This is a genomic window from Saccharothrix sp. NRRL B-16314 (assembly GCF_000716595.1).
In the GTDB taxonomy this organism is placed as follows: Bacteria; Actinomycetota; Actinomycetes; order Mycobacteriales; family Pseudonocardiaceae; genus Actinosynnema.
Window position 1 is genome coordinate 169464 of the sequence record NZ_JNXC01000004.1, and the last position, 57671, is coordinate 227134.

At 71.4% G+C, this 57671-nt stretch carries 48 protein-coding genes (2 of these 48 cut by a window edge); 17 read left to right on the top strand and 31 right to left on the bottom strand.

The genetic code is table 11. The annotated features are described in order from the left end of the window. Both OQ02_RS10645 and OQ02_RS10650 read right to left on the bottom strand, forming a co-directional pair. Nucleotides 1-1948: the 5' portion of a glycosyltransferase gene (locus OQ02_RS10645; protein ID WP_033438165.1), read on the bottom strand. It extends 128 nt beyond the left edge of the window; 1948 of the gene's 2076 nt are visible here — the first part of the coding sequence; its start codon is at nt 1946-1948; its stop codon lies beyond the left edge, outside the window. Between the two features lie 2 nt (nt 1949-1950). After that, nucleotides 1951-2736: a WecB/TagA/CpsF family glycosyltransferase gene (locus OQ02_RS10650; protein ID WP_033438166.1), complete on the bottom strand. Its 786-nt coding sequence runs from the start codon at nt 2734-2736 to the stop codon at nt 1951-1953. Between the two features lie 86 nt (nt 2737-2822). Between OQ02_RS10650 and OQ02_RS10655 the strand changes: the two genes are divergently transcribed. After that, on the top strand, nt 2823-4031 hold the full coding sequence (locus OQ02_RS10655; RefSeq protein WP_033438167.1) for an MFS transporter: 1209 nt from the start codon (nt 2823-2825) through the stop codon (nt 4029-4031). A gap of 28 nt (nt 4032-4059) precedes the next feature. Here the strand turns inward: OQ02_RS10655 and OQ02_RS10660 are convergent, their stop codons facing one another. From OQ02_RS10660 to OQ02_RS10670, 3 genes are all read right to left on the bottom strand, one after another. After that, on the bottom strand, nt 4060-5376 hold the full coding sequence (locus OQ02_RS10660; RefSeq protein ID WP_033438168.1) for a cytochrome D1 domain-containing protein: 1317 nt from the start codon (nt 5374-5376) through the stop codon (nt 4060-4062). Between the two features lie 67 nt (nt 5377-5443). Continuing rightward, nucleotides 5444-6703 (bottom strand): hypothetical protein, encoded by a 1260-nt coding sequence (locus OQ02_RS10665; protein ID WP_033438169.1) that lies wholly within the window; start codon nt 6701-6703, stop codon nt 5444-5446. Between the two features lie 14 nt (nt 6704-6717). Then, complete coding sequence (locus OQ02_RS10670) at nt 6718-7578, bottom strand: glycosyltransferase (RefSeq protein ID WP_033438170.1); 861 nt, start codon at nt 7576-7578, stop codon at nt 6718-6720. An 81-nt stretch (nt 7579-7659) separates the two neighbouring features. Between OQ02_RS10670 and OQ02_RS10675 the strand changes: the two genes are divergently transcribed. From OQ02_RS10675 to OQ02_RS10685, 3 genes are read left to right on the top strand one after another with little or no spacing between them, the layout of a single operon-like run. Then, nucleotides 7660-8709: a glycosyltransferase gene (locus tag OQ02_RS10675; RefSeq protein WP_033438171.1), complete on the top strand. Its 1050-nt coding sequence runs from the start codon at nt 7660-7662 to the stop codon at nt 8707-8709. Then, nucleotides 8706-10145, top strand: a complete 1440-nt coding sequence (locus OQ02_RS46640) for a lipopolysaccharide biosynthesis protein (RefSeq protein WP_269321602.1) — start codon at nt 8706-8708, stop codon at nt 10143-10145. Before OQ02_RS10675 ends, OQ02_RS46640 begins: the two co-directional genes overlap by 4 nt. After that, the gene (locus OQ02_RS10685; protein WP_033438172.1) at nt 10142-11359 is read left to right on the top strand and encodes a rhamnosyltransferase WsaF family glycosyltransferase; all 1218 of its coding nucleotides are present in this window, start codon (nt 10142-10144) and stop codon (nt 11357-11359) included. Before OQ02_RS46640 ends, OQ02_RS10685 begins: the two co-directional genes overlap by 4 nt. Nucleotides 11360-11364: 5 nt before the next feature. On the opposite strand, the gene OQ02_RS10690 is transcribed toward OQ02_RS10685, so the two are convergent. Beyond that, nucleotides 11365-12303: a TolB family protein gene (locus OQ02_RS10690; RefSeq protein WP_231499956.1), complete on the bottom strand. Its 939-nt coding sequence runs from the start codon at nt 12301-12303 to the stop codon at nt 11365-11367. A gap of 119 nt (nt 12304-12422) precedes the next feature. Here OQ02_RS10690 and OQ02_RS10695 point away from each other — a divergent pair, with 119 nt between their 5' ends. Both OQ02_RS10695 and OQ02_RS10700 read left to right on the top strand, forming a co-directional pair. Further along, complete coding sequence (locus OQ02_RS10695; protein ID WP_033438174.1) at nt 12423-13328, top strand: hypothetical protein; 906 nt, start codon at nt 12423-12425, stop codon at nt 13326-13328. A 2-nt stretch (nt 13329-13330) separates the two neighbouring features. Continuing rightward, nucleotides 13331-14740, top strand: coding sequence for an O-antigen ligase family protein (locus OQ02_RS10700; RefSeq protein WP_063747040.1), 1410 nt, complete (start codon nt 13331-13333; stop codon nt 14738-14740). Nucleotides 14741-14796: 56 nt separating this feature from the next. On the opposite strand, the gene OQ02_RS10705 is transcribed toward OQ02_RS10700, so the two are convergent. From OQ02_RS10705 to OQ02_RS10745, 9 genes are all read right to left on the bottom strand, one after another. Next, nucleotides 14797-15357, bottom strand: a complete 561-nt coding sequence (locus OQ02_RS10705; RefSeq protein WP_033438175.1) for an acyltransferase — start codon at nt 15355-15357, stop codon at nt 14797-14799. Next, the gene (locus OQ02_RS10710; protein ID WP_033438176.1) at nt 15354-16448 is read right to left on the bottom strand and encodes a DegT/DnrJ/EryC1/StrS aminotransferase family protein; all 1095 of its coding nucleotides are present in this window, start codon (nt 16446-16448) and stop codon (nt 15354-15356) included. Before OQ02_RS10710 ends, OQ02_RS10705 begins: the two co-directional genes overlap by 4 nt. Further along, nucleotides 16445-17098, bottom strand: coding sequence for a NeuD/PglB/VioB family sugar acetyltransferase (locus OQ02_RS10715; protein ID WP_033438177.1), 654 nt, complete (start codon nt 17096-17098; stop codon nt 16445-16447). Before OQ02_RS10715 ends, OQ02_RS10710 begins: the two co-directional genes overlap by 4 nt. Before the next feature lie 10 nt (nt 17099-17108). Beyond that, on the bottom strand, nt 17109-21929 hold the full coding sequence (locus OQ02_RS10720) for a DUF4082 domain-containing protein (RefSeq protein WP_033438273.1): 4821 nt from the start codon (nt 21927-21929) through the stop codon (nt 17109-17111). 235 nt (nt 21930-22164) lie between these two features. Continuing rightward, entirely contained in the window at nt 22165-23280 is a 1116-nt protein-coding gene (locus OQ02_RS10725) for a DegT/DnrJ/EryC1/StrS family aminotransferase (RefSeq protein ID WP_033438178.1), read from the bottom strand. Continuing rightward, on the bottom strand, nt 23277-24266 hold the full coding sequence (locus OQ02_RS10730; protein ID WP_197043275.1) for an NAD-dependent epimerase/dehydratase family protein: 990 nt from the start codon (nt 24264-24266) through the stop codon (nt 23277-23279). The genes OQ02_RS10725 and OQ02_RS10730 overlap by 4 nt, the downstream gene beginning before the upstream one ends. Then, nucleotides 24253-24864: a dTDP-4-dehydrorhamnose 3,5-epimerase gene (gene rfbC / locus OQ02_RS10735; RefSeq protein ID WP_081915514.1), complete on the bottom strand. Its 612-nt coding sequence runs from the start codon at nt 24862-24864 to the stop codon at nt 24253-24255. The genes OQ02_RS10730 and rfbC overlap by 14 nt, the downstream gene beginning before the upstream one ends. Continuing rightward, complete coding sequence (locus tag OQ02_RS10740; protein WP_231499957.1) at nt 24861-25922, bottom strand: Gfo/Idh/MocA family protein; 1062 nt, start codon at nt 25920-25922, stop codon at nt 24861-24863. Before OQ02_RS10740 ends, rfbC begins: the two co-directional genes overlap by 4 nt. Before the next feature lie 11 nt (nt 25923-25933). Beyond that, nucleotides 25934-27415, bottom strand: coding sequence for a sugar transferase (locus tag OQ02_RS10745; protein WP_051772137.1), 1482 nt, complete (start codon nt 27413-27415; stop codon nt 25934-25936). Between the two features lie 563 nt (nt 27416-27978). On the opposite strand from OQ02_RS10745, the gene OQ02_RS10750 reads away from it, so the two are divergent. After that, nucleotides 27979-28491, top strand: a complete 513-nt coding sequence (locus OQ02_RS10750; protein ID WP_051772138.1) for a hypothetical protein — start codon at nt 27979-27981, stop codon at nt 28489-28491. Here the strand turns inward: OQ02_RS10750 and OQ02_RS10755 are convergent. Then, nucleotides 28488-28709, bottom strand: coding sequence for an RNA-binding S4 domain-containing protein (locus OQ02_RS10755; RefSeq protein ID WP_033438182.1), 222 nt, complete (start codon nt 28707-28709; stop codon nt 28488-28490). The genes OQ02_RS10750 and OQ02_RS10755 overlap by 4 nt on opposite strands. A gap of 119 nt (nt 28710-28828) precedes the next feature. On the opposite strand from OQ02_RS10755, the gene OQ02_RS10760 reads away from it, so the two are divergent. Further along, nucleotides 28829-29542, top strand: coding sequence for a DUF742 domain-containing protein (locus OQ02_RS10760; protein ID WP_051772139.1), 714 nt, complete (start codon nt 28829-28831; stop codon nt 29540-29542). On the opposite strand, the gene mug is transcribed toward OQ02_RS10760, so the two are convergent. The 4 genes from mug to OQ02_RS10780 form a co-directional block, all read right to left on the bottom strand. Then, on the bottom strand, nt 29519-30028 hold the full coding sequence (gene mug, locus OQ02_RS10765; protein WP_231499958.1) for a G/U mismatch-specific DNA glycosylase: 510 nt from the start codon (nt 30026-30028) through the stop codon (nt 29519-29521). The genes OQ02_RS10760 and mug overlap by 24 nt on opposite strands. Then, the gene (locus tag OQ02_RS10770; RefSeq protein WP_033438183.1) at nt 30025-31824 is read right to left on the bottom strand and encodes a bifunctional metallophosphatase/5'-nucleotidase; all 1800 of its coding nucleotides are present in this window, start codon (nt 31822-31824) and stop codon (nt 30025-30027) included. Before OQ02_RS10770 ends, mug begins: the two co-directional genes overlap by 4 nt. 104 nt (nt 31825-31928) lie before the next feature. After that, complete coding sequence (locus OQ02_RS10775) at nt 31929-32597, bottom strand: copper resistance CopC family protein (protein WP_051772140.1); 669 nt, start codon at nt 32595-32597, stop codon at nt 31929-31931. A gap of 10 nt (nt 32598-32607) precedes the next feature. Continuing rightward, nucleotides 32608-33171, bottom strand: coding sequence for a hypothetical protein (locus OQ02_RS10780; protein WP_051772141.1), 564 nt, complete (start codon nt 33169-33171; stop codon nt 32608-32610). 148 nt (nt 33172-33319) lie between these two features. Here OQ02_RS10780 and OQ02_RS10785 point away from each other — a divergent pair, with 148 nt between their 5' ends. The 6 genes from OQ02_RS10785 (at nt 33320) to OQ02_RS10810 (ending at nt 40959) form a co-directional block, all read left to right on the top strand. Continuing rightward, on the top strand, nt 33320-34060 hold the full coding sequence (locus OQ02_RS10785; protein ID WP_033438184.1) for a response regulator transcription factor: 741 nt from the start codon (nt 33320-33322) through the stop codon (nt 34058-34060). After that, entirely contained in the window at nt 34038-35510 is a 1473-nt protein-coding gene (locus OQ02_RS10790; RefSeq protein WP_033438185.1) for a sensor histidine kinase, read from the top strand. Before OQ02_RS10785 ends, OQ02_RS10790 begins: the two co-directional genes overlap by 23 nt. Nucleotides 35511-35560: 50 nt before the next feature. Next, the gene (locus tag OQ02_RS10795) at nt 35561-35971 is read left to right on the top strand and encodes a hypothetical protein (RefSeq protein WP_033438186.1); all 411 of its coding nucleotides are present in this window, start codon (nt 35561-35563) and stop codon (nt 35969-35971) included. Nucleotides 35972-36044: 73 nt separating this feature from the next. After that, nucleotides 36045-37841, top strand: coding sequence for an ArnT family glycosyltransferase (locus tag OQ02_RS10800; protein WP_033438187.1), 1797 nt, complete (start codon nt 36045-36047; stop codon nt 37839-37841). Nucleotides 37842-37879: 38 nt separating this feature from the next. Further along, nucleotides 37880-39094, top strand: coding sequence for a bifunctional glycosyltransferase family 2/GtrA family protein (locus OQ02_RS10805; protein ID WP_051772162.1), 1215 nt, complete (start codon nt 37880-37882; stop codon nt 39092-39094). Nucleotides 39095-39144: 50 nt separating this feature from the next. Next, nucleotides 39145-40959 (top strand): glycosyltransferase family 39 protein, encoded by a 1815-nt coding sequence (locus OQ02_RS10810; RefSeq protein ID WP_033438189.1) that lies wholly within the window; start codon nt 39145-39147, stop codon nt 40957-40959. 123 nt (nt 40960-41082) lie between these two features. On the opposite strand, the gene OQ02_RS10815 is transcribed toward OQ02_RS10810, so the two are convergent. From OQ02_RS10815 to aspS, 4 genes are all read right to left on the bottom strand, one after another. Further along, nucleotides 41083-41895, bottom strand: coding sequence for an SGNH/GDSL hydrolase family protein (locus OQ02_RS10815; protein WP_231499959.1), 813 nt, complete (start codon nt 41893-41895; stop codon nt 41083-41085). A gap of 51 nt (nt 41896-41946) precedes the next feature. Continuing rightward, a complete protein-coding gene (locus OQ02_RS10820; RefSeq protein WP_033438190.1) occupies nt 41947-43146 on the bottom strand; it encodes a hypothetical protein in 1200 nt (399 codons plus the stop codon). Between the two features lie 111 nt (nt 43147-43257). Further along, nucleotides 43258-44199 carry a DUF389 domain-containing protein gene (locus OQ02_RS10825; protein ID WP_033438191.1) on the bottom strand — a complete coding sequence of 314 codons (942 nt, stop codon included), beginning with the start codon at nt 44197-44199 and terminating at the stop codon, nt 43258-43260. 3 nt (nt 44200-44202) lie between these two features. Next, the gene (aspS, locus tag OQ02_RS10830) at nt 44203-45999 is read right to left on the bottom strand and encodes an aspartate--tRNA ligase (RefSeq protein WP_033438192.1); all 1797 of its coding nucleotides are present in this window, start codon (nt 45997-45999) and stop codon (nt 44203-44205) included. A 146-nt stretch (nt 46000-46145) separates the two neighbouring features. Between aspS and OQ02_RS10835 the strand changes: the two genes are divergently transcribed. Continuing rightward, nucleotides 46146-46829, top strand: coding sequence for a peptidylprolyl isomerase (locus OQ02_RS10835; protein WP_156076969.1), 684 nt, complete (start codon nt 46146-46148; stop codon nt 46827-46829). 51 nt (nt 46830-46880) lie between these two features. Here OQ02_RS10835 and OQ02_RS10840 read toward each other — a convergent pair whose 3' ends face one another. Next, nucleotides 46881-48068 carry a S8 family peptidase gene (locus OQ02_RS10840; protein ID WP_081915516.1) on the bottom strand — a complete coding sequence of 396 codons (1188 nt, stop codon included), beginning with the start codon at nt 48066-48068 and terminating at the stop codon, nt 46881-46883. A gap of 231 nt (nt 48069-48299) precedes the next feature. Between OQ02_RS10840 and OQ02_RS10845 the strand changes: the two genes are divergently transcribed. Next, nucleotides 48300-48758, top strand: a complete 459-nt coding sequence (locus OQ02_RS10845) for a GNAT family N-acetyltransferase (protein WP_051772145.1) — start codon at nt 48300-48302, stop codon at nt 48756-48758. Here the strand turns inward: OQ02_RS10845 and OQ02_RS10850 are convergent. Both OQ02_RS10850 and OQ02_RS10855 read right to left on the bottom strand, forming a co-directional pair. Beyond that, nucleotides 48737-49900 (bottom strand): S8 family peptidase, encoded by a 1164-nt coding sequence (locus tag OQ02_RS10850; protein ID WP_033438193.1) that lies wholly within the window; start codon nt 49898-49900, stop codon nt 48737-48739. The two genes, OQ02_RS10845 and OQ02_RS10850, sit on opposite strands and share 22 nt — an antisense overlap. Nucleotides 49901-49964: 64 nt before the next feature. Beyond that, nucleotides 49965-51122: a S8 family peptidase gene (locus tag OQ02_RS10855; protein ID WP_051772146.1), complete on the bottom strand. Its 1158-nt coding sequence runs from the start codon at nt 51120-51122 to the stop codon at nt 49965-49967. 820 nt (nt 51123-51942) lie between these two features. Here OQ02_RS10855 and OQ02_RS10865 point away from each other — a divergent pair. Continuing rightward, on the top strand, nt 51943-52905 hold the full coding sequence (locus tag OQ02_RS10865) for a hypothetical protein (RefSeq protein ID WP_033438195.1): 963 nt from the start codon (nt 51943-51945) through the stop codon (nt 52903-52905). Nucleotide 52906: 1 nt separating this feature from the next. Here OQ02_RS10865 and OQ02_RS10870 read toward each other — a convergent pair whose 3' ends face one another. The 4 genes in view from OQ02_RS10870 to OQ02_RS10885 are tightly spaced (at most 7 nt apart) and all read right to left on the bottom strand, a layout consistent with a single transcriptional unit that may run on beyond the window. Next, nucleotides 52907-54064, bottom strand: a complete 1158-nt coding sequence (locus tag OQ02_RS10870; protein WP_033438285.1) for an acyl-CoA dehydrogenase family protein — start codon at nt 54062-54064, stop codon at nt 52907-52909. 2 nt (nt 54065-54066) lie between these two features. Beyond that, complete coding sequence (locus tag OQ02_RS10875; protein WP_033438196.1) at nt 54067-55971, bottom strand: acetyl/propionyl/methylcrotonyl-CoA carboxylase subunit alpha; 1905 nt, start codon at nt 55969-55971, stop codon at nt 54067-54069. Nucleotides 55972-55978: 7 nt separating this feature from the next. Next, a complete protein-coding gene (locus OQ02_RS10880) occupies nt 55979-57574 on the bottom strand; it encodes an acyl-CoA carboxylase subunit beta (protein WP_033438197.1) in 1596 nt (531 codons plus the stop codon). Then, on the bottom strand, nt 57571-57671 hold the end of the coding sequence (locus OQ02_RS10885) for an acyl-CoA dehydrogenase family protein (protein ID WP_033438198.1). The gene runs 1054 nt beyond the window's last position; 101 of the gene's 1155 nt are visible here — the last part of the coding sequence; its start codon lies beyond the right edge, outside the window; it ends in the stop codon at nt 57571-57573. The genes OQ02_RS10880 and OQ02_RS10885 overlap by 4 nt, the downstream gene beginning before the upstream one ends.

Sequence of the window (57671 nt, forward strand, 5' to 3'; positions counted from 1 at the left end):
CTGTGGCGAGCGTCTCGCGGACGGCGTCGACGAACGCGGTCGGCGTGCGGGCGGCGCGGACGCGGTCGGTGTAGCCGGCCAGCTCGGCGAAGTCGGTGCTGACGACCGGGAGGCCCAGCGCCAGGTACTCCTTCAGCTTGATCGGGTTGGACCGCTTGATCCAGTCGTTGTCCTGCCACGGCATGATCGCCACGTCGAACGCCGACCCGTAGGCCGGGATCGAGCTGTACTGGCGGAAGCCCAGCCAGTGCACGTTCGGGTACTTGGCGAAGCGCTCCATCGGGTGCGTGGCGTCGCCGATCAGCACCAGCGAGGCCTGCGGCAGCTCAGCGGCGACTCGTTCCAGCAGGTCGAAGTCGACCACGAAGTCGTCCAGCGCGCCGAAGAAGCCGATCCGGGGGCCGGTGATCGACCGCACGTCGTCCGGCCACTGGTCCGGGGGCCGGACGACGAAGTGGTCGATGTCGACGCCGTGGTCGAGGAAGTGGGCGCGGGCGCCGGTGCGGGGCAGCTCCTCGTCCATCAACGCGTGGCTGACGTACACGACGTGGTCCGCGTGGGCCAGCAGCCGGTTCTCCAACGCCTCGATCGACGCGCGGTCTGCCTCCGGGAAGTCGGAGTGCCGGTCGGAGCGGTTGAACACCAGGCGGTGCCGGCGCATCGGGGCCACCACGTCCCACGCGGTCGGGATCGTCACCATGATCACCGGGTTGCGCAGGCCGAGGAACCGCGCCACCAGCCGGACCTGGCCGCGGACCAGCACGGCGTTGACCTTGCGCAGGAACGGCGAGCCGTAGAACGGCAGCGGCAGCGGGGACATCACGTAGAACTCCGGCATCGGCCTGCGCACGAACTTGGCGACGCTGCGCAGCTTCCGCAGGATGCGCCGGGACACGTGCGTGCTGTTGCCCCGGGTCGGCATCCGCATGCCGATGCTGTTGACCACCAGCACCCTGCGGTGCGCCGCCATGGCCCGCATCAGCTGGAAGTCCGAGTGCGCCCGGTTGTGGTACCACCAGTCCTGCGCGGAGAAGCACACCCAGCCCGGTTCGGGCTCCTGCCCCGGACGGGCCGGCCACCGACGCCAGCGCACCAGGTCGCCGACGGCCTTGCGGTGCTTGGCGCCGCGCGGCGCGCGCAGCAGCTCGTTGAGCAGCACCGCCAGCCACATCACGAACGCGGCCGGCCGGCCCTTGTGCTCGCGGACCAGCCGCACCCGGTTCGTGGTGGCCATCGACCACAGCACCGGCGACGTCGACTGCTCGCCACCGAAGTGCACGGCCCGCGCCCGCGGCTCGTAGCGGACGGCGTACCCGCGCTTGCCCGCGCGCAGCATGTACTCGGTCTCCTCCGAGTACAGGAAGTAGCGCTCCTCCAGCACACCCGTCGCCTCGCGCGCCTCGCGGGAGATCAGCCACGCCGCACCGGTCGCCCAGGCCGCGGTCCCCGCCGTCTCGTACCGGATGGGGTCGACCACCAACTCGCCCAGCGCCTCGACCCGACCGGCGCGCGTGCCGCCCAGGACCGCTTCGCCCAACGCGCGCAACGGGTTCGGCGCGCGTCGCAACGACGGCTGGGGCGCGCCGTCGACACCGGCCAGGCGCGGCACCGCGATACCCGTGCCGGGCATCACCAACGCCGCGCGCAGCAACGTGATCGCTTCCGGGTGCAGCCGGACGTCCGGGTTGAGCACCAGCACGTCGCAGTCCGGCGCGGCGGCGAACCCCGCGTTCACGCCGGCCGCGAAGCCGTCGTTGGCGGTCCGCGCCACGATCTGCGCGTCGGGCGCGACCCGGGCCACGATGGCGAGCGTGTCGTCGGCGGAAGCGTTGTCCACCACCACGATCCGACCGTCCGGAACGGACCGGAGCGCGACCGCCACCGACTTCAGGCAGTCCTCGACGACCTCGGCGCTGTGGTAGGTCACGACGACCACGGCGAGCGGCACCGCTACTCCCCTGCCTGGTGGCCGAGCCGGGTGCGCAGCGCGCCCCCGAGCAGGCGGAACGCGAACGGCAGGTCGTCGCGCAGGTAGCGCTTGGCCAGCCGGCGCGGTTCGAGCACGAGGCGGTGCAGCCACTCCGCGCCCAGGTTCTGCACCACTCCCGGCGCACGCCGGAACTCGCCCGCGGCCATCGGGATGCCCGCGCCGCAACCGAGGAACCAGGCGCGCGGCAGTTCCGCCTTGAGCAACCGGATCAGGCGTTCCTGCTTGGGGAAGCCCAGGCCGACCAGCACCAGGTCCGGTTCGGCCGCCACCGCCTTGGCCACGGCCGCCGCGGTGAGATCCGCGGACGTGTCGAACCCGAACGGCGGCGAGTCCGTGCCCGCGATCCGCAGCCCGGGGTACCGGGCGCGCAACACCTCGGCGGCCTTCTCCGGCACGCCGGGCTCACCGCCGAGCAGGTAGACCGAGCGGCCCTCGCGCGCGGCGGCACCGGCCAGCGTGAACACCAGCGACGCGCCGGTGACCCGTTCCGGCACCCGCACGCCCGCGAGCCGCCCCGCCCACACGACCGGCATGCCGTCGGCCACCACCATCTCGGACTCGGCGACCAGCGCGGCCAGCTCGGGGCGACGGGTCGCGGCGCGCACGATGTCCACGTTGGCCGTGACGATCGCGCCGCCCGCCGACCGACGCCACGCTTCGGCGACGTGGTCGGCGACGCCGGCTTCGCTCACGGCCCACACGTCGACGGCGCCCACTCGGACGCGGGCCTGCGAGATGTCCGGCATACCCGCGTCATCGGGTTCGGGGTGGTCCCCGTTACGACCTTGCCCGGCGGCGGTAACGGTTACCCGGCGTGACCGATATCGGGGGCATGTACGTCGCGTCCGTCCGGCCCGGCGAGCGGGTCAGGGGCAAGGTTCCCGGCACGGTGGTGGCACTGGGCGCGGTGAGCCTGCTGACCGACGTCTCGGCCGAGATGATCACCGCGTTCATGCCGGTCTACCTGCTCGTCACGCTCAACATGGGTTACGCCCAGTTCGGCGTGCTGGACGGTCTGTACACGGGTGCGACGGCGGTGCTTCGGCTCGTCGGCGGGCACGTCTCGGACCGCACGCACCGGCACAAGGCGGTCGCCGCGGTCGGTTACGGGCTGTCGGCGGTGACCAAGCTCATCTTCCCGGTGGTGGGCGCGTCGGCGTTCGGCATCGGCGCGACCCTCGCCGTCGACCGCGCGGGCAAGGGTTTGCGGACCGCGCCGCGGGACGCGTTGATCTCCCTGGCGACGCCGCCGGACCGGTTGGGCGCGGCGTTCGGGCTGCACCGGACGATGGACGCGGTGGGCGCGCTGCTCGGGCCGCTGGTGACGTTCCTGCTGCTGTACGGGATCGGCACGGTCGCCGGGCCGGTGTTCGTGGTCAGCGCGTGCTTCGCGGTGGTGGGGCTGATCGTGCTGGTGGCGTTCGTGCGGGAGAACCCGCGGCCGGTTCCCGCCGGACCTCGTCCGTCGCTTCGCGCGGGGTTCGCGTTGCTGCGGGACGCCGGGTACCGCAGGGTGGCGGTGGCGGCGGCCTTGCTGGGGCTGGCGACGTTGTCCGACGCCTTCGTGTTCATCCTGGTGCAGAAGGCGACCGACGTGCCGCTGCACCTGCTGCCGTTGCTGCCGTTGGGCACGGCGTTGGTCTTCCTGCCGGCCGCGACACCCGTGGGACGGCTCGCCGACCGGATCGGCCGGTGGCCGGTGTTCCTCGGCGGGCACGCGCTGCTGCTGGCCGTGTACGTGCTGCTGCTCGTGCCCGGCACCGGGTATGTCGGGGTCGGTGTGGCGCTGTTGTCGCACGGTCTCTTCTACGCCGCGACGGACGGCGTGCTGTCCGCTCGGGTGAGCGCGCTGGTGCCGGAATCGCTGCGCGCGTCCGGTCTCGCGGTGGTGCAGACGGGGCAGGCGCTGGCCCGGCTCGTGTCGTCCGTGGTGTTCGGCCTCCTGCTCCAGTTCGCCGCCTTCGGCACGGCCGTGTACGCGGCGATCGCCGCCCTGGTGGTAGCGGTGGCGATCGCCTGGCGCCTCAACGCGCGCCGTTAGACCGCGCTGTCCCGGTCTCGGGCATCGGTCAGAGCAGGCCGATTCGGCCGTGCGCCACGGAACGACCGTGGGTCAGGTCGCCCGCGTAGCTCGCCGTGTAGCCCAGGAGGAGGGTCGAGACGCCCACCAGCAACGGCACGTTCGCGTCGCACTGCGCCTTGCCCACGGAGTTCGTGATGGCGGTGCAGAGCGGGTGGCCCTTGACGGTGCGGAACGTGATCGGCTTGCCGGCCACCGGGCGGCCGGTGTGCGACTCGGTCAGGGTCGCGTCCAGGCCGCGCACGGTGAAGCCCAGCAGGCGCAACTGGAGCTGCGCGTACCCGGCGACCAGCTTGGTGGGCGCGGCCGGGACGTGGTGGATCGCGAGGCCCACCGGGTGCACGCCCACCGGCACCGAACCGACCACGGCCAGCGTCGCGGTGTCCACAATGGACAGCGTGCCGCTGTTGTAGTTCGTCACGTAGGCCGTCGAGCCGTCCGGGGTCAGCGCCACGCTGATCGGCCTGCTGCCGACGGGGATCTGCGCCACCGTCGTCAACGCGGCGATGTCCACCACGGACAGGCTGTGCCCCTCGCTGTTGGTGACGTACGCCCGCGCGCCGTCCGGCGAGATCGCCACGCCGTGCGGGATGAAGCTCACCGGGACCCGACCGATCACGGTGTCGGACGCGGTGTCGACCACGGCCACGTCGTTGGAGAACTTGTTCACCACCAGCAGCTTCGCGCCGTCCGGCGTCACCGCCACGGCGGTCGGGGTGTTGCCCGTGGGGATGTCGCCGACCTCGGTGTTCGTCGCCGTGTCGATCACGGACACCGTGCCCGCGCCGACCACGTCGTGCGCCACGTACAGGCGCTTGCCGTTCGGCGTGATCGCGATGCCGTCGGCGTTGGCGCCGACGGGGATCGTCTCGGTCGTGGTCAACGTCGCCGCGTCGACCACCGACACCGTGCCCGCCCGGTAGTTCGACACGTACACGTGCCCACCGGACGGCGAGACGACGACTCCGGCCGGCCCGTCACCGACCGGCACCGCCGCGTCCACGGTGTTGGTCGGCGTGTCGATGACCGTGAGCGTGTTGTCACGGATGTTCGTGATGTAGCCCCGCGTGCCGTCGAAGGCGACACCGACGCCGTACGGCGAGTCGCCGCCGGAGTCCACCAACGTGTTCGTGACCGTGTTCGTGGCGGTGTCGAGCACCGACACCCCGCCGCCGTTGTTCGCGACGTAGCCGAGCACCCGGACCGGGCCTTCGGCGATCGCCGTCCCGGACGGCACGAGCAGCAGCGCCGCCCCCACCGCTGCCGCGCCACACAACGCGCTCACCTTGCGGATCTGTCCGAGCACTGTCGGCCTCCGTCGCTGGATGGGGTCCCCTGCGCCAATCGCAGTGCGGGGCGGTGCCGTTAGCCGATCAGAAGCGGTACACGTGAACCTGGTACGGACCGAAGTCGTCGACGATCTTCCCGGCCACGATCGGCACGGTCCGGTCCTCGTCCACCACGGTCGCCGTGCCCGAGGACACCGGCACGTCCACCGTCACCCGGGCCGCGAGGCTGCGCGGGTGGTCCTTGGTGCCGTCGGTCTGCGCCACCACCCACCCCGCGCCGCCGACCTGCTTGTGCAGCACGGACACCGGGATGCCGTTGTCGCTCGCCGCCGCCAGACCCGGCGCGTTGGGCGCGTTGAGCACCGGCGCGAGCGACTTCAGCCGCGCGTTGACGGCGGTCACCCTGGCGGTGATATCAGGGCGCGTCAGCACGCTGGAGTACTCGCCCTTGCCGTCGGCGTAGAAGCTGTGCGCGAAGTAGTTGATGCCGGTGGCGCCGTGCAGGATCGTGTTCCACACCGCGGATTCGAGCTGGTCCGGGTCGATGGTCTCGCCGCGGTCGTGCGGGTGCCCGGTCTCCACGAACCCGTACAGCGGCTTGTCGGGGCCGCACCACTTGCGCATGGTGTCGATGACCTGCCCGTAGCTGTACGCGCCGACCGTGTGGTTGCGGTCGGGGTGCGTCCAACCGTAGTAGTCGGCCGACGCGATGTCCGCGGCCGAGCAGTACGTCCGCATGTCCTCTTCGTAGGACTTCTCGATGTAGCCGTAACCGATCTCTCCGGTCGGCGTGCCCATCCACGGGCTGAAGTTGAGATACGTCGGCCGGGTCGGGTCCTTGGCGCGCACCGCTTCGGCCGCCTTCAGGATCGCCGAGGGCTGCATCTCGGGGTGGAACTTGTCGGCGTAGGCCTTGTTCATGTCCGGCTCGTCGGCGATCAGGTAGCCCACGTAGTTGCGGGCGTGCGCGGTGTCCGCGAGCACCGTGTCGACGCGCGTCCCGTCCACGTACACGCGCCAGTCGGTCTGGTGGAGGCCTTCCTGGCGGAGGTACCACCACTCGTCCTCCCACAGCCCGATGCCGGTGTCGATGCCGATCTCCGGGTAGGCCCGGCCGAGCTTCTCGCCGTTCTCGATCCCGGACGGGTCCTGCATCCAGACGGTGATCGGGAACACGTTCGGGTCGCCGGTGGGGTTCGGGCCGTTGGCCCACTTCCTGTAGTAGTCGACGGACGGCCCGGCGGTCACCGCCCGCGGCTCTGGTTCAGGCCGCGCCGCTTCAGCCGTGCACGACGTCACGGCGACGAGCACGAGTACCGCGAGCACCACGCGCGCACGGGCCATGGTCCTGCTCCTGTTCACCTCGGCGTCCGGACGCGCCCACGCGCGGCCAACACCTGTTTCGCCTTCTCGAAGCCGGTCGGGCCGAGCAGCCGCTGCGCCGCGGTCTTGGCCAGGAACCGCGCGCCGTCCCGCGCCACCCGCAGCGGGTGCCCGACGAACCGGTCCCGGGCCAGCACCCGGCCGGCGGGCGCCGGCACGTCGTCCAGCGCGGCGCCGAACAGCGGCCGGTACGGCGCGGGCGCGACCAGCCTGCCGCGCGTGCGGTTGCTCACGTTCCCGCCGTGCACGACCTGCAACCAGCCGGGCGAGCCGCCGAGCGACACCACCTCGGCGTGCCGGTGCAGCCGGTTGTGCCAGTCCGCCCAGCACGTCACCGGCGCGTCCCAGCTCTCCCGCATCGACGCGAACGCGTTGTCCCGGTCGTGGTGGGCGAACAGCCCTTCTGGGCTCTTGACCAGCCCGTTCGCCAGGTAGAGGGCGGTCCGGCGGCCGGTGGTGCGCTCGGCTTGGAGCCGCGCGACGAAGTCCGCCGCCAGGCCGTCGTCGTTGTCGAGGTTGGTGGTGATCAGCTCGTCGGCCCTGGTCGGGAACAGCTCCGAGATGTCCTCGACCAGCTCTTCCCGGCCGACCTGCGTGCGGAACACCGCGGTGTACGCGTCGCCGTGCGCCTCGATGCGGTCCTTGAGCCACTGCGGGCTCTCGGGGTCGAAGTAGATGAGCCACCGGAAGTTCGAGGTGGTCTGCGCCGCCACCGAGGGCAGGCAGTACCGCTCGAACAGCCCGACGCGCTCGGTCAGCCAGCCGTCACGCGCCCGCACGACGCTCTCCGCGCCGACGGACGGCAGGTTGAAGCGCGTCAGCACGACGTGGTCCATGGAGCCCCTTCCCTCGTGTCCCGTACATCGGGATCGGCGGCCCGCCGTTAACGATCCGGGGTCGGGCACGATGTGTAGGGCGTGACTGATCCTGCGGCACGACCGACGGTCGACGTCGTCATCCCCTGTTACAACTACGCCCGGTTCCTCCGCGCGTGCGTTCGGAGCGTGCTCGACCAGCCCGGCGTCGACGTGCGGGTGCTGATCATCGACGACACGTCGAGCGACGAGACGCCCGAGGTGATGGCCGAACTGACGGCCGACCCGCGGGTCGAGGGCCGCCGGCACGAGGTCAACCAGGGTCACATCGCCACCTACAACGAGGGCCTGCTGGAGTGGGCGAAGGCCGACTACACGGTGCTGCTGTCCGCGGACGACCTGTTGGCGCCCGGATCGCTGGCCCGTGCCGCCGAGGTGTTCGAGGCCAACCCGGGCGTCGGCATGGTGTACGGCCGGGTCGTCTACTACTCCGACCACGACGACCTGCCGTCCGTGATGACGCCGCCTTCGGGCCGCACCGTCTGGTCCGGTGTGGACTGGATCGAGGCGCGCTGCCGCACCGGGCAGAACGTCCTGTCGTCGCCCGAAGCCGTCGTGCGCACGTCGGTGCAGCAGCGGGTCGGCGGCTACCGGCCGGACCTGCCGCACGCGGGCGACCTGGAGATGTGGATGCGCATCGCCGCGGTGTCCGACATCGGCTACGTGCGCGGCAAACCCGCCGCGTACTACCGGGTCCACCAGCAGAGCATGATGCGCACGCAGTTCTCGTCGCTGTTCGCCGACCTGGAGCAGCGGCAGGCCGTGTTCGAGCGGTTCTTCGCCGAGCACCCGGACCTGCCGGCGGGGTTGCGCGCGCTGGCCGACCGGTCGATCGCCAAGGACGCGTTGTGGCGGGCGGTGCGCGCCTACGACCGCGACAAGCTGGACGAGATCCCGGTGGACGAGTTGGTGGCGTTCGCGCGGCGGGTGTGCGCCGACACCGAGCGGCTGCCCGAGTACCGGGCGCTGCGACGGCGGCGCGCGTTGGGGCCGCGGTGGTGCAGCCGGACGCAGGTGTTCGTCGGCAGTCACCTGGTCAAGCGCGGCACGGGCCTGGTGTCCAAGCAGGTCTGGAAGTGGCGCGGCCAGTGACCGCACCCGCAGGCCTGGAGCGCAAGGTCGCCTCGGCCATCCGGTGGAGCGCCGTCAACAGCCTGGTGCAGCGGCTGAGCCAGGTGGGTGTGGGCGTCCTGCTCGCCCGGCTCATCGCCCCCGAGCAGTTCGGCGTGTTCGCGGTCGCGCTGGTGGTGCTCAACATCGTGATGAGCATCAGCGAGATGGGAGTCAGCGTCGCGCTCGTGCGGACCGACAAGCCGGTCGCCTTGCTGGCGCCGACGGTGACGACGTTGTCCATCGCGTCCGGTTGCCTGCTGGCGGCCGTGTGCGTGTTGGGCGCGCCGTGGTTCGCCTCGGCGATGGACACGCCGCAGGCCACCGGCGTGATCCAGCTGATGTCGCTGTCGCTGGTGGTCGCGGGGGTGTCGGCGGTGCCCGGCGCGCTGTTGCAGCGGGAGTTCCGGCAGGACCACAAGTTCGTCGCGGACACGTCGGCGTTCGTCGTCGGCACGGCGGTCGTGGTGGTGCTGGCGCTGCTGGGGTTCGGCGCGTGGAGCCTGGCGTGGTCGCGGATCGCGACGAACCTGGTGGCGGCCGTGGTCATGTTCGCCTACACCTCGCAGCGCTACCGGCCGGGGTTCGACGCGGTGCAGGCACGGGGGCTGCTCGCGTTCGGGCTGCCGCTGGCCGGGGCGAGCCTGCTGGTGTTCGGGGTGCTGAACGTCGACTACATCATCGTCGGCAGCATGTTGGGGACGGTGCCGCTCGGGTTCTACCTGCTCGCGTTCAACCTGGCGAACTGGCCGGTGGGTGCTTTCTCGCAGCCGGTGCGCAGCGTGTCACTGGCAGCGTTTTCGCAGGTCAGAGACGACCCGGAGCTGTTCGCGCGAGCGTTCGCGCGTGCGTTGCGGCTGCTCGCGCTGGCGACCGTGCCCGCCTGTGTGCTGCTGGCGGCGTTGGCGGACCCGCTGGTGCGGACGGTCTACGGCGAACGGTGGGCTCCGGCCGCGCAGGCGTTGGCGTTGCTGGTGCTGCTGGGCGCGCTGCGGGTGGCGTTGGAGCTGGGGTACGACTACCTGGCCAGCGCGGGGCGGTCGCGGGCCATCCTGGTGATCCACCTCGTGTGGATGGTGGCTCTCGTGCCGTTGCTGGCGCTGGGCGCGCACCTGGACGGGATCCGGGGCGTGGCGGCGGCGCAGAGCGTGGTGGTGCTCCTGGTCGTCGTGCCCGCGTACCTGGTGGCTTTCCGCCCGTACGGGGTGCGGGCGCGGGTGCTGGGGGCCGCTGTCGCACGGCCGGCGTTCGGTGGCCTGGTGATGGTCGTGGTGGCTGTGGGCGTGCAGTGGTTGATCGAGGGTGCTTTGTGGCGGCTGCTGGTCGGCGGCACGTCGGCGTGCCTGGCGTATGCGGTCGTCGTGTTCCCCTTGCGCCAAGAGGTGCTGGGGCTGCTGCGTCGAAGGGTCAGCGCGTGAGGGTCGTCCGGCAGTTGCAGCGGCGCGCGCACCAGGTCTCGCGCATCGTGCGCGCGCAGGGTGTCCGGCAACTCGGGGCTCGTGCGCTGGGCAGCGCGGCGCGGCGGTTCGGGGCGGACGCCGAGGTGTTCCCGGTGCGCCTTGAGGACGTGCGTGCCGCGGACATCGGTGTCCGGCGGGCGGTCGTCGTGCCACCTGTCGCGGCGGACGGTCGGTTGACGGTGAACTGGGTGAGCACGCCGCCGTCACCCGGGTCGGGTGGGCACACCACGATGTTCCGGCTGATCTCGCACCTGGAATCGTTGGGGCACACGTGCCGGTTGTACTTGTACGACGTGTACGGGAGCCGTGCGGTGGACCACGAGCCGGTGATCCGGTCCGCGTTCCCGGGGTTCCGCGGGTCTGTGCACGACGTGTCGGACGGCATGGCCGACGCGCACGCGGTGTTCGCCACCGCCTGGATGACGGCCTACCCGGTGTTCAACGACCCGTGCGCGGGCAGGCGGTTCTACCTCGTGCAGGACTACGAGCCGTGGTTCTTCCCGGTGGGCGGGCTGTCGGCGTTGGCGGAGAACACGTACCGGATGGGGTTCCACGGGTTCACCGCGGGCCGTTTCCTGGCGGAGAAGGTGCGGGCCGAGGCGGGCATGCCGGCCGACTTCTTCGAGTTCGGCTGCGACGCCGACCGCTACCACCTGCGACCCGGCGTCACCCGGGACGGCGTGGTGTTCTACGCGCGTCGGCTGGCGCCGCGGCGGGCGATCGAGATCGGCTTGCTGGCGTTGGACATCTTCGCCGAGCGGCACCCGGACATCGCGATCCACACCTATGGCGAGAAGATCGGGACCCTGGGTCCGCGGCACGTCGACCACGGTCTCGTGACGCCCGACCAGCTGAACGAGATCTACAACCGCTGCTACGCGGGCCTCACGTTGTCGATGACCAACGTGTCGCTCGTGCCGCACGAGATGCTGGCGGCGGGCTGCCTGCCGGTGGTGAACGACGCACCGCACAACCGCGTCGTGCTGGACAACGACCACGTCCGCTACGCCCCCGCCACGCCGCACGACCTGGCCCGCGCGCTGTCCGATGTGGTCACCACGCCCGATTTCGGCACCACCGCCTCGGCCGCCTCCTCGTCCGTGTCCAGCCGCTCCTGGGACGCCGCCGGCGACGAACTCGAGAAAGTCCTGCTCCGCGAACTCCACCTCTGACGCGGTCAGCCGGGGGACGGGGAGGTGGCGTCCGGGATCAGGAGGGTGGCGGGGGCCGAGCCGTCGGCGTCCACCAGGTGGACGGCGGCCCGTTCGGCGTCACGGGGGACGGCGGCGAAGGCGATGCGGTCGTCGCCCAGCCAGGTGGCCTGGTCGTCGATGCCCGCAGTGCCGGGGAGGCGGCGTTCCACGCCGGTGGCCAGGTCCAGGACGGCCAGGTCCCACGGACCCAGCCGGCCGACGCGCTTCTTGTACGCGACCTCGGTGCCGTCCGGTGAGAGCGACGGGCACTCGGCGTCACGGCGCAACGACCGCACGCGACGGTCGATCAGGTCGCCCTCCACCAGCCACGTGTAGCCGCCCGACGCGAGGGTGGCGTAGAACGTGCGGTCGTCCGCGCCCACCGTCAAACCCCAGTAGTTCACGTCCTGGGCATGCAGGGGCTTGCCCTCGACGTCGGCGGCGAAGCCCTCCAGCGACTCGACGACCTCACCGGTGGTCGAGTCGAAGAACCCGGTGCGCGTGGAGAAGCCGCCCGGCACGGCGTACGAATCGCCGCTCACGAAGGACGTCCACGACACGACCCGCCCGGACGCCGACACCTTGGCACGGCTGGGGATGCCCGGCAGCGGCACGCTCCGCACCACGGCGCCGTCACGCGACACCTCTGCCGCGTACGTCGGCCCCGGTCCCGCGAGCCTCAGGCACACCGTGGTGCCGCCGGCCCGGTAGAACCGCTGGCACGACTGCTCCGTGGCGCTGCGCGTCGCCGGGTCGGCCAGGCTCAGCTGCTCGACCCGCGACCGGCCGTCGGCCAGCTCCACGTACATCAGGTCACCCCTGGCCGTGGCCCCCGCGACCACCGGGCGGTCCTCGCGGACGACCGTCGTCACGTAGACCGCGCCGGCCACGACGACCAGTACGATGGCGGTGACGGCAAGCACAGTGCGTCGCGTGCCCAAAATCCATCACCACCTGTAACGACAAGGCGCGAGTCAGCCGATTTCAGAGTAACAACACCTTGCGAGTCTCCACGCAGGGTAAACGCCGGATCGGGGAGCGGATGGACTTCTGGGGCGCCGTGCGAACGCTGCGCAGGCGGTGGTACATCGCCCTGCCCTCAGCGATCGTGGCCGTCGCCGTGGCGGCCGGTGTGTTCCTGTCGATCCCGACGCGCTACCAGTCCACCGGGGTCGTGGTGCTGACCTCACCCGCCGCGGGTGGCACGTTCTCCGAGAACGTCTCGCCGGAGGAGGCCGTGCGGGTCAACCCGTTGCTGGCTTTCGACAGCAGCCTGTCGACCACCTCTCAGATCCTGGCGCAGATCCTGGCCGACCCCAAGACCCGCAAGGAGTCGCTGGGCATCGAGAAGGACTCGCCGGACAACTTCGTCGCGACGGGCGGCGGGCAGGCCGGCCCGTTCCTGTTCGTGACGGCCGACAGCAACACGCCGGAGACCGCGGAGCGGCTGGTCACCACGGTGATGGAGTTCGTCACCGAGGAGCTGGACGAGCAGCAGACGTCGCTGAAAGCGCCGGCGTCGACGTTCATCACCTCCCAGGTGATCGTGAACCCGACCGTGGCCGAGGCGCAGATCGGTGGCAAGGTCCGGTACGCGGGCGCGGCGTTCGTGCTGATGATGCTGTTGACGACGGTGGCCACGTTCGGCGGCGACAACGTCCTGAACCACCTGCGCCGGCGCCGTGAGGCCGGTGAGGTCGGTGAGAGCAAGGGCGCGGACCAGCCTGCCGAGGCACCCGTGACGCCGCCACCGGCCGCTGTGGGCACTCCCCCGGGCGGTGTGCCGGTCGGGAAGCCGCAACCCCCGCCGCACCACAACGGCCAACCACGCCGTCCAGCGCCGACGCACCGCCCGCAGCCGACGGCCAGCGAGCAGACGGTGAAGATCGCCGCGCCCGGCGCGCGTGGCCCCGCACCGGCGTGGCCCGCCAACGAAGACAGACCCTGACCGTGTCCGAGCAGGCGGAGCGGTCCGGTCAGCCCGGGCGATCCGGTCAGGACGAGGACCGGCCCGTGCGCCGGGGCGTGGACGGCGCCACCCTGTTGTGCCTGTTCCTGCTGGCGCTGCTGATCATCCCGGCCCGGCTGGTGCTGTCGTTCGTGCCGATGACGCTGCCGCCCGCCCTGGTGGTGGCGCTGATGTTGGGCGTGCTGTGGCTGTCGGGGCAGATGGTGGACACCGTCGGCATGAGCAAGGGTCGCAACATCGTGCGCACGGCGGTGGGCCTGTACCTGGCGGCGCACCTGGCCACCTACGGGGTGGCGACGCGGCGGTGGCTGCCCACCGACGAGTTGACCGTCGCGGACAGCAGCATCGTCCGGATCACCGCGATGATCGCGGTCGCGGTGTTCGTGTGCGACGCCGTCCGCACCAAGGAGCGCCTGGACAAGGTGCTCAAACTGGTGCTGGGCTGCTCGGCGGTGATCGCGTTCATCGGTCTCGTGCAGTTCGGTCTCGGCGTCGACCTGGCAGGCTACGTGTCGCTGCCGGGGCTGCGCGCGCAGGAGAACGGGTACGCGGTGATGGAGTCCCGGTCGATCTTCCGCCGGCCGACCGGCACCACGAACCACCCCATCGAATACGGTCTGGTGTGCGCGATGGCCGTGCCGCTGGGCGCGCACTACGTGTTCCAGGCGAGGGACGAAGGCGCGCCGTACGCGCGCTGGCTGGTGTGCCTGGCCCTGGTCGGCCTTGGCGCGTTGACCGCGTTGTCACGGACCGCGATCGTCGCTGTGGCGGTGGCCGGGTTGATCATGGTCGCCACGTTGCCGAAGCAGCGCAAGATCACCACCCTGCTGGTGGGCGGCGGGTTCTTCCTGGGCGCGAGCCTGGTCGTGCCAGGGTTGTTCGGCACGCTGCGCGGCATGTTCTCGAACATCGAGGACGACCCGAGCGTCAAGGCGCGCACGGCGGACTACGAGGCGGCGGCCGAGCAGATCGACCTGCACCCGTTGCTCGGCCGTGGTTTCGGCACGTACCTGCCGACGAAGTACACGATCCTGGACAACCAGTTCCTGCTCACGCTGATCGAGAACGGCTACCTCGGCCTGTTCGCGTTGATCGGCATGTTCCTGGCGGCGGCGTTCGCGGCGGTCCGGGTGCGGGTGATCAGCCGGGACGAGCACTTGAAGAGCCTGGCGAGCGCCCTGCTGGCGGGTGTGCTGGCGGGTGGGATCGGGTCGATCACGTTCGACCTGCTCGGCTTCAGCGTGGCCACCGGCCTGGTGTTCACCATGGTCGGCCTGACCGGGGCGTTGCTGCGCGCCGCCCGTGCGGAAGCCAGGACCGCGGAGGCGTCCCGCCCGCTCGAAGCGGACGGGACGCCGGGTGCGGTGGGTGGTGGGTCAGGCGGCGGGTGAGAGGCCCTTGTCGCCGGCAGCCGGCCCACGCGGACCGCCTGGTCGACGGCGTGGGGTCAGGGGGCCGGCGAGAGGCCCTTGTCGCCCTCGACGTAGCGGTTGCCGCAGTCCCGGCACACCAGGCCCGCGTCCAGGCGTTGGCCGCAGTCGCACACCCAGCCCTTGTGACCTGCCGGGTTGCCGGCGATGAAAGCGTGCGCCGGCACGTCCTTGGTCACCACGGAACCCGCGGCGGCGAAGGCGTGTTCGCCGATCTCCACACCGCAGACGACGACCACACCGGCGCCGAGCGTCGCGCCGCGCCGGACCACCGTGGACAGCAGGGCGTCACCGGTCCGCTTGATCGCCGCACGGGGGCGCAGGTCGTTGGTGAACAGGACGTTCGGGCCGAGGAACACCTCGTCCTCGCACACCACGCCGTCGAACACCAACGTGCCGTTCTTCACCGTCACCCGGTCGCCCAGGACCGCGCGACCCTCGACGAAGGCGCCGTCGCAGATGTTGCAGTCCCGGCCGATCCTGGCGCCGGGCAGGACGTGGGCGAACGCCCACACCCTCGTGCCGTCGCCCACCTCGGTGCTCTCGCACAGGCCCTTCGGGTGGACGTAGACGCTCATCGCACTGCCTCCGTCAAAGCCGCGACCACGCGCTCCTGCTGCGCCACCGTGATCTCCGGGAACAGCGGCAGGGACAAGATCTCCCCCGCGACGGCCTCGCTGACGGGGTACGCGCCGGGCGAGTGGCCCAGGTAGCCGTACGCGGCGGTCAGGTGCACGGGTGTCGGGTAGTGGATGCCGGCCCCGATCCCGGCCTCGTGCAACGACGCCAGCACCCGGTCACGTGCGGGCACGCGGACGACGTACAGGTGCCACACGGGCACGTTGCCGTCCAGCACGACCGGCACCGTTACGCCCGGGACGTCGGCGAGCAGCGCGGAGTAGCGGTCGGCGGCGGCACGGCGGAGGGCGTTCCAGTCCTCCAGCCTGCGCAGTTTCGCGGACAGCACCACGGCCTGCACCGTGTCCAGTCGGCTGTTGAAGCCCGGCACCGAGTGCTCGTACTTGCGCGGCGACCCGTGCTCACGCAGCAGTCGCACGGACGCGGCCAGCGAAGCGGACGTCGTCAGCACGGCACCACCGTCGCCGTAGGCGCCGAGGTTCTTGCCGGGGTAGAAGCTGGTCGCGGCGATGTCGCCGAGTCCGCCGACCGGAACGCCGTGCCGCCGCGCGCCCTGGGCCTGCGCCGCGTCCTCGACGATCGGCACCCCGAACGACCGCAGTTCCTCCACCGGCGCGGCCTGCCCGTACAGGTGCACGGGCAGCAGGGCCTTGGTGCGCGGCGACACGGCGTCCGCCACCTGCGACACGTCCATCAGGCCCGTGTCGGCCACGCAGTCCACCAGCACGGGTGTGGCGCCGGTCCGGGCCACGGCGCCGGCGGTGGCGATGAAGGTGTTGGCCGGCAGCACGCACTCGTCACCCGGCCCCACGCCCAGTGCCCGCAGCGCCAGCTCGATCGCGTCGGTGCCGTTGCCGACGGCCACGCAGTGCGGCACCTCTTGGTACGCGGCGAATTCCGCCTCGAAGTCGGCGACTTGGCGTCCGCCGACGAAGGCGGTGGTCTTGAGCACTTCCGCCCAGCCGTCGGCGACCTCGTCGGCCACCTGTTCGTGTTGGGCACGCAGGTCAACCAGCGGGATGTCGATCACGAACCGTTCCCCTCTCGCAGTCGTCGGGCGGGGTTCCCCGCCCAGACCTCCCCGGCGGGGACGTCGGTGAGCACCACCGAGCCCATGCCCACCACCGCGCCCGCGCCGATCGCCACGCCTTCCCGCACGCAGCAACCCTGGCCCAGGTAGGCGCTCTCACCCACCCGGACCGCACCTCCCAACGCCGCGCGGCCGGCGAACGTGACTCCGTCGCCCACCTCGTCGTCGTGGGTGACCAGCACGTGCGGCATGGCGACGACGTGCGCCCCCAAGCGCAGCGGCGTCGTCACCACCGTTCCGGCGAGCAGGACCGTGCCCGGCCCCAGCACCGAGCCCTCGGGCACGGACGCCGCCGGGTGCACGACGGTGGCGTACCGGTCCTCCGGCAGGTCCAGCCGCCGCACCACGTTCATGCGACCCAACGGCCGCCGTGCGCCGGCGACGCACACCAGGACGGCGGCGTCGGGCATCTCGTGCACCAGGTCCGACCCGCCCAGCACGGGCAGACCGTCGAGGTCCGCGCCGTGCCGAGCCGGGTCGTCGTCCAGCGCTCCGACGGGTTTCCACTCCTCCGGCAGGAGCCGGACCGCGGCCAGCACTTCCCGTGCCAGTCCCGCGCCGCCGACCAGCAGCAGCGGCCGTGGCGTCATGTCGTTCCCCTCAGTCGGTCCTGAAGACCACGTCGACCCAGTAGTGGTTGCCCTGGTAGCTGTTCGTCGGGAACCCGCTGCCCACCTGGAACAGGCCGTTGGGCGCGCCCTCGGCGTTGGCCGGTGCGGACAGCGGCGGCGAGGTCACGGTGTAGCCCGCGAAGTAGCCGAGGTTCACCGAGTAGTGGCCGTTGGGCACGGTGTAGGAGGCCACGTACGTGGTGCCCGCCGTGACGGCCAGCGGCGTGCTGAACGTCAACGTCTGCCACCCGGAAGCGGTCTCGTCGGTGAACGTCCCGGTCGTCAGCGGCACCCCGCCCGCCGACCAGATCGTGCCGGTGTGGGTGCCGGTGTTCCCGGTGCCCTTGTAGAACTTCACCCCGGTGATCCGGCCGTTGACCGACGGCGTGAACCGCACGCCCATCTCGTACGCGCCGCTGTCGTCCGCCGACGGCACCGTGGGCACCGTCGCCGAGCTGAACAGCGAGCACGGGCAGGTCTGGGTCGTGGTCACGGTGAACGACCACGTGACCGGCGCGGCCATGATGTTGCCGCCGGTGTCGGCCGCCCGCACGCTCGCGGTGTACCGGGTGCCGGCCGCCATGGGTTCGGCGGGCGTCCACAGCAGCATCTGCTGGTCGGCCGACCTGGTCACGGCGCCGGCGATCTTCGCGCCACCCGGGTCGGTGACGGTGAACTGCGAGTTGGTCGTGTCGACCGGCTCGTCGAAGGACGCCGTCACCTGGCTGGTGCGCGAGACGTCCACCGCGTCGGTCAGCGGCGTGTGGCCGGAGTGCACCGGGGCCGTGGTGTCGCTGTTGGGCGTGTAGACGACGTCCACCCAGTAGTTGTTGCCCTGGTGGGACAGCGTCGGGAACCCGCCGCCGGGCTGGAACACGCCGTTGGGGCTGCCGTCACCGGTCTGCGGCGCGGTCAGCGGCGGCGCGGTCACGCCGGTCGCGGCGAAGTAGCCCTGGTTGATCGCGTAGTGGCCGTTGGGCACGTAGTACGACGCCGTGTAGACCAGGCCGGGCGCGACCGTGACCGGCGAGCTGAAGGTCAAGGTCTGCCAGCCCGACGCGCTCTCCCCGGTGAACGTGCCCGTCGCCAGCCGGACGCCCGCGGACGACCACAGCGACCCTGTGTGCGTGCCGGTGTTGCCCTCGCCCTTGTAGAAGCGGACCCCGGTGATCCGGCCGCTCTGCGTCGGGCTGAACCGCACTCCCAGCTCGTAGGACCCGCTGTCGTCGGCAGAGGTGGTGGTCGGCACGGTCGCCGTGCTGAACAGCGAGCACGGGCAGGTCGCCGTGGTGGTCGTGGTGAACGACCAGGTGGCCGTGGACGCCATCGCGTTGCCGTTGACGTCGGCGAGCAGGACACTGGCGGTGTAGCGGGTGTTGGGCTTGAGCGCCCCGTTCGGCGTCCACGTCACGGTCCTCTGGTCGCCCGAGAGCTGCGCGGTGCCGTAGAGGTTGGCGCCGCCCGGGTCGGCCAGCCGGATCTGCGTCGAGGCCGGGTCCACCGCCTCGGAGAAGCCCAGCGCCAGCGAGGAGTTCAGGCCGACGCCGGTCGCGTCCGTCCCCGGCGTGCGGGTGTCGAGGGTCGGCGGCGTGGTGTCGCCGTTCAGGCCGTTCTTGTAGACGACGTCGACCCAGTAGTTCGCCGCGTTGTACGACGAGGTCGGGAACCCGCCGCCGCTGCCGTAGCGGTAGACGCCGTTGGGGCCGTCGGTGCCGTTGGACAACGCCCGCAGCGCGCCGTAGTTCGCGCTCTGCCCGGTGAAGTAGCCGGGCGTCACGGAGTAGTGGCCGTTGGGCGCGTAGTACGAGACGACGTAGGTGGTGTTGGCCTGCACGACCACCGGGTAGGCGAAGGTCAGCGTCTGCCAGCCGGACGCGGTCTCGTTGGAGAACGTGCCGGTGGCCAGCAGCAACCCGGTCGCGGACCACAGCGAACCCTTGTGGGTGCCGGTGTTGCCCGCGCCCTTGTAGAAGCGGACGCCCAGCACCTCGCCCTTGCCGTCGAACCGGACCTTCACGCCCAACTCGACCGGGTTGGTGTCTTCGGCGCTGTTGACCGCGGGCGCGGCGAAGTCGTCCCACACCGTGCAGGGGCACGTGGCGGGCCGGTTGTAGCCGGTGGTGAACGACCAGTTGTGCTGCACGGTCTCGTTGCCGGCGGCGTCCTTGACCTTCACCGAGGCGGTGTAGGTGGTGCCGGCGGTGAGGGCCGCGGTGGGCGTGAACTGGGCGGTCTTGCCGTTGCCGGTCACCGAGGAGGCGCCCGCGACCGCGCCGCTCGGCCCGGTGAGCGTGAACTGGAGCGTGCTCGCGTTGACCGCTTCGTCGTAGGTGGCGGTCAGCGTCGGGTTCAGGGTGACGCTGTTGGCGGCGGCCAACGGGTTCGTGCCGACCAGCACGGGCGCGCGGGTGTCGGGGCCGGGGTCCGACGCCCACATCACGTCGACCCAGTAGTTGCTGTCCTGCGAGCTGCGGTCCGGGAAACCCGCGCCGGAGCGGAACACGCCGTTGGCGCCGGACGTGCTGCCGCTCTGCGGCCCGGTCAGCGGCTCCAGGTAGCGGCTGGAGCGGCTGAAGTACTCGGCGTCGACCGAGAAGCGCCCGGTCGGCGACAGGTACGACACGATGTAGGTGGTGTCGCCGGTGACCGCCACGGGCACCGGGAACAGCAGGGTCTGCCAGCCCGACGCCGTCTCGTTGGAGAACGTGCCGGTGGCCAACTGCTGTCCGGTCGCGGTCCACAGGGTGCCGGTGTGCGTGCCGGTGTTGCCCGGCCCCTTGTAGAACTTGACGCCGCGCACGTAGCCGTCGGTGTTGGCGCGCCACTTGACGCCCAGCTCCAACGCGGAGCCGTCGAGGCTGTCGGGCGTCTTCGGGGTGTCGCTGTCGGTCCACAGGCCGCACGGGCAGGTGCGGGCGCTGACGCCGGGCGAGGCCGAGGCGGGCGCGGACAGGTTCAGCGAGTCGTCCACCGCGCGCACCCGCAGCTGGGCGGGGCCGGAGGCGGACGGGGTGTAGGTGTAGCTCCACGCGGTCTGGCCGGCCTGCCACACCGCCGGGTGCCAGCGCACGCCGCCGTCGGTGGACACCTCGACGCCGGTCACGCGGCCGGCGGCGTCGGTGGCCGTGCCGGAGAAGCTGTACTGCCGGCCGACGGTGGAGATGGCCGGGACGTTGGTGTAGGCCACGGTCGGCGGGGTGGTGTCGCTGGTCGCGCTCGCCTGCACCAGGCCGGACATCAGGGTCGTGGCCTGCACGCCCATGTCGGCCAGGAAGTTCACCGTCGCCTGCTGCATCCGGACGTCGGAGGTCGGGGTGTTGGTGAGGAACGCGTGCTCGTCGTCCACGCCCCACGCCCACTGCACTGTCCCCGCGCCGAACACCAACGCGCCGGAGGAGTGCTTGTAGTAGGTGATGGCGTGGGTCTTGGTGTCCGGCGCGTAGTGGTCGCCGTGGTTCTGCAGCACGTACGGGCCGTCGAGCATGGCGACCGAGGTGCGGGAGAACTGGCCGACGCCCGCGGGCTGGTAGCCGTTGTCCTCCACGGTGTTCCACTCGTAGCCCAGCGTGCCGGGCTGGAACGCGTAGGTGGTGCCGGCGGTCATGTTCTGCAGCGACGTGTGCCGCCACAGCCGCATCCTGCCGTACTCGGCGGGCACCTTCAGCGAGTCGTCGCGGCGGCCGTTGACCGTGAAGATGTTGCCCAGCAGCGCGTTCTCGGGCCGTCCGCCGTCCTGCGGCGGGCTGTAACGCGGGTCGCGCCACGTGCCCGTCCAGTCGCTGAGACCGTCGTTCTGGGTGCCCTTGGTCTCCTTGTAGCAGGCGATGGTGCGCCAGTCGGTCTGAGAGGAGTCGATGGACTTCTCCCACCTGGTCTTCCAGAAGATCTCGTTGCCGGTGAGGAACGCCAGGTGCACGCCCGCGTCACGGGCGGCCTCCACGTTGGCGCGCTGCTCGTTCGACCAGTACTCGTCGTGGCCGACCGCCATGAACACCTTGTGGTTCTTGATCAGGTGGCCGCGGCGGGCGCTGTCGACGTCGGTGGTGTAGCTCAGGTCGTAGCCGTTGCGCTCGAGGAAGCGCAGCATCGGGTACTCGGCGTTGAAGATGAAGTTCTCGTCGCCGTCGCCGCCGGTGTAGGGGCGGTTGTAGCTGACCTTGTAGGCCTGGCCGCCCTGCCCCGGGCCGTCGCCGAAGTACAGCGAGTTGCCGCCGTAGCGGTTGTAGGCCACCCAGGTCGAGTCCGAGGTCTGGAACACGATCTTGGAGGTGCTGCTGTCGTCCCGCACGACGAACGCGATCTCGTTCTTGAGCTGGTTGTCGTTGCGCGTGACGCGGGCGTAGTACAGGCCCGACACCGCGTCACCGGGGACGTTCCAGGTGACCGACACGGCCCAGTTGCCGCAGTCGATGAGCGCGCTGGGTGTGTCGCGCAGGCACGGCGGTTGGTTCTGCGGTGTGTTGCGCGTGACCGAGCCCACCTTCCGCGCGCCGACCCCGCCGTACCAGCCGAGCCGGAAGATGTCGATGGTGTAGGAGGACGCGTTCGTCAGCATCTTGAACGCCACCTGGCCGCCGGGGTTGGCGCTGATGTCGGTGGTGTAGCCCAGGATCGAGTCGTCCCGGGAGGTCACCTGCCAGTCCGCGGTTCCGGGTTTGCTGTTCTCACAAGCCACCTTGTTGACCACGGGGGCGTCACAGGGAGCGGCGTTGGCCACTGCGGCGTTGATGAGGACCAGCGGGGTGACACAACCAGTCACCAAGAGCACAGCGCACAGCGTCCTGACAAGACGCCTCACGGGGGACGCCATCGACACTCATCTCCTCGAACGCACTGCGTAGCGCGGCAGTCACTACTCTCCGTAGCGCAACCTCGTTACCCCATGGTCGCCATTCGCCCTGGATCCGTTACCACGATGGAGATCTCATTTGAATGACGACACGAACCCGGAACCCGTAGTCACTGTGTGTAACTACACTGGACAGGACGTTACCCGGCGGCCGGGTTCTGCCCCGGCCACCGGGTTCCGCCGGACGTCCGCCCGGCTACGCGGTGGCGGCGTTCAGCGCGGCGACGACCTCGTCCTGCTCCTCATCGGTCAGCCCGACGAAGTGCGGCAGCAGGATGTGGTCTGCCGCGACCTTCTCCGTCACCGGCAGCGAGGGCGTGGAGTCGCCGGCGTGGTAGACGGGTTCGAGGTGGCACGCGGTGATGCGCCTGGTCGCGACACCGCGTTCGGCCATCGCGTTCATCACGTCGATGCGGGCGTGGCCCTTCAGCCGCACCAGGTACGACTGGTAGACGTGCCCGAAGCCCGCCGGTTCGAACGGCAGCACCAGGGACTCGTTGCCCGCCAGCAGTTCTTCGTAGCGGGCCGCCAAGCCGCGGCGCACCTTCACGACGTGGTCCAACTTGCCCAACTGCACCACGCCGACCGCGGCCTGGATGTCGGTCATCTTGTAGTTGAAGCCGACCTCGCCGTAGCTCTCCGCGATGACGGCGGTCGACGTGTGCCGCGCGAGCGTGGAGATCGAGGCCGCGTGGGCGCGCAGCGCCTTGAGCTTCGCCGCCACCTCGGCGTCGTCGGTGGTGACCACGCCGCCCTCGCCCGTGGTGAGGATCTTGCGCGCGTCGAAGGAGAACACGGTGATGTCGCTGATGGCGCCCAGGCGGACACCGTCGATCGTCGCGCCGTAGGCAGGCGCGGCGTCTTCGACCACGTGCAGGTTGTGCTTGCGCGCGATCTCCTTGAGCGCGTGGAGGTCGGCGGGCAGGCCGATCTGGCTCGCGGGCATGATCGCCTTCGTGCGCGGCGTGATCAGTCGCTCGACATGCGAGGGGTCGATGTTGTAGGTGCGCTCGTCGATGTCGGCGAACACCGGGGTGGCGCCGGTGTAGCGGATGGAGTTCGGTGTCGCGATGAAGGTGAACGACGGGCAGATCACCTCGTCACCGGGGCCGATGCCCAGCGCGGCCAGCGCCAGGTGCAGGCCGGTGGTGGCGCTGTTGACGCTCACCGCGTACTTCGCGCCGACCTGCTCGGCCACCAGCTCCTCGAACTTCGCCGCGCGCGGGCCGACCGACAGCCAGCCGGACAGCACCGCCTCGGCGGCGGCGTCGGCCTCTTCCTGACCGACGTGCAGGCGGGTGATCGGGATCATGCCTTGGCTCCCTCGAGTGCGGCCTGGCCGAGCTCGCTCTGCCACCAGGACACCAGCTTGGTCAGTCCTTCGTGGAGGGACACGGTCGCCTCGAAGCCGAGCTTCTCGCGGGCGGCCTCGGTGCCGGCGAGCCGGCGCGGCACGGCGTTGACCTTGCGCTCGGGGCCGTGCTCGGGCCGCAGGTCGCTGCGCCCCATGACCTCCAGCAGCGCGTCGGCGAGCTGCGCCAGGCTGGTCTCCACACCGGAGGCCACGTTGAAGACCTCGTCGGAGACGTCACTCCTGGCTGCCAGCACGTTCGCGCGCGCGATGTCGGTGCTGTACACGAAGTCCATGGTCTGGCTGCCGTCACCGAGGATCAGCGGCGGGGTGCCGGCGGCGATGCGCTCCATCCAGCGGACGAGGACCTCGGTGTAGACGCCGAAGACGTCCATCCGCGGGCCGTACACGTTGAAGTAGCGCAAGGCCGTGTAGTCCAGGCCGTACATCTCGTTGAAACTGCGCAACAGGCCCTCGTTGTAGACCTTCGCCGCGCCGTAGAGCGTGCGGTTGCCGTAGGCGTGGTGGTTCTCCTCGGTGGGGAACAGCTCCGCCAGGCCGTAGACCGACGCCGAGGACGCGGCGACGACCTTGGTCACGTTCGCCCGGACCGCAGCCTCCAGCACGTTGAACGTGCCGGTCGCCAGCACGTCGTGCGCCAGCCGGGGCTCCTCGGCGCACTGGGTGATCCGGATCGCCGCCTGGTGGAACACCAGGTCGACACCGTCCATCGCGGACCGTACGGCGTCGGTGTCGCGCAGGTCGCCCTCCACGAACTTCACCGCGCCGGCTTCGAGCGGACCGGCGAGGTTCTCCAGCCGCCCGCGCACCAGGTTGTCCAGCACGACGATCTCGGCGACACCCTCGTCGAGCAGGTGGTCGGCGATGGTCGAGCCGATCAGGCCCGCCCCACCGGTGATCAGGACACGTGCGTCACGCAGGTTCACGCCTGGCTCCAAAGGTGAAGGCCGGGTTTTCCAGGTACTGGGCGAGGGAGGGGTTGGCGCTGTCCTTGGCCGACAGGATCGGGTCCCGCACCGGCCACGCCACGCCCACGTCCGGGTCGTCCCACGCCAGCAGGCCCTCGGCCTGCGGGTTGTGGAAGCCCGTCGTCTTGTACTGCACCTCGGCCACGTCCGACAGCACCGCGAAGCCGTGCGCGAACTCCGGGCCGATCAGCAACTGGGTGCGGTTCTGCGCGGTCAGCTCGATGCCGTACCACTTGCCGAAGGTCGGCGAGCCGACCCGCAGGTCCACCACGACGTCGAAGATCGCGCCGACCGTGCAGCGCACCAGGCGGTGCTGAGGCGCAAGCGTGTTCTGGAAGTGGAACCCGCGCAGCACACCCCTGGTGGAGCAGGAGTGGTTGTCCTGCACGAAGTCCAGCGACAGGCCGTGCCGCTCCCAGCGGCGCTTGCTGTAGGACTCGAAGAAGAACCCCCGTTCGTCCTCGAACCACTCGGGCTGGATCACGGAGACACCCTCCAGCTCGGTGGGGGTCACCGTCATGTCCATGCCCTGCTTCGGGGCCGCTACCCCAGTCATGCCACCGCCTCTTCCAGATCGGCGGGACGCACGTCCCGCACCCGTACGAACTTGCCGCCGGCCGCCAGGCTCGCCGACGCCGCCTCCAGGATCGCGAGCACCCGCAGACCCGACCAGCCGTCGGTGAGGGGCGCGCGCTTCTCGGTGATGGAAGAGGCGAACTCCGCCATCATCCCGCGCAGCGCCTCCTTCTCCGGCAGCGCCGGCGCGACGGTGTCGCCGCGCCGGTAGGAGATGATCGCCTGGCGGCGGGACTCGTCGTCCTCGATGCGGTCCGCGCCCCGGTCGTGCACGGACAGGCGCTGCACGGCGTTCAGGTCGTCCCACACGACCGTGCGGCGTGAACCGCCGACGATCATGGTGCGGATCTTGGTCGGGGACAGCCAGTTCACGTGCACGTGGGCCAACACGCCGTCGGACAGCTCCAACGTCAGGTGGCCGACGCACGCGCGTCCCGCGCCGATCGGGTCCGAGCCGTGCGCGGCGACCCGCGTCACGCGCACGCCGTCGGGCATGATCGCGTCGAAGATCGACAGGTCGTGCGGCGCGAGGTCCCAGAACACGTCCACGTCCGGCTGCACCAGGCCGAGGTTGACCCGCACCGAGTCGAGGTACTGCACGGTGCCGATCTCGCCGTCGCGCACCAGGTGCCGCAGGTGCTGCACGGTCGGCGTGTAGACGAAGGTGTGGTCGAGCATCAGCGTGAGGCCGCGACTGTCCGCTTCGCGGACCAGTTCCAGCCCGTCCTCGTAGGTCGCCGCCAGCGGCTTCTCCACCAGCACGTGCTTGCCCGCGCGCAACGCGGCCAGCGCGACCGGCAGGTGCGTGGCGGCCGGGGTGGCGATGGCGACCGCGTCGACGGCCGGGTCGGCGAGCACGTCGTCCAGCGAGCCGGACACCCGCACGGTGGAGTACTCGCCGAGCACGCGGCCGGCCCGTTCCACGTCCAGGTCGCACAGGTAGCGCAGCTTCAACCCGGGGGTGGCCTGCGCGTTGCGCACCAGGTTCGGCCCCCAGTAGCCGGCGCCGATCACGGCGATGCCGATCGGCTGGTCCATCTCGCTCCTCATCAGTAGGCCCCCTGACCGCCGAAGACGGCGCGGAAGGTCTTCCACAAGATCAACGCGTCGAGCGCGAGCGACCAGTCCTCCACGTACCGGAGGTCGAGCCGCACGGATTCCTCCCACGACAGGTCGCTGCGCCCGGACACCTGCCACAACCCGGTCAGGCCGGGCTTCACGAGCAGCCGGCGGCGCATGTCCGGGCCGTACTTCGCGCTCTCCTCCGGCAGCGGCGGCCGGGGGCCGACCAGCGACATCGAGCCGCGGAGCACGTTGAACAGCTGCGGCAGCTCGTCCATCGAGTAGCGCCGCAGGAACCGGCCGACGGGGGTGACGCGCGGGTCGCGGCGCATCTTGAACAGCACGCCCGCGCCCTCGTTCACCGCTTGGAGCCTGGCGCGCAGCGCGTCCGCGTTGGTGATCATGGTGCGGAACTTCAGGATGGTGAACGGCACGCCGTCCTTGCCGACGCGGCGCTGCTTGTAGAGCACCGGTCCCCTGGTGTCGACCATGATCGCCACCGCGACGGCCAGCAGCACCGGGCTCAGCAGCGCGACCAGCAGGGCCGCGCCGATCCGGTCCACGGTCGCCTTGACCACGCGGCGGAAGCCGGTGAACGACGGTTCGCTGACGCGCAGCAGCGGCATGCCCAGCACGCCGGTGACGTGCAGCCGGGGTCCGGCGAAGTCCATCAGGGCGGGCGCGACGACCATCTCGGTGCCGGTGCCCTCCAGGTCCCAGGCGAGGCGCTGGAGCCGGCGTGGCGTCCAGTAGGAGTCGGCGGTGACCGCGACGATCCGGTAGCCGCCGCGGCGGACCTGCTCACCGAGGTCGCCGAACCGGCCGACGACCGGCACCCCTTCGAGTTCGACGCCGACCTCCGCGCGGCCGTCCACGGTGCACACGGCGTCCACGCGCCAGCCCAGGTGGGGCGCGCGGCGGGTGCGGCCGATCAGGTCGGTGACCGTGTCGACGTGGCCGGCGGCGAGCACCGGCAGCAGGCAGCGACCCTCGCCCCGGGCGCGGTGCAGTGGCCGGCGGAGCAGGTAGCGGACCGGGAAGGCGACCAGGGCGACGGCCGGTCCGACGACGAACACCCACAGGCGGGCGCCGGGCAGGTCGGCGGCGAGCGCGCACAGGCCGAGCGCGACGACGGAGCCGAACATGCCCCGCCCTAACCGGCGGAACTCCTCCGCGCCCTGGCCGAGGACCGCCGGGTTCCACACCCGGTTGAGCAGCAGCGAGCCGACGACGATCGCGACGGTGACCGCTTCGAGGCCCACCAGGGGCAGCGGTGCGAACGAGGCGTGCCGGGCGGACATGATCGCGCCCACGACCACGACGACCACGACGGTGCACAGGACGTCGGCGGCGATCACGCCGTAGCGGTAGGCGGGTTCCCAGGAGCCGACCGTGGGACTGGTCGAGCGGTGCGCGGCGCCGGCTCCCGTGACGGGTCTGCGTCTCGTTGGCTGGACCTGCTCGCTCATCGTGGGGCTCCCGGTTCGGCCTGTTTCGGGCGTGCTCGTTCGCAGGACATCCCCGACGGACCCGCGTGGTAAATGCGCAGCGGCGATTTTTCCCTCGCCAAACCATAATTCGCCACGTCCACGGCGGGCGTTACACGCAGAGTGAACTTCGACCGGACGGCCATTCCTGGTACGACACTCGGCGCACACCCCTGGTGACTCGCGGGGCCACGTCGGGTTACCGCCGCGGGGTGCGGAAAAGGCTTGCCCGACCAGCGGGACACGGCCGTCCACAGTGGCCTGACGGTGGTCCCGCAGGCACGCGGACAGGTCCATCGATCCTGGGACGACTTCCGTTACAGGGGGTTTTCGACACGGGTCGAATCGAGGACGCATTAGGTCCGAATAGGGTCGGAAGTCCCGTAACGCGACCGCATTGTGGCGGGCTGCGATCACCCATTCACAGACCGATGACCGCTATTCGGCGCAACCACTCGACCACTTGATGTGACCGGACGGACGCATTGCCACCGACCCCGCCGGCCGGGAGTGACCGTCGCCACTTTTCCGGTCACAATGGGTCGGTGGTGGTCCTGCTGGCCGTCGGCGGGCTGCTGGGCGCGTTCCACGCCGGCTGGGCGTGGCGCACCCGGCTGTACCCGCGCGGGTGGCGCGGCGTGGCGCTCGGCCTGGTCGACGCGACGTGGAGCCTGCCCAACACGGCGGCGGGCGCGGTGTTCCTGGCGTACGCCCTGGCGCGCGGCAACCGGGTGGACGCGGCGTTCAGCCGGCACCGGGGGACGCTCGGCCTGCGCGACGGGGTGATCAAGGGCTTCGCCACCACGGTCGGACCGGTGCAGGCCGGTATCGCGATGGGGGTGGACGACCACGAGGCCGTGCACGTGTTCCAGGCGCGGCTGTTCGGCCCGCTGTACGTGCCGCTGGTGGTGCTGAACTGGGTCCTGGCGACCGTGCTGCCGTACTGGCTGCTCTACCACGACCGGTCGGCGGCGCCGATCGACGGCGTGGCCGCCTACTTCCGCCACGGCGTGTACCCGCACTGCTGGCACGAGGAGTGGGCGTACCGCCGCGGCTAGTGGCCCGTCACGACGCGCGCCTTCTCCTCGCCGACCGCGACCACGTCGCCGTCGTGCAGCTGCGCGCCACGCCGGGTCTCCAGCCGGCCGTTCACCGTCACCTCGTCGGTTTCGACCAGTTCACGGGCGTGCGCGCCGTTGTCCGCCAGACCCGCCAGCTTGAGGAACTGGCCCAACCTGATCATGTCGTCGGTGATCCCGACCTCGCGGATGCGCATCGGCCCATCATCCTCCAGAGTGCACGTGCGGGCGCACGTGCGGGCGGTTAACGAGGATTGCACCGACTCGAAACACCGCCGACATCATCCGAACGCGGTTCGGTCTACGGTCCCGGAAGGTGAGCACAGGCAGCTCAGACCCCGAGTTCGCCGGTGGCGCGGGACCCAGACGCCGCCGGTCCCTACGAGGCGAGGTCGGCACGACCGGCGCGCGGTTCGGCTCGCCTTCGCTGCGCCGCGACATCGAGGAGCAGCCGCCCGAGCCGCCCAAGCCGGCCAGGCGGCGGCGGTCGTTGCGCGGCGAGGTCGGTGCCACGGGTGCGCGGTTCGGCTCGGCCGCGCTGCGGCGCACGCTGGACGAGCAGCCGGCCGACACACCGCACGACGAGCGGCTGGAGGAGGAGACCCGGCCGTTCACCGGTCCGCACGACTACGGCGAGCCGACCGCACCCGCGATCCCCGTCCAGGAACCCGAACCGACCGTGGTGGAGTACTCCGGCCCACTGGTCCGCCCGTACGCGTGGACCGGTGGCCGCACGTCGGCCGAGTACGACCTGCGGCTGGAGACGCTGGTCTCGTTGGAGGAGAACGGCATCGCGGTCGCCATGCGGGACACCACCACCGAACAGCGCTCGATCGTGGAGATGTGCGCCAACCCCCGTTCGGTGGCCGAGGTGTCCGCCCTGCTGTCGGTGCCGCTCGGCGTGGCGCGCGTGCTCCTCAGCGACCTGATCACGATGGGCGTGATGGCCGTGCACCACAACGCCGCCGCACCGGGCGGCCCCGACCTGTCCCTGCTGAACCGGGTCCTAGTCGGCCTGCGCAACCTCTGACCGCAACCGGCCGAACACCTCGACCAGGGCGGGCAACTGGTAGTGGGCGTTGAGGCCGCTGGGGTTGGGCAGCACCCACAGCCGCGACGACGCGATCGGCTCGTCCTGCGGGCCGATCCGCGCCGCCTTGCGCCCGAACGCGGTCCGGTACGCCGTCACGCCCACGACCGCCACCACCTTCGGCCGGTGCCGCCGGGCCAGGGCGGTCAGCCTCACCCCGCCGGCCGCCAGCTCCTCGGGGGTCAGCTCGTCGGCCTTCGCGGTGGGGCGGGCGACCAGGTTGGTGAGGCCCAACCCGTACCGGGGCAGCTCGTCCTGCTCGGCGGGACCCAGGCGGCGCGGCGTGAAACCGGACAGGTGCAGCGCGGGCCAGAACCTGTTGCCCGGTCGGGCGAAGTGCTGCCCTTTCGCGGCGGACAGCAGGCCGGGGTTGATGCCGCAGAACAGCACGTCCAACCCCGGCCCGACGATGTCCGGCAACCTCACCCGACGACCACCGGCGCCCCGTCGACGACCAGCCGCCAGTCGGTGCGGTGGAACGACGCGGGGTCGATCTCGCCGTGCGCCTGCACCCACTCGATGATCAGCTGCCGGATCTCCAGCTGCCGGTTGTGCAGCACCGGCGCGGACGCGATGTGCGGGAAGTTGCCGCCGCCGGACTGCCGGTAGTTGTTGACCGCCACCGCGAACGCCTGGTCCGGCGACACCGGCACACCGTCGTAGGCCAGTCCCGCGATCCGCTGCCCGACCGGCCGCGCGAGGTCGATGTCGTACGTCAGCGGCGCGTCGAGCCCGGCGGCCACGTCGTACAGGTAGTCCGGCGTGCCGTTGACGTTGGTCACCGCGTCCGGCTGGTGCGGGCCGGGCGTGGCCACCGCCTTGAAGTAGCTCGCGGACCGCTCCAGGTAGTCCTTGAGCTGCGCACCGGTGAACCGCACGCCGAACAGGGTGTTGTCGAAGACGTAGAGCCCGGCCACGTCGCGCACCGACACGTCACCCGCCGGGATGGCGGCGGCCTTGTTGAACGGCGAGGCGAGCGACAGCACCGGCAGCGCCTCGGTCAGCGACGCCTTCAGCGCCTCGCCCTGCACCCGGTTCACGAAGTCCAGCGCGGCGGTGTCCTCGTAGCGGGCGGTCGCGGCGGACATCGCGGCCTTCGACGTGCCGATCTTGGAGTTGACGTAGGCGACGACCTTGTCGTGGTCGGCGCGCAGCCGACGCACGATCGCCGGGTCCTCCGGCACGGTGTTCGTGTTGAGCACCTGCGAGCGGGACGCCTCGGCCTGCCAGCCACGCCCCGGCGTCCACGCCAGGTCGAACTCCATCAGGCTCAGCCGCTTGCCCCAGAACAGCGGCTCGGTGAGCAGCACCTGCCTGCCGGTGGCCTTGTTCGTGACGAACCGCTGCGCGATCTCGGTGTGCGCGTGGCCCACCAGGATCGCGTCGATGCCCGGCACCTCCTCGGCCACCAGCGCGGAGCAGTTCTCCGGGAACGGCAGCAGGTCGCCGAGCGACGACGACAGCTCCGCGCCCGAGTGCGCGGCGATCACCACCAGGTCCGCGCCCGCCTGCCTGACCTTCGGCACCCACTCGCGGGCCTGCTCCAGCACGCCCGGGAACGTCATCCGGCCGTCCACGTGCGCCTTGTCCCAGATCGCGATGCCGGGGTTGGTCAGGCCGAGGATGCCCACCCGCAGCGGTGCCGCGCCCGTCCGCCACACCGTCTTGATCACGTACGGGCGGAACGCCGGTGCGCCGGTGGCCGAGTCGATCGCGTTCGCCGCGAGCAGCGGGAAGTCCAGCTGCTTCTCGAACGCGCGCAGCAGGGGGATGCCGTAGTTGAACTCGTGGTTGCCGAGCGCGGCGGCGTCGTAGCCGAGTTCGTTCATCGCGGCGGCCATCGGGTGCACGCGGCGGCGGCCGATCGGCTCGACCTTGGCGTAGTAGTAGGCCAGCGGGGTGCCCTGGATGGTGTCGCCCGCGTCGATCAGCAGGGTGCGGTGCGCGCCGCGTTCCTCCCGGACGGCCTTGACCAGCGTCGACAGCTTCGCCAGGCCGACGTCGTTGTGCGCGGAGTCGTCGAATTCGCGGTCCGCGAAGTAGTCCCAGTTGAAGACGTTGCCGTGCAGGTCCGTGGTGCCGAGGACGGTCAGCGTGAACCGCCGTCCACCGGTCCGGTCGTCCGGGGCGGCGTGGGCCGCGGTGCGGAAACCGGCGGCGGCGAGCACGCCCGCGGCGCCGCCCGCGAGCAGGGCGCGGCGGTGCAGGGGAGATGCGGTCATGCGGCAGACCGTAGCCATTGACCGTTGACCCTTGACCATTCCGCGCTCGACCACCCGGCGCTCGACTACCCGGCGTTGAACTACTCGGCGTCCGACTGCTCGGCTCACTCGGCGTTCGACTGATCTTCGGCGTCCCCGCCCGCACGCCGGCCCAGCGCGACGGCGACCGCGATGCCGATCATCGACAGCACCGCCGCGAGCACGATCCACACCCACAGCGGCGGGCCGCCGCCCTCGTCCGCGCCCGCGGCGGCCGGGGTGGACGTGCCGGTGGCGACGGCGGTGGGCGTGGACACCGAGCCCGAGTCCGCGGCCGACGTGGGCGTCCCGGGGGTGGGCGTTCCTGCCTGGGACGTCACGGCGGGCGACGTCACGGCCGGCGCGGTGGGCTGCGCTGTGCCGGCCGGCGGCACGGCCAGCGTGAACGCGAACGTGCCGTCGGTGAAGTCGCCGTCCAGCGCCTCGACCATCCAGGTCACCGCGTACCGGCCGGCCTGCGACCCGCCCTCCCCCAGCGCGATGGTCAACGTCGGGCCGTCGGCGACGATCTCGCCCAACGGCCACGCGGCGCCGTCCGGGCCGGTCACGGTGACCGTGGCGCTCTCGGCGGGCACCGGTTCGGTGAACGTCAGCGTGAGCCGCGTCGGCCGCTGCGGCAGCGAAGCGCCTTCCGCCGGGTCGCTCGACACCAGCTCCGTGTGGGCGAGCGCCTGGGGCGCCGCGCCGAACAGGGCCAGGATCGCCAGCAGGGCCGAGAGCGCCAGTCGGGTCATACCGGTAGTTCTACCGGGTCGGGGGTGTGTCCTGCCCGCCGGTCGAGTCCCGCTTCACCGGCGGCTGACCGTTGCCCTGCTGCGGCCCGCGCATCATGTTGCCCTCCATGATGCTATCCGCGGTGGGGTCGCCGCCGCTGTCGTCGACCGACGCGATGACCGTCACGACGTCGCCCTCGGCCAGGTCGTCCAAGTCGCCCTGTCCGCCGTTGACCTCGGTGTCGCCGTCGAGCCGGTAGGTGTCGGTGAACCCGTCGCTGCTCTTCACCGTGATCGAGTCGTCGCCGACCTCGGTGATCTCGCCGTTCTGGAACCCGCCGTGCTGCGAGTCGCCGAACGGGCCGCCCATGATCACCAGGCCGCCGTTGGCCCGGCCGTAACCACCGGGGCCCATGCCCCTGGCGGCGTCGGAGTTGCTCGCGGCGTAGATGACCCCACCGCCGACGGCGGCGATGCCCACGGCGATCACGACCGCGACGACGGTCTTGCGGCCGTTCCAGCCGGTTCCGGGAGCGGTGGCCTGCGGCGGCGGCTCTTCACCCCAGGTCGGGTGCTGCTCGGTTTCGGTAGTCATGGCGACCACGGTGTCGGGGAAGCCTGTGAGCGCGCTGTGCGACCGTTGGGCGGTGGCTGTGCGTGTGCCGCGACCGGCCGGCCGGGTTCACAGGTGGCGCACAGGATCGCCACAGCAACGGCTCACCAGCAGCCGTCACGATGGGGGCATGCGCCCAGTGTCCGCTTCGGGGGCCTCCCCTGAGCTCCGCCGCCCGGATGGCAGTCCCGTGCGGGTCCTCGTGGTGGACGACGAGTCCACGTTGGCCGAACTGATGTCCATGGCGTTGCGGATGGAGCGCTGGGAGGTCCGCACCGCGCTGGACGGCACGTCCGCCGTGCGCACCGCGCGCGAGTTCCGCCCGGACGTGGTGGTGCTGGACGTGATGCTGCCCGATTTCGGCGGGCTCGAAGTGCTGCGGCGGCTGCGGGCGGACCTGCCCGGCCTGCCGGTGCTGTTCCTCACCGCCAAGGACGCGGTGGAGGACCGGATCGCCGGGCTGACCGCGGGCGGCGACGACTACGTGACGAAGCCGTTCAGCCTGGAGGAGGTCGTGTTGCGGCTGCGCGGACTGCTGCGCCGCACCGGCGTCACCGAGGCGACCGCGGGCACCGAACTCGTCGTCGGCGACCTGGTGCTGGACGAGGAGACGCGCGAGGTGCGCCGCGGCGGGACGGCGGTCGAGCTCACCGCGACCGAGTTCGAACTGCTGCGGTTCCTGATGCGCAACCCCAAGCGGGTGCTGTCCAAGGCGCAGATCCTGGACCGGGTGTGGAGCTACGACTTCGGAGGGCAGGCGAACATCGTCGAGTTGTACATCTCCTACCTGCGGAAGAAGATCGACGCCGGCAGAGCGCCGATGATCCACACGATGCGGGGCGCCGGTTATGTCCTCAAGCCCTCGGTCTGAGCCGCGGTCGCCGTGGACCAAGCGGCTGCCCCTGCGCACCCGGCTGGTCGCCGCGCAGGTCGTCATGCTCGCGGTGGTGTGCGCCATCATCGGCGTCGCGACCGGGTTCGCGTTGCGGGAGTTCCTGGTCGGGCAGTTGGACGACCAGCTGTTCGACTCCGCGGTGAAGGCGGACCACGACCTGCGCCGGATGCCGGTGCCCGGTGGCCAGTGGCCGCCGAACCCGCTGGACACCCCCGGATTCCCGCCCGGGACGCTGCTGCTGATCAAGTTCAAGGGCGGGGCGACCGACGGTACCCGGCTGACACCGGGGCTCGGCCGGCCGGAGCCGCTGCCGGCCGAGGCACGGGCGCGGATCGAGTCCGTACCCGCCGACGGGAAGCCGCGCACCGTGTGGCTGAGCGAGGAACTGGGCGAGCACCGGCTGCTCTCGACCACGACCCCGTCCGGTCTGAGGTTCATCACCGGACTGCCGATGGCCGACGTCGACAGCACCGTGTGGCGGATGGGGATGATCCTCGGCGGGGTGGCGCTGGCCGGGCTGATCGTGGTGAGCCTGGCCGGTGCGGTGATCGTCCGCCGCACGCTGCGCCCGCTGGAACGGGTCGCCGCGACCGCGAGCCGGGTCGCGGAGCTGCCGTTGCACGAGGGCGAGGTGGCGCTGGCCGAACGGGTGTCCGACCAGGACGCCGACCCCGACACCGAGGTGGGGCGGGTCGGGCTGGCGCTGAACCGGATGCTCGGGCACGTCGGCAGCGCGTTGCAGGCCCGGCACACCAGCGAGACGAGGGTCAGGCAGTTCGTCGCGGACGCCGGCCACGAGCTGCGCACTCCCCTGGCCGCCATCCGCGGTTACGCCGAGCTGACCCGGCGCACGTCCGACGAGGTGCCGCCGCAGATCGGGCACGCCATGCGGCGGGTGGAGTCCGAGGCGGTGCGGATGACGTCGCTGGTCGAGGACCTGCTGCTGCTGGCGCGGCTGGACGCGGGGCGTCCGCTGGGGCGTGAGCCGGTGGACGTGTCGCGGTTGATCCTCGACACGGTCTCCGACGCCAGGATCGCCGGACCGGACCACGAGTGGCGGCTGGAGCTGCCGCCCGACGCGGTCCAGGTGACCGGTGACGCGCACAAACTGCACCAGGTGGTGGCGAACCTGCTGTCCAACGCTCGCACGCACACACCGCCCGGTACGACGGTCACGACCTCGCTGTCGACCGTGGGCGACGTGGTGGAGGTGTCGGTGACCGACGACGGTCCCGGCATCCCGCGGGAGTTGCAGGGTGAGGTGTTCGAGCGGTTCAGCCGGGGCGACACGTCCCGGTCGAGGGCCGCCGGGAGCACCGGGCTCGGCCTGTCGATCGTGGCCGCCGTCGTCGCGTCGCACGACGGTTCCGTGCGGCTCGACAGCGAACCCGGCCGGACCAGGTTCACGGTGCGCCTGCCGCGCTGAGCGCGCAAGGAGAAAAGGCGGAAGGAGGAAAGGGCGGCTATCGTCGCTGCGTGCCCGAACCGTTCGCCCGCGTGCTGCACGCGGCGCTCCCGCTCACGGTCGACGAGACGGCCTGGGGCGACGACGAGGTGCTCGTCCTGGCGGGCGTCGAGTGGAGCCTCGCGGTGAACTGCGCGTGGCGGATCGTCGGGGAACGCCTGCTGTTCGGCTGGGAGTCCATGGGTGTCGGCACGCTGCTGGCCCGCCTGGTAGGTCTGGACGTCGTGGCGTGCGAGGTCCAGTCGCCGTTCCTCCCGGTGGATCCGCGCTTCCTGATGTCCGACGGGACCGCGGTGGAGCTGTTCTCGGCCCACCACCTCGAACCCTGGGTGATGACCGTCCGGGGAAGCACGTTCGTGGCGTCGCCGTCCGATGTGGAGTGGGTCCGGCACTGGTTCGGCGCGGAGGACCTGCCGCGCTGAGCGCGGATCGCGCACAGCCGGCTCACAGGCAGGGCACAAGGACCGCCCAGGCTCCGCGGACACGCTCGACCCCATGCGAGCGCGACTACCCCTGTTGCTGTTGTTGGCCGGGACGGCGGTGCTGTACCTGTGGCGGTTGGGCGATTCCGGCTGGGCCAACGCCTACTACTCCGCCGCCGCCCAGGCCGGCGCCGAGAGCTGGTCGGCGTGGTTCTTCGGCGCGTCCGACCCGGCGGGCGCCATCACCGTCGACAAGACACCCGCGGCGACCTGGGTCATGGGGTTGTCCGCCCGGCTGTTCGGGGTCAACGCCTGGAGCATCCTGGTACCGCAGGCGCTCATGGGCGTGGCCGCTGTGTGGCTGCTCTACGCCACCGTGCGCCGGACGGCCGGTGAAGCCGCCGGTCTGCTCGCGGGCGCCGTGCTGGCGTTGACGCCGGTCGCGGTGCTGATGTTCCGGTTCAACAACCCCGACGCGCTGATGGTCGTGCTGCTCGTCGCGGGCGCCTACTGCACGGTCCGGGCGACCGAGAAGGCTTCCGCGCGATGGCTGGTGGCGGCCGGGGTCGCCGTGGGGTTCGCGTTCCTGGCGAAGATGCTCCAGGCGTTCCTGGTGCTGCCCGCGTTCGGGTTGGTGTACCTGGCGTTCGCACCGGCCTCCCTGGCGCGCAAGGCGTGGCACCTGGGTGCGGCGCTCGGCGCGGTGATCGTCGCCGGCGGCTGGTGGGTGCTGGCGGTGGAACTGGTGCCCGCCGGCTCACGGCCGTACATCGGCGGATCGCAGTCGAACAGCGTGCTGGAGTTGGCGCTCGGCTACAACGGGCTCGGCCGGCTGACCGGCGACGAGGTCGGCAGCGTCGGCGGTGGGCGCGGGTGGGGTTCGAGCGGGTGGAGCCGGCTGCTCGGCGCGGAGATGGGCAATCAGATCGCGTGGCTGCTGCCGACCGCGCTGGTGCTGTCGGCCGCCGGGTGGTGGGCCGGCCGGAAGGGAGAACGGGTCGGGCTCGCGCTGTGGGGCGGCTGGCTCGTGGTCACCGCCGCGGTGTTCAGCTTCATGAACGGCATCATCCACGCGTACTACACGGTGGCGCTGGCCCCGGCGGTCGGCGCGCTGATCGGCATCGGCGCGGTCGCGTTGTGGCGGCGACGGCAGGAACCCGTTGCGGCGGCGGCGTTGTCCGGCGCGTCGGCCGTGACGGCGCTCCAGTGCTACCTGCTGCTGCTGGACTGGTCCACCGCGCTGGCCGTCGTGGTGCTGGTCCTCGGTCTGCTGGCGGCGGTCGGGCTGTTCCTGGTCACGGTCGCGCCGGCGGTCGCGGTCGTGCCCGTCGCCCTGGTCGCCGCTCTGCTCGGACCCGGCGCGTACTCCGTGGCCACCGCGGCGACACCCCACTCCGGCGCGATCCCCGCCGCCGGACCCTCCCGGACCGACCGGCAGGGTGGGCTGTTCCTCGCCGGACCGGGCGGCACCGTGACCAACGTCGGCGGGATGGGCGGCGGCATGGGTGGTCTGCTGCACGCGCCAACACCGGGTGAGGAACTGGTGCGGCTGCTGCGGGACAACGACGGGTTCACCTGGGCAGCGGCGGTCGTCGGGTCGAACAACGCGGCCGGGTACCAGCTCGGCAGCGGCGAACCGGTGATGGCCGTCGGCGGGTTCAACGGCACCGACCCCGCGCCCACCCTGGCCGGGTTCCAGGAACTGGTCCGAACCGGGCGGATCCACTACTTCCTCGGCGGCGCCGGTATGCCCGCCGAAACCGGCAGCGACGCGTCCGAGCGGATCGCCGAGTGGGTGGAAGCCACGTTCACCGCGACGACCGTCGACGACGTGACCGTCTACGACCTCACAGCGGGCGCACAGCCATGACACACGAGCCGCCCAGCGACGCGCCCGAGGGTGACGTCATGACCTTCGCGACGCTCACGACGACCACCGTGCTCGACGTGGTGGTGCCCGTGTACAACGAAGAGCGCGGCCTCGGGCCGTGCGTGCGCAAGCTGCACGCCGACCTGACGCGGACGTTCCCCTACACGTTCCGGATCACCATCGCGAACAACGCGAGCACCGACGGGACGCGCGCCGTCGCCGACGAGCTGGCCCGCGAACTGACCGGCGTGATCGCGGTGCACCTGGCCGAAAAAGGGCGCGGCCGGGCGCTCAAGGCGGTGTGGACCGCGTCGGACGCCGCCGTGCTGGCCTACATGGACGTCGACCTGTCCACCGACCTCGCCGCCCTCGCGCCGCTCGTGGCGTCGCTGATCTCCGGGCACTCCGACCTCGCGATCGGCAGCCGCCTGGCCCGCGGGGCGCGGGTCGTGCGCGGGCCGAAGCGCGAGTTCATCTCCCGTTGCTACAACCTGATCCTGCGCGGCACGTTGGCGACCAGGTTCACCGACGCGCAGTGCGGGTTCAAAGCCATCCGGGCCGACGTCGCCCGCCGGCTGCTGCCCCACGTCGAGGACACCGGCTGGTTCTTCGACACCGAACTGCTGGTGCTCGCCGAACGTGCGGGCGCACGGATCCACGAGGTGCCGGTCGACTGGGTGGACGACCCGGACAGTCGGGTCGACATCGTGTCCACCGCCGTCGCCGACCTGAAGGGCGTCGCCCGGGTGGCGCGCGGCCTGGTGACCGGGCGGATCCCGATCGGCGAACTGCGCGTTCAGCTGGGGAGAGAACCGTTGGAGCCGCAGACACCGGGCGTGCCCGCCGGGTTGTTCAAGCAGCTGGTCCGGTTCGCCGCCGTCGGCGTGATCAGTACCGTCGCGTACCTCCTCCTGTTCGTGGTGCTGCGCGGCGCTCTGGGCGCGCAGGGAGCCAACCTCGTCGCCCTGCTGGTCACCGCCATCGCGAACACCGCCGCCAACCGCAGGTTCACGTTCGGTGTGCGCGGCAGGCGGGGCGCGGGTCGGCACCAGTTCGAAGGTCTGATCGTCTTCGCGTTGGGCCTGGCCCTCACCAGCGGCTCGCTCGCCGTGCTCCACCTCTTCTCCGCGCCCGGCGGCCCGGCCGAGCTGGTCGCGGTCGTCGGTGCCAACCTCCTCGCCACCGTGCTGCGCTTCCTGTTGCTGCGCAACTGGGTCTTCCGACCCCGCCGCACGGCGGAGGCCACCGGATGACCACCCCGCCCCCGGCTCTCCCACCGAACTCGACTCCAGGGACCTCCTCCATGACGACCGCCACCCTGACCGCACCCGCCTCCGACCCGGCCCCACCGCGGTCGGCCCGGAACTGGACCACGCCCGCGTTGGTCGTGTTGCTGGTGGGCACCGCGGTCCTCTACCTGTGGGACCTCACCGCCTCCGGTTGGGGCAACAGCTACTATGCCGCCGCCACCCAGGCCGGCGCGGAGAGCTGGACCGCCTGGTTGTTCGGCGGGCTCGACGCCGGTGGCGTCATCACCGTGGACAAGCCACCCGCCGCGCTGTGGGTGAGCGGTCTGTTCGCCCGGATCTTCGGGTTCTCCAGCTGGACCGTCCTGGCACCGCAAACCATCGAGGGTGTGTTGGCCGTGTGGTTGTTGTACGCCACGGTGAAGCGCACCTCCGGCGCGGTGGCCGGGTTGATGGCCGGGACGGCCCTCGCCCTCACACCGGTCGCCGTGCTGATGTTCCGGTTCAACCTCCCCGACGCGTTGCTGGTGCTGCTGATGGTCGCCGGCGCCTACTGCACGGTGCGGGCGCTGGAGAAGGCCTCCGGCTGGTGGCTCGCCCTCGCGGGCGTGGCGATCGGGTTCGCGTTCCTGGCCAAGATGGGGCAGGCCTTCCTGGTGCTGCCCGCCTTCACCGCCGCCTACCTGCTGGCCGCGCCCACGTCCCTGCCCAAGCGGTTCCTGCACCTGCTCGGCGCGGGACTCGCCGTCACCGTGTCCGCGGGGTGGTTCATCGCCCTGGTGGAGCTGTGGCCGGCGGAATCACGCCCGTACATCGGCGGGTCTTCGACGGACTCGCTGTGGGAGTTGGCGATCGGCTACAACGGCCTGGGCCGGATCTTCGGCGGACGCGGTGGCGGTGGTGGCGGTGTGGTCGCGGGCGGTGGGAACGCACCGCTCGGCTTCGGCGGCGCGACCGGGGTCGACCGGTTGTTCGGCGCGAGCATGGGCGGCGAGATCTCGTGGCTGCTGCCCGCCGCGCTCATCGGCGTGGTGGCCGGGCTGTGGTTCACCCGCCGCCGGCCGCGCACCGACCGGACCCGTGCGGCCCTGGTGCTGTGGGGGCTCTGGGTGCTGGGCAACGGGATCGTGTTCAGCTTCATGAGCGGCATCACGCACCCCTACTACACGGTCGCCGTCGCGCCCGGTGTCGCCGCGCTGGTCGCCATCGCCGGTCGGGAGATGTGGCGCGGGCGCAACCACCTCCCGGTCCGCGTGGCGCTCGCGCTGATGGTCGCGGCGGCCGGCTTCTGGGGATTCGTGCTGCTGCAACGGTTCGAGGAGTGGCTGCCCGCGCTCCGCTGGACGGTCGTGGCGCTGACCGTGCCGGTGGCCACCGCCATCGTCATGGGCGCACGCCGGATGGCCGCGATGGCCCTGATCACCGCCGTGCTCGCCACCGCCGCCTTCGGCGTGGCCACCGCCGCCACGCCGCACGGCGGTTCGATCCCGATGTCCGGCCCCGCCCTGTACTCGGGCGAGTCGAACACCGCGAGCGGCCCGATGGACCGGACCCCGGACGAGGTCGTGGACCTGTTGCGGGACACCACCGGCACCTGGGCGGCGGCGACGGTGAGCGCGCAGGGCGCGGCGACCCTGGCCCTGGCGTCGGGCAAGGCCGTGATCGGCATCGGTGGCTGGAGCGGCGGCGACCCGGCGCCCACGCTCGCCGAATTCCGGCAGTACGTGGCCGACGGCCGGATCGGCTACTTCGTCTCCGGCGGCATGGGCGGGGGCGGCCCGCGAGGCGGCAACGACGAGATCGGCGAGTGGGTCGCCGCGAACTACGAGGCCCTGACGATCGGGGGGTCGACCGTCTACCGGCTTTCCTAGCGCGGCCCGGACGAGGCGGTGGACGAGCCGGCGGACGGCGCGTCCACCGCCTCCGTCCACGATGGACCGAACAGTCGAGGACGAATGGGCCAGGTGGAGCAGTGAGCGGATCATGCCCCCACGTTAATCAAACGCGTGGTCGAGGTCATCACTCGGCCGGATGACATAGCGGGGTGGTTCCGGGTGACCGGCCCACGAGCGGTACATGATCGCGGCGGCGTGGGGCAGGAGGTCGCGGCCACGGCTCCAGAGCCACGGAATCCCCTTGAGCACCAACCAACCCACGTGGTGCAGCGGCGTCACCTTCAACCCTCCGGTGCACACCGGTGACACCCGGCCCGGCACCGCGCACCCCGACTCGGCCAGCCGTGCCGCGAACGCCGCCGCCAACCGCCGATGGCCCACCTCCGACGGGTGCAGCCGGTCCACCGCCCACGTCTCCATCGAGTAGGCGCCGTCCATCAGGTCGAGGTCGACGCACGCGATGTCGTGCCGCCGCACGACCGCGTCGATGATGTCGTTCAGCTCGGAGATCCGCGCGCGCAACGCCCGCCGCAACGCCCCCGGCAGCCGGAACACCCGGCTGTGGTCGTGGAAGCGCACCGTGACGACGGAAGACCCGGCCGACACCAGCGCGCCCACCACCGCGTCCAGGTCGACGTGCAGCCGCCTGCCGTCGAAGTCCGACCGCAACGTGTCGTTCATGCCCACCAGCAGCACCGCGGCGTCGGGCCGGAGGGGCAGCACCTTCGGCAGCTGCTCGTACCGCACGGACGCCACCCGCGCACCGGTGAACGAGACGTTCAGGTAGCGCGCGTCCGCGAACGCCTCCGCGAGCAGCGGACCGACGCCACGCCACCCACCGGGCACGGGATCACCCACGCCCACCGTCGTCGAATCACCCAGCACCACGAGGCTGCGCACCGTCTTGGCCACGTGGAGACCCTCGCGCAACGACGTGACGTGCCGAGAACGAACAGCGGAACGCTACCGGAATGCCGGGTACAGCGGCAGTTCCGCGGCAGCCGACCCGTACCGCGACACGAGCGCCGAAACGACGGCCTCGGCGTGCGCCGCGACGTGCGTGGCGCCCAACGCCAACGCGTCGTCCCGCAGTCGAACCCACCGCGCCGTCAGCACCATGCTGCGCGGCGGCGAGTCCAGCGGGCGGTGGCCGGACGGCAACGACAGGTCGAGTCCGGGCAACCCGCGCCACGTCGCCAGCCACACCCACATCAGCTGGGATTCCAGCAGCCTCGGCAGGAACACCGAGTCGTCGTCCAGGTCCGGCCACACCGAGGACACCTCGGCCCGCCACGCCGCGACCATCGCCTCCGACATGCCGGCGGGCAGCCCGTAGGCGCACCAGCACGACGGGAACGGCACCCGCAGGCACGCGGCGTCGAACACGATGTCCCGCACGCACCCGCCCTCGAAGTCGAGGAACCGGACGCCCTTGCTGGTCACCAGGTGGTTGTCCGGGCACGACGTGGACGGGCTGAACGCACGCCGACGGGACGTGACGAACCCGCGCACCGACTGCTCGGCGAACAACCGCACCGAGTCCGGCGTGATCACGTCCAACGACTCGAACAGCAGCGCGGGCAACCCGGCCAGCGCCGTGTGCACGTCGACCACGATCGGATCGGCGCAGCACTGGCTGCCCTGGCGGCGCATCAACGCGTCGAAGTCCGCGTCACGTCCGGCGGTCGTCGCGTGCAGCCGCCCCATGGCGTGCGCCCACGACAGCAGCCCGCGCTCGGCGGCACGCGCGTCGGAACCCAGCAGCTTCTCCGCCAGGCGCGGCGCCTTGCCCAGGTCTTCGAGCACCACGAGCCGCTTGGCGTTGTCCTGCGCGACCAGCTCCGGCGTGAGGCGTTCCTCGGACGGCAGCGCGGTGAGCAGCTTGTGGCTCACCACCTCGTGCGCGAACGGGTCGCGGTCGGCCACCCGCGACGGGTAGCGCTTCACCACCAGCGTGCGGGGCAGGGAGAACGGGGTGTGCGCCACGCGGACGCGTGCCACGACGGACCGGCCCGCGCCCCCGAGGTCTTCGGGGTCGGCCAGTCGAACCGGTGCGCCGAACCTGCCGCTCAACACCGATTCAGCCGCTGCCACGGCGGCGTCGAGCTCGGAGGGGGCAGCGTCGTCGATGTCCTGCGGGCCGGCGGTGATCTCCACACTCATCTCCTCCGACCCTACTCCCGGTGGCCACCGACCTGACAGAACCCGTCCGGGCACCGTGACGGTAGTGCTCACCTCCGCCGGATACCACCCTCAGTGGAAATCATCGCCCGGTCAGCCGTTCGCGAGCGGTCGTCCCAGGTCCCGGGTTTGGCCACGGCGGTTGTGCAAGGCCAGTACCAGCGCAGCCGCCGCCACGATGCCCACGAGGTTCACCGCGAGCTGTGCCACGGACTGGAGGCATATGTCCCACTCACCGAGAACGGCGGCCACCGCGGCGAAGCCGGCGGCGGGCACGGTGGTGACCGAAATGAACACCCCGACGAGCGCCGCGGACTTGGCGGACGTCATCGACAGCATCCCGGCGGCGCCCGCGAGCAGCGCCACGATCAACGAGAACGGCCCGACCTTGAACACGAAGTCGACCTCGTGCGCGGCGAGCACCATGCCCCGGTCGAACAGCTCGGTGAACGAACCGGCGAGCGCGGCCACCGCGGTGATCGCCATGGCCACCGGGAACCCCACGGCGAGCGCCGTCGCGGCCCTCCGCACCAGGTCCCAGCGCCGCAGCACGAGACCGACGGCGATCGCGGCCAACGGGCCGAACTCCGGCCCGACGACCATCGCGCCGACGATGGTGATCGGCGAGTTCGTCACCACGCCGACCGCCGCGAGCAGGCACGCGATGGTCAGGAACGACACGAACGTGGCGTTGAGCCGGGACTCCTCGCCGGTGCGGGACAGCAACTCCTCCCACACCACCGCGTCCGCCGCCTCGCCGGGCGCCTTCTCCTCGGCGCGGTCGGCCGCGTCGGAGAGTGCGGTGTCGATCTGCTCCAGCGTGACGCCGCCGTCGCGGTCGATGCCCAGCTCGCACAGGGAGGCCACCACCGTGTCGGTGGCCTCCCTGGCGACGTCGGCTTCCACCACGTCACCCGCGGGCTCGACCGCCGCGCCGACCAGCAACACCACGTGCGTGACGCCTGGGTGCTGCTTCAGCGCCTCCAGCACCTGGTCGGTGCGCTCGGCCGGGCAGATGGCCCGCAGGTGCAGCACGGCCTACTGAGCCTGCTTCTCGGTACCGGCCTTCTCGGCTGCGGGCTTGGCGTCCACGCCCGCCTCCTTGCGCTGCTGCGGCGTGATCGGCGCGGGCGCCGCGGTCAGCGGGTCGTAGCCGCCGCCGCTCTTCGGGAACGCGATGACCTCGCGGATCGAGTCGAAACCGCCGAGCAGCATGGCGATCCGGTCCCAGCCGAACGCGATGCCGCCGTGCGGCGGCGCGCCGTACTTGAACGCGTCGAGGAGGAAGCCGAACTTCTCCTGCGCCTCCTCCGGCCCGATGCCCATGACCTGGAACGCCCGCTGCTGCACGTCGGCGCGGTGGATACGGATGGACCCGCCGCCGATCTCGTTGCCGTTGCAGACGATGTCGTAGGCGTAGGCCAGCGCGTTGCCCGGGTCCTCCTCGAAGCGGTCGATCCACTCCGGGGTGGGCGAGGTGAACGCGTGGTGCAGGGCGGTCCACTTGCCGCTGCCCACCGCGACGTCGTCGCCGATCTTGTCGACCGCCTCGAACATCGGGAAGTCCACGACCCACACGAACGACCAGGCGTTCTCGTCGATCAGGCCGACCCGGTGCGCGATCTCCACGCGGGCCGCGCCGAGCAGCGCACGGGCGCCGTCCGGCTCGCCCGCGCCGAAGAACACGCAGTCGCCGGGGTTGGCGCCGACGGCCTTGGCCAGCCCGTCGCGCTCGGCGTCGGAGAGGTTCTTGGCGACCGGGCCGCCGAGCGTGCCGTCCTCCTGGACCAGCACGTACGCCAGTCCGCGGGCACCGCGCTGCTTGGCCCACTCCTGCCACGCGTCGAGCGTGCGGCGGGGCTGCGACGCGCCACCGGGCATCACGACCGCGCCCACGTACGCCGCCTGGAACACCCGGAACGGGGTGTCCTTGAAGTACTCGGTCAGCTCGGTGAGTTCGAGGTCGAAGCGCAGGTCCGGCTTGTCGGTGCCGTACTTGGCCATCGCCTCGGCGTAGGAGATGCGGCGGAACGGCCGGGGGATCTCGTGGTCGGCCAGCTCCTTCCACAGGGCGCCGACGACCTGCTCGCCGAGCGCGATCACGTCGTCCTGCTCGACGAAGCTCATCTCGATGTCGAGCTGGGTGAACTCGGGCTGCCGGTCGGCGCGGAAGTCCTCGTCCCGGTAGCAGCGGGCGATCTGGTAGTACCGCTCCAGGCCGCCGACCATCAGCAGCTGCTTGAACAGCTGCGGCGACTGCGGCAGCGCGTACCAGGAGCCGGGGCGCAGCCGGGCGGGCACCAGGAAGTCGCGCGCGCCCTCGGGGGTGGAGCGGGTGAGGGTCGGGGTCTCGACCTCGACGAACTTCTCCGCGTGCAGCACCTCGCGGGCGATGCGGTTGGCCTCGCTGCGCAGCCTCATGGCCTTGGCCGGGCCGCTGCGGCGCAGGTCGAGGTAGCGGTGGCGCAGCCGCGCCTCCTCGCCGACCTCCAGGTGCTCGTCCAGCTGGAACGGCAGCGGCGCGGACTCGTTGAGCACGTCCAGCTCGGTGACGTAGACCTCGATGTCACCGGTGGGCAGGTCGGGGTTCTCGCTGCCCTCGGGACGGCGGGTCACGTCGCCGACGACCTTGACCACGTACTCCGAGCGCAGCTTGTGGGCGCGTTCGGCCATCTCGCCCTCGCGGAAGACGACCTGGGCGACACCGGAGGCGTCCCGGAGGTCGATGAAGATCACGCCACCGTGATCGCGCCGGCGTGCCACCCACCCGGTCAGGGTGACGGACTGCCCGGCGTGCTCGGCTCGGAGCGTCCCGGCCTCGTGCGTGCGGATCACGGGTACTGCTCTCCTCGGGTTGACTTCAACGTGGGGCCACCTGGACTGACGGCTGGTCGTCAAGGCTAACGAACGACCCCGCAGTCGACGCCACCAGGTTTCCCCGAAGCGGCCCGGTGTCGCGTTCGCGGCACTACGATCCCGCGGTGGCCGGACGCCTGCTCGTGAGCGCCTTGATCCTCTTGACGACCGCGTGCTCCACGGCGGTCCCCGGCCGCCCGGTGGCGGGCTCCGCGCCGCCGGCCGAGCCGGTCCCGACCGTCGCCTGCGAGTACCCGCTGATCACCGAGGGGCCTATGCGGCGGCTGAACCCGCCCGATGCCGGTCAGGTACCCGCCGGCGGCACGCTGACGGTCCGCATCGAGACCAACCGGGGCCGCATCGACGTGGAGTTGGACGCGGAGAGCGCGCCTTGCTCGGTGCACAGCTTCCGCCACCTGATCAAGAAGCGGCTCTACCAGTCCTCGTCGTGCCACCGGCTCGTGGTGGAGGGGATCTGGCTGATCCAGTGCGGCGACCCGACGGACACCGGCGCGGGCGGGCCGGGGTACGCCTACGACGACCCGACGGCCAAGACCGGCGACTACACGCGCGGCGTGGTCGCGATGGCCAACCAGGGCGCTCCCGGCACCAACGGCAGCCAGTTCTTCATCATCTACGAGGACAGTCCCCTGATCGGCCCGGACTACCCGGTGGTCGGCCGCGTCACGCGGGGCATGGAGGTCGTCGACCAGGTCGCCGACGGCGGCCTCGCCGGCGGCACCGGGATCCCCCAGGGCGGTGGCGTGCCGGCCACGTCGTTGGTGTTCCTGACGGTGGAACCGGCCTGAACGCGGTCGGGGCCGCCCCCGAAGGGACGGCCCCGGCTCACGTGCCGACGATCAGGCGGTGGGCGCCAGGTAGAGCAGGCGGTTCGGCGAACCGCTGCCCGGGTTGGTGACCTTGCTCGCGGTCGACTGGCCGATCAGGTAGCTCGCCACCTGGGACGGGGTCGCCGAGCGGTTGCCCTGGAGGTAGCGGGCGGCGGCGCCGGCGACGTGCGGCGTCGCCATCGAGGTGCCGCTGATGGTGTTGGTGGCGGTGTCACCGGTGTGCCACGCCGACGTGATCGACGAGCCCGGCGCGAAGATGTCGAGCACCGTGCCGTAGTTCGAGTAGCTGGCACGCGCGTCGGTGCTGGTGGTCGCACCCACGGTGATGGCCTCGGTCACGCGGGCCGGCGAGTAGTTGGCCGCGTTGGCGTTGCTGTTGCCCGCCGCGACGGCGAACGTGACGCCCGCGGAGACCGCACGGCGCACGGCCGCGTCGATGGTGGTGGACGCGCCGCCGCCGAGGCTCATGTTCGCCACGGCCGGCTTGACGTGGTTGCGGGCGACCCAGTCGATGCCCTCGACCACGTCCGCGGTGGTGCCGCTGCCCGCGTTGTTCAGCACGCGCACGCCGTACACGGTCGCGCCCTTGGCGACGCCGTACTGGCTGCCCGCGATGGTGCCGGCGACGTGCGTGCCGTGGCCGTTGCCGTCCTGCGCGACGCTGTCGTTCTCGACCGCGTCGTAGCCGTTGCGCGCCCGGCCGCCGAACGTGCTGTGGCTGATCCGCACGCCGGTGTCGATGACGTAGACGTTCACGCCCGAACCGGTGGAGGTGTAGCTGTAGGACGAGTTCAGCGGCAGGCTGCGCTGGTCGGTGCGGTCCAGGCCCCACGACGGCGGGTTGGACTGCGTCGCCTGGGTGTGGAACACCTGGTCCTGCTCGACGTACTCGACGGCCGGGTTGGCCGCGAGCCGCTTGGCCGCCGCCTCGGGCAGCGACACGGAGAAGCCGTTGAGCGCGCTGCGGAACACCGTGTCGACCTGGCCGCCGTACTGGCCCGCCAAGCCCTCCGCGGACGCCGACGAGCCGTCCTTGAGCTTGACGATGAAGTGGTTCTGCACCTTGTGCGTGGCGTCGGCGGCGCGGATCTCGCCCTCGGCGGCCTGTGCGGGTGCGGCCAACAGGGAGGACGCGGTGACGGCGAGCGCCGTCGCCCCGACCCCGGCCAGGAACCGGACCTGTCGTGACTGTCGCATGCGGATTCCGTTCTTCGAACGGTGGCCCCAACGCACCCCGAGGAGCTTCGCAGGGCTCGGGGGTGACGTTGGGCCACCTTGCCCTCGCTGACCGTCACAACGTAGGCAACGGAACCGTTAACTCGGAAGTGTGAACATTTGCCAGTTATCGAACAGCGTCAACAATCGATCCGACCTGCGGGTTCCCAATATCCGGGCGCGGTTGCGTGACGGCGGCGCTACGGTCCGGAGATGCGTTTGGAACCCGTCACCGAGGACAACTACCGGGCCGTGGTCGGTCTGGAGGTCCACGAGGAGCAGCGGGCGTTCGTCGCGACGAACCTGAAGTCGATCGCGGACGCCTGGATCCACCGCCCCAAGTTGCAGCCGCTTGCGCTGTTCAGCGGAACCGACCTGGTGGGCTTCACCCTCCTCGAGCGGGACAGGCCGGAGGCGCTGCACATCGTCCGGTTCATGATCGACCGGCGGGTGCAGGGCCGCGGGCTCGGCCGCAAGGGCCTGGCCGCGATCGCCGACGTGGCACGCGCCGAGGGCCGCACCGAGCTGCTGCTGAGCGTCGTGCCGGGCAACGCGGTGGCGCGCGGCCTGTACGCGGCGTTCGGGTTCACCGACACGGGTGAGGTGGACGGGGGCGAACTCGTGATGCGCCACGAGCTCGCCCCGTCGGCTCACATGGTCGGCGACCAGTAGAGCAGTCGACCCCACGACAGGGCGGTGGCCGCGGTGACGACCGCCGAGTGCACCTGCGCGGGCGTCGCCGCCGGGTTCGCCTGGAGGTACCTCAGCGTCACACCGGTGACGTAGGCGGTGGACAGCGACGTGCCGCTGAGCGTGGCGGTGGCCGTGTCGCCGGTGTGCCACGCCACCGTGATGCCGACGCCGAACGCGTAGACGTCGACCACCGCGCCGTAGTTGGAGAACGTGGCGCGGGTGTCCGTCCTGGTGGACGAGCCCGAGGTGATCGCCTCGATCACCCGGGCCGGCGAGAAGTTCGCCGCGTTGGCGTTGCTGCCGCCCGCCGTCACGGACGCGGTCACGCCCGCCGCGATCAGCCGGCGCACCGCGTCGTCCATCGCGGTCGACGCGCCGCCGCCGAGGCTGAGGTTGGCCGACGCGGGCTTCACGTGGTTGCGCGCCACCCAGTCGATGCCCGCGATGACGCCGGCGGTCGTGCCGCTGCCGGAGCCGTTGAGCACCCGGACGCCGCACACCAGTGCTTCCTTCGCGACGCCGTGGGTGCGGCCGGCGATGAGGGACGCGATGGCCGTGCCGTGGCCGTTGTCGTCCTGGGGGACGGTGTCGTTGTCGACCACGTCGTAGCCGGCGCACGACCGGCCCGCGAGTTCCGCGTGCGTGGACCGGACGCCCGTGTCGATCACGTACGCCCTGGTGCGCGCCCCGGTCGTGGTGTAGCTGTACCTGCCGTCCACCGGCAGCGCGCGCTGGTCGATCCGGTCCAGGCCGAACGGCGCGTTGAGCTGGGTGGTGTGCGCGCGGACGACTTGGTCCTGTTCGACGTACTCGACGGCCGGGTCGGCGGCGAGCCGACGGGCCTGCCGAGGGGTGAGCGTCGCGGCGAACCCGCCGAAGAAGGCGAACTCCCGCGTCACCTGCCCACCGAACCGGGCCCCGACGGACTCGGCGGCAGTGGTTTCGGCGGACGCCTTGAGCTTCACGATGTAGCTGCCGGGCACGGCCGAGGCGGAACCGGCGTGCAGCACCGCGCCTTCGGCGTGTGCCGGCGTGGTGAGGGCAGCCGTGGTGAGGGCGAGGGTGGTGAGGGTGACGGCGGCGAGCGCCGCGACACCCGGGCTTGACGACAACTTGCGCATGAGCAGGGTTCCTTTGCAGGGGAAGGGGCCCCGACGCGGGTCGTGCGCCGGGGCGCCGGCGCGGTTACCTCGCTGGGGACCAGTAGAGCAGCCGTCCGCCCCACGACAGCGGCGTCGCTTCGCTCACGATCTCGGCGTGCACCTGGGCAGGGGTGGCCGACGGCACGAACTGGAGGTACCGGGTGGCGACGCCGCTGACGAACGCGGTCGCCATCGAGGTGCCGCTGAGCGTGGCGACGGCGGTGTCGCTGGTGTGCCAGGCGGAGATGATGGCGGCGCCCGGCGCGTACAGGTCCACGCCGGGTCCGTAGTTGGAGAACGGCGCCCTGGCGTCGGACTGGTTGGTGCCGCCGGACGTGATGGCCTGGGTGACCCGGGCCGGCGAGGTGGTGGCGACGCTGCCGCTGCTGCCCGCAGTCACGGACGCGGTGACGCCCGCGGCGATCATGCGGCGCACCGCGTCGTCCAGCGCGACGGAAGCCGCGCCGCCCAGGCTGAAGTTCGCCACGGCGGGACGCGCCGCGCTCCGCGTCACCCAGTCGACGCCCGCGATGACACCGGCGATCGTGCCGCTGCCGGAGGCGTTGAGCACCCGCACACCGGCCACCCGCACGCCCTTGGCCACGCCGTACGTGCGGCCGGCGATGACGCCCGCGATGTGCGTGCCGTGCCCGTTGTCGTCCTGGGCGACGAAGTCGTTGTCGACGGCGTCGTAGCCGTGGATCGCCCGGCCGCCGAACTCGGTGTGGGTGACGCGGATGCCGGTGTCGATCACGTACGCGGTGACGCCGGCGCCGACCGACGTGTAGCTGTAGGTGGTGCTCAGCGGCAGGGCGCGCTGGTCGATCCGGTCCAGGCCCCAGGGCGCGCCGGTCTGCGTCGCCTGCGCGCCGATGCCGTTGGCGTGCACGACCTGGTCCTGTTCGACGTACTCGACGGCCGGGTCGGCGGCGAGCCGACGGGCCTGCTGACGGGTGAGCGTCGCGGCGAACCCGCCGAACGCGGCGAACTCCCGCGTCACCTGCCCACCGAACCGGGCCCCGACGGACTCGGCGGCAGTGGTTTCGGCGGACGCCTTCAGCTTCACGATGTAACTGCCGGGTACGGCGGTGGCCGAGCCCTCGTGCAGCACGGCGCTCTCCGCGTGTGCGGGCACGGCGAGCAGGGCGGCGGTCAGGGTGGTCAGGGCGGCCAGGGTGAGGCCGGGTAAGAGCTTGCGCATGCGGCTTTCCTTTGCAGGGGAAGGAACCTCGGCGCGGATCACGCGTCGGGTCTGCCAGTGTGCCGAACTCCGGTCCGGCGGTGGTCGTCCGACGGGGTGGTCGGTTCGGGGACCGGCGGGCAGGCGGCCGGATGCGGCTCGTCCACCTGGTCCAGTACCGCGCCGGGGCGGCCGACGTGGGGCCACTCGGCGGACACCGCCGCCGGTTCCGCCGCCATACGCTTGGCGGACCGCTCCCACAACGTGATTGAGAAGCTATTCAACGCTGTGGAGAAATTCCCTTTCGACAGTGCGGTCGAAACGAACATCGAACGCGTACCCGCATAGTGCGGAGAAGCCTTCCGCGTTACCTCGCAACTGTTGCGGAACACGGCGCCCACCAGCCGGTCGGATCGCCGCCTGCGCCACCCGGCGGGGTCTCCACCTGCGAAAATGCCGTCAACACGACTTCCGCGGTCGAGGTCAATGTGAGCTTGCACATAGCGGTTCCCGTTCTTGACCGGGAACTACCGCGCGCATCCGTTCGTCTCAGCAGTAGAGCTCGTGACCGCGCGGGACGTGTCCCAGGTCACCCAGATCCCGAGGCTTTGGGCTGCTTCGCGTACCGGGAAGGGACCAGATGCCCCAGTGCGGTGCGACGATCGCGCCGTACCGGTTCTTCACACCGGCGGTGTGAATGAGAATTCAAGCGTTGCGCGGACGACAAGATTAACCGTCCGATTCGGTCAAATTCACTGCGGGCAAACCCGATCGGCTGTACCGCACCGGTGATTTCGCACGATAACGTCGCTCGGCTTGTCCACGGAGAACGGGAGCGAAGATGACAACGCCAGTCGTCGGACCGGAATCGCGGGTACGCGATCCCCGACGGATCGACACGGAGGCCGACCCCTTCGCGGTCGCATTGCGTGCGGCGATCCGAGCGAAAGGACTCAGCCTGGAACGCATCCAGCACAAGCTGAGGGCACGGGGTGTGGCGGTCAGCATCGCCGCGCTGAGCTACTGGCAGTCGGGCAGGCGGCGACCGGAGCGACCGGACTCGCTCACCGCCGTCAGCCACCTGGAGGAGATCCTCGACGCCGGACCGGGCGGGCTGAGCACGCTGCTCGGACCACCGCGGCCACGGGGCAAGGCCCGTCCGCGGTCGCGCGCGTTCGGACCCGAGGGCTGGGTCGGGGAGCACGACTACGCGAGCATCGCGGAGCTGCTGGCCTCCGTCGACACCAGTACCGACCAGGACCTCACCCGCCTCAGCCTGCGCGATCAGGTGGAGCTGGCGATGGACGGCAGCACCCGGCGGGTGCGCTCGCGCCAGGTGCTGCGCGCCGAGCGGGCGGGCGTCGACCGGGTCCTGCTGGGCTACGACACCCGGCTGCCGGGCGACCCGCTGCCGGTCATCGGCACGCTGAGGTCGTGCAGACTGGGGCGGGTTTCCGCCGACCCGCGCAACGGTCTGATGGTCGCCGAACTGCTCCTCGACCGCCCGCTGCGACGGGGTGAGCGGACCGCGGTCGAGTACGAACTGATCCACGTGGCACCCCATCACCCGACGTTCGACAACACCCACTCGCGCCGCTTCCGGCACCCGGTTCGCGAGTACGTCCTGGAGGTCCGGTACGATTCACGGTGCCGACCCGCACGTTGTGAACAATTCACGACCGGTTTGACGGGTGGAGAGCCGACCGACGTCCGCGAGACCCCGGTGGACACGTGGGGCTACGCGTACGCGGTCGCACTCGACTTCGGTCCCGGCGTGGTCGGCCTGCGCTGGGAATGGACCTGACTTAATACGAGCGCGGCAACTTCAGCGTGTGCTGCGCCACGAAGTTCAGGATCATTTCCCGGCTGACCGGGGCGATTCGGGACAACCGGGACGCGGCCAGCAGGGCGCCCAGTCCGTACTCGGACGACAGCCCGTTGCCACCGTGGACCTGGATGGCCTGGTCCACCGCTCCCGCCACCGCTTCCCCCGCCGCGTACTTGGCCATGTTGGCCGCCTCCCCAGCAGCCCGGTCCTCCCCAGCGTCGTAGAGAGCCGCGGCCTTCTGGGTCATCAGCCTCGCCAGCTCGACCTGGATCGCGCACTGCGCCAACGGGTGCGCGATGCCCTGGTGCGCGCCGATCGGCGTGTCCCAGACGGCTCTGGTGCGGGCGTACTCGCTCGCCTGGTCGAGTGCGCGGCGGGCCATACCGGTGGCGAGCGACGCGGCCATGATCCGCTCCGGGTTCAGGCCGGCGAACAGCTGGGCCAGACCGGCGTCCTCGGTGCCCACCAACGCGTCCAGCGGCAGCCGCACGTCGTCGAAGAAGCAGGTGAACTGCTTCTCGGGCGACAGCACCTCCATCGGGATGTGCCGGTACGTGAAGCCGGGCGCGTTCGTGGGCACGATCACCAGCGACGGCAGCAGCCGCTGCCCGGTGGCGTCGACGTGGCGTGCCACCACGAGCACGGCCTCCGCCTCGTCGACGCCGGAGATGTAGTACTTGCCGCCGTCGAGGACCCACTCGTCGCCGTCGCGGTGGATGGCGGTGGTGAGCTTGTGCGAGTTGGAGCCCGCGTCCGGCTCGGTGATGGCGAACGCCATCTTGGTGCTGCCGTCGGCGAACCCGGGCAGCCACCGCCGCTTCTGCTCGGCGGTGCCGAAGCGGGAGATGACGGTGGCGCAGATGGCGGGCGAGACGACCGTCAGCAGCAGCGGGCAGCCTGCCGCGGACAGCTCCTCGCACACGGCGGCCAGGTCGCCGATGCCGCCGCCTCCGCCGCCGTACTCCTCGGGTACGGCCACGCCGAGGTAGCCGAGCTTGCCCGCCTCGGCCCACAGCTCGTCGGTCTTCTCCCCCGCCCGCGCCTTGGCGATGAAGTACTCCTGGCCGTACTTGCGGGCCATGTCGGAGACGGCCTTGCGCAGGGCGCGCCGCTCCTCGCTCTCGGTGAAGTTGATCGTCATGAAACTGCTCCTCCACTCGGTCCCGCCGGCGAGTCCGCGGCTTGCACCACCGCGAGCACGTCGCCCGCGTCGACTTGCTGACCTGCCCGCACCAGCACTTCGGTGACGGTGCCGCCGGTGGAAGCCGGCACCCGGTGTTCCATCTTCATCGCTTCCAGCACCAGCAGTTCCGCGCCGGCCTCGACCCGCTGCCCCGGTTCGACCGCGACCCGCACGACCGTGCCGGGCATCGGCGCGACGCTCGCGCCCTCGGCGATCTTGGCCTCCGGCTCGGGGAAACGGGGACGGAGCCTCAGCGCCACGGCCCCCACGTCCACCCGGTCCCCGTGCACCGCGACCGGGAACGTCGTGCGCACGCCGTCCCGCTCGAACGTCACCGCGTCCGGCGACGCCGCCACGACGGTGAGGTCGAGGCTCGTCTCCACGCCCGCGCGGGTGTGCCGGTAGTCGACCTCGACCGTGCCGCCGTCGTGCTCGAACACGGTCTTCTGCCGCTGGGACGGGAGGTTGCGCCAGCCCAGCGGCAGGGCCGCGGTGCGCCGGCGTTCGGCCAGCGCGAGCGCGGCGGCCAGCGCGGCCGGCCGCACGTCCTCCGGTTCCGGCGCGGTGAGCGCGTGCCGGTCCAGGAAGTCGGTGTGGGTGTTGCCCGCCTCGAACTCCGGGTGCCGCAGGACGCGCACCAGCAGACTGCGGTTGGTGGTCAGGCCGTACAGTTCGGCGCGCGCCAACGCCGCGGCCAGCTTGCGGATCGCCGCGTGCCTGGTCGGCGCCCACGCGATCACCTTGGCCAGCATGGGGTCGTAGTGGACGCCGACCTCGCTGCCGTCCTCGACGCCGCTGTCGACGCGCACGCCGTCCGGCACGGCGAACCGGTGCACGGTGCCGCTCGCGGGCCGCCAGTCGTGCGCCGGGTCCTCCGCGTACAGGCGGGCCTCGATCGCGTGGCCGTTCGGGGTGGGCGGCGCGGCCGGGAGGTGTGCGCCCTCGGCGACGGCGAGCTGCCAGGCCACCAGGTCGACGCCGAACACCTCTTCGGTGACGGGGTGCTCGACCTGGAGCCGGGTGTTGACCTCCAGGAAGTGGAACGAGCCGTCGTCGGTGAACAGGAACTCCACCGTGCCCGCGCCGACGTACCCGATGGCCTCGGCGGCCTTGGTCGCCGCGTCGAACAGGCGCTCGCGGGCCTGCGGCGTCACGGCCGGGCTCGGCGTCTCCTCGATGATCTTCTGGTGGCGGCGCTGGACGGAGCACTCCCGCTCACCCAACGCCCACACCGTGCCGTGCGCGTCCGCCAGGATTTGCACCTCGACGTGACGGGTGTGCTCCAGCAGCGGCTCGCAGAACACCGTGCCGTCGCCGAACGCCGACTCGGCCTCGCGGCGGGCGGCGGCGACCTGCCCGGCCAACTCGGCGGCGGAACGCACCACCCGCATGCCCCGGCCACCGCCACCGGCGGACGCCTTGACCAGCAACGGGAACTCGCGGGCCGATTCCGGGTCGAGTTCCGGCAGCACCGGCACGCCGGCGGCGGCCATCCTCTTCTTCGCCGCGACCTTGGAGCCCATCGCGTCGATGACCTCCGGGTCGGGGCCGACCCACGTCAGCCCGGCGGCCAGCACGGCGCGGGCGAAGGACGCGTTCTCGGACAGGAACCCGTAGCCGGGGTGCACGGCGTCCGCGCCGGCGGCCAGCGCGGCGGCGACCAGGGCGTCACCGCGCAGGTAGGTGTCGCTCGGACTGGCTCCGGGCAGGCGCACGGCCGCGTCGGCCTCCCGGACGTGCGGCGCGTCGGCGTCGGGGTCGGAGAACACGGCCACCGGCGAGACGCCGAGCTCGCGGCACGTCCGGATCACCCGGCGGGCGATCTCGCCCCGGTTCGCGATCAACAGCTTGCGGATCATCGTGGCCTCACATCCGGAAGACGCCGTAGCGGTCGGCGCCCCTGATCGGTCCGCTGTGGATCGCGGACAGGCAGAGGCCGAGCACCGTGCGGGTGTCGCGCGGGTCGATCACGCCGTCGTCGTACAGCCGGCCGGACAGGAACGGGGCGAGCGACTGCTGCTCGATCTGCCCCTCCACCATCTGCCGCATGGCCGCGTCGTGCTCGTCGTCGTAGTCCTGCCCCTTCGCGGCGGCGGCCTGCCGCGCCACGATCGACAGGACACCGGCGAGCTGCTTCGGCCCCATCACGGCGGACTTCGCGTTGGGCCAGGTGAACAGGAACCGGGGGTCGTAGGCCCGGCCGCACATGCCGTAGTTGCCCGCGCCGTAGGACGCGCCCATGACCACGGTCAGGTGCGGCACCCGGCTGTTCGACACCGCGTTGATCATCATCGCGCCGTGCTTGATGATGCCGCCCTGCTCGTACTGCGCGCCGACCATGTACCCGGTGGTGTTCTGCAGGAACAGCAACGGTGTGTCGCTCGCGTTGGCGAGCTGGATGAACTGGGTGGCCTTCTGCGCTTCCTCGCTGAACAGCACGCCGCGCGCGTTGGCCAGCACGCCGATCGGGTAGCCGTGCAGGTCGGCCCAGCCCGTGACCAGGCTGCCGCCGTAGTCGGGCTTGAACTCGTCGAACCGGGAGCCGTCCACGATCCGGGCGACCACCTCGCGCGGGTCGAACGGCACCCGCAGGTCCGTCGGCACCAGCCCGAGCAGGTCCTCCTCGTCGTGCAGCGGCGGTTGCACCGGTTTCGGCGACGGACCGAGCTTGCGCCAGTTCAGCCGGGCGATGACGCGGCGGGTGAGGCGGATCGCGTCCACCTCGTCCTCGGCCACGAAATCGGCCAGGCCGGACGTGGTGCCGTGCATCCGCGCGCCGCCCAGCGACTCGTCGTCGGACTCCTCGCCGGTGGCCATCTTCACCAGCGGCGGGCCGCCGAGGAACACCTTCGACCGTTCCTTGATCATCACGACGTAGTCCGACATGCCCGGCACGTACGCGCCGCCCGCCGTGGCGTTGCCGAACACCGTGCTCACGGTCGGGATGCCGGCCGCCGACAGCCTGGTCAGGTCGCGGAACGCCCGGCCGCCGGGGATGAAGATCTCGCTCTGGCTCGGCAGGTCCGCGCCGCCGGACTCGACCAGCCCGATCAGCGGCAACCGGTTCTGCAACGCGATGTCGTTGGCCCGGAACGTCTTCTTCAGCGTCCACGGGTTGCTCGCGCCGCCGCGCACGGTGGGGTCGTTGGCGACGATCACGCACTCGACGCCCTCCACCACGCCGATGCCGGTGACCACGCTCGCGCCGACCGGGTAGTCGGTGCCCCACGCGGCCAGCGGCGACAGCTCCAGGAACGGGCTGTCCTGGTCGACCAGCAGCTCGATCCGCTCCCGCGCGAGCAGCTTGCCGCGCTTGTGGTGCCGCTCGGTGTACTTCGGCCCGCCGCCCGCGAGCGCCTTGGCGTGCTCGGCGTCCAGCTCGGTGAGCCGGGCCAGCAGCGCCTCGCGGTTCTCGGCGTACTCGGGCGACCGGCCGTCCACCGCCGTCCGCAACGTGGTCATGCGGTGAACCCCAATCGCCGTGCCGCCAGTTCGGTCATGACCTCGGTCGCGCCGCCCCCGATGCCGAGGATGCGCGCGTCCCGGTAGTGCCGCTCGA

Coding starts and splice junctions, on each gene's coding strand:
- OQ02_RS10785 (WP_033438184.1), top strand. CDS start 33,320: ATGCGCCCAGTGTCCGCTTCGGGGGCCTCCCCTGAGCTCCGCCGCCCG.
- OQ02_RS10820 (WP_033438190.1), bottom strand. CDS start 43,146: ATGAGTGTGGAGATCACCGCCGGCCCGCAGGACATCGACGACGCTGCC.
- OQ02_RS10810 (WP_033438189.1), top strand. CDS start 39,145: ATGACGACCGCCACCCTGACCGCACCCGCCTCCGACCCGGCCCCACCG.
- OQ02_RS10745 (WP_051772137.1), bottom strand. CDS start 27,415: ATGAGCGAGCAGGTCCAGCCAACGAGACGCAGACCCGTCACGGGAGCC.
- OQ02_RS10805 (WP_051772162.1), top strand. CDS start 37,880: ATGACCTTCGCGACGCTCACGACGACCACCGTGCTCGACGTGGTGGTG.
- OQ02_RS10725 (WP_033438178.1), bottom strand. CDS start 23,280: ATGATCCCGATCACCCGCCTGCACGTCGGTCAGGAAGAGGCCGACGCC.
- OQ02_RS10655 (WP_033438167.1), top strand. CDS start 2,823: ATGTACGTCGCGTCCGTCCGGCCCGGCGAGCGGGTCAGGGGCAAGGTT.
- OQ02_RS10775 (WP_051772140.1), bottom strand. CDS start 32,597: ATGACCCGACTGGCGCTCTCGGCCCTGCTGGCGATCCTGGCCCTGTTC.
- OQ02_RS10780 (WP_051772141.1), bottom strand. CDS start 33,171: ATGACTACCGAAACCGAGCAGCACCCGACCTGGGGTGAAGAGCCGCCG.
- OQ02_RS10705 (WP_033438175.1), bottom strand. CDS start 15,357: ATGAGCGTCTACGTCCACCCGAAGGGCCTGTGCGAGAGCACCGAGGTG.
- OQ02_RS10770 (WP_033438183.1), bottom strand. CDS start 31,824: ATGACCGCATCTCCCCTGCACCGCCGCGCCCTGCTCGCGGGCGGCGCC.
- OQ02_RS10790 (WP_033438185.1), top strand. CDS start 34,038: ATGTCCTCAAGCCCTCGGTCTGAGCCGCGGTCGCCGTGGACCAAGCGG.
- rfbC (WP_081915514.1), bottom strand. CDS start 24,864: ATGACTGGGGTAGCGGCCCCGAAGCAGGGCATGGACATGACGGTGACC.
- OQ02_RS10875 (WP_033438196.1), bottom strand. CDS start 55,971: ATGATCCGCAAGCTGTTGATCGCGAACCGGGGCGAGATCGCCCGCCGG.
- OQ02_RS10865 (WP_033438195.1), top strand. CDS start 51,943: ATGACAACGCCAGTCGTCGGACCGGAATCGCGGGTACGCGATCCCCGA.
- OQ02_RS10740 (WP_231499957.1), bottom strand. CDS start 25,922: ATGGACCAGCCGATCGGCATCGCCGTGATCGGCGCCGGCTACTGGGGG.
- OQ02_RS10855 (WP_051772146.1), bottom strand. CDS start 51,122: ATGCGCAAGCTCTTACCCGGCCTCACCCTGGCCGCCCTGACCACCCTG.
- OQ02_RS10850 (WP_033438193.1), bottom strand. CDS start 49,900: ATGCGCAAGTTGTCGTCAAGCCCGGGTGTCGCGGCGCTCGCCGCCGTC.
- OQ02_RS10715 (WP_033438177.1), bottom strand. CDS start 17,098: ATGACGCCACGGCCGCTGCTGCTGGTCGGCGGCGCGGGACTGGCACGG.
- OQ02_RS10665 (WP_033438169.1), bottom strand. CDS start 6,703: ATGGCCCGTGCGCGCGTGGTGCTCGCGGTACTCGTGCTCGTCGCCGTG.
- OQ02_RS10755 (WP_033438182.1), bottom strand. CDS start 28,709: ATGCGCATCCGCGAGGTCGGGATCACCGACGACATGATCAGGTTGGGC.
- OQ02_RS10650 (WP_033438166.1), bottom strand. CDS start 2,736: ATGCCGGACATCTCGCAGGCCCGCGTCCGAGTGGGCGCCGTCGACGTG.
- OQ02_RS10800 (WP_033438187.1), top strand. CDS start 36,045: ATGCGAGCGCGACTACCCCTGTTGCTGTTGTTGGCCGGGACGGCGGTG.
- OQ02_RS10670 (WP_033438170.1), bottom strand. CDS start 7,578: ATGGACCACGTCGTGCTGACGCGCTTCAACCTGCCGTCCGTCGGCGCG.
- OQ02_RS10720 (WP_033438273.1), bottom strand. CDS start 21,929: ATGGCGTCCCCCGTGAGGCGTCTTGTCAGGACGCTGTGCGCTGTGCTC.
- OQ02_RS10845 (WP_051772145.1), top strand. CDS start 48,300: ATGCGTTTGGAACCCGTCACCGAGGACAACTACCGGGCCGTGGTCGGT.
- OQ02_RS10840 (WP_081915516.1), bottom strand. CDS start 48,068: ATGCGACAGTCACGACAGGTCCGGTTCCTGGCCGGGGTCGGGGCGACG.
- OQ02_RS10880 (WP_033438197.1), bottom strand. CDS start 57,574: ATGACCACGTTGCGGACGGCGGTGGACGGCCGGTCGCCCGAGTACGCC.
- OQ02_RS10695 (WP_033438174.1), top strand. CDS start 12,423: ATGGACTTCTGGGGCGCCGTGCGAACGCTGCGCAGGCGGTGGTACATC.